General features: G+C 35.0%; 52 protein-coding genes (2 of these 52 only partly in view). 12 read left to right on the plus strand and 40 right to left on the minus strand.

Annotated features, from left to right (window positions below):
- Positions 1-946, plus strand: the 3' portion of a protein-coding gene (locus BN2390_RS09720) for a helix-turn-helix transcriptional regulator (RefSeq protein WP_053984160.1). Its footprint begins 68 nt before the window's first position; 946 of the gene's 1,014 nt are visible here — the last part of the coding sequence; its start codon lies off the left edge, out of view; its stop codon occupies positions 944-946.
- Between the two features lie 77 nt (positions 947-1,023).
- Positions 1,024-1,383, plus strand: a complete 360-nt coding sequence (locus BN2390_RS09725; RefSeq protein ID WP_053984161.1) for a metal-dependent transcriptional regulator — start codon at positions 1,024-1,026, stop codon at positions 1,381-1,383.
- Between the two features lie 82 nt (positions 1,384-1,465).
- Here the strand turns inward: BN2390_RS09725 and BN2390_RS09730 are convergent, their stop codons facing one another.
- The 11 genes from BN2390_RS09730 to BN2390_RS09780 all read right to left on the minus strand — a co-directional run bounded on the left by BN2390_RS09730 (position 1,466) and on the right by BN2390_RS09780 (position 14,489).
- Positions 1,466-2,236 carry a type III pantothenate kinase gene (locus tag BN2390_RS09730; protein ID WP_053984162.1) on the minus strand — a complete coding sequence of 257 codons (771 nt, stop codon included), beginning with the start codon at positions 2,234-2,236 and terminating at the stop codon, positions 1,466-1,468.
- A 30-nt stretch (positions 2,237-2,266) separates the two neighbouring features.
- Positions 2,267-3,454, minus strand: coding sequence for a bifunctional phosphopantothenoylcysteine decarboxylase/phosphopantothenate--cysteine ligase CoaBC (gene coaBC, locus BN2390_RS09735; protein ID WP_053984163.1), 1,188 nt, complete (start codon positions 3,452-3,454; stop codon positions 2,267-2,269).
- 13 nt (positions 3,455-3,467) lie between these two features.
- A complete protein-coding gene (locus tag BN2390_RS09740) occupies positions 3,468-4,094 on the minus strand; it encodes an ECF transporter S component (RefSeq protein WP_053984164.1) in 627 nt (208 codons plus the stop codon).
- A gap of 203 nt (positions 4,095-4,297) precedes the next feature.
- Entirely contained in the window at positions 4,298-5,212 is a 915-nt protein-coding gene (locus tag BN2390_RS09745) for a dihydroorotate dehydrogenase (RefSeq protein WP_053984165.1), read from the minus strand.
- Complete coding sequence (locus BN2390_RS09750) at positions 5,212-5,973, minus strand: dihydroorotate dehydrogenase electron transfer subunit (protein ID WP_053984166.1); 762 nt, start codon at positions 5,971-5,973, stop codon at positions 5,212-5,214. Before BN2390_RS09750 ends, BN2390_RS09745 begins: the two co-directional genes overlap by 1 nt.
- Complete coding sequence (carB, locus tag BN2390_RS09755; RefSeq protein ID WP_053984167.1) at positions 5,966-9,187, minus strand: carbamoyl-phosphate synthase large subunit; 3,222 nt, start codon at positions 9,185-9,187, stop codon at positions 5,966-5,968. Before carB ends, BN2390_RS09750 begins: the two co-directional genes overlap by 8 nt.
- Positions 9,187-10,248: a carbamoyl phosphate synthase small subunit gene (locus tag BN2390_RS09760; RefSeq protein WP_053984168.1), complete on the minus strand. Its 1,062-nt coding sequence runs from the start codon at positions 10,246-10,248 to the stop codon at positions 9,187-9,189. The genes carB and BN2390_RS09760 overlap by 1 nt, the downstream gene beginning before the upstream one ends.
- 1 nt (position 10,249) lies before the next feature.
- Complete coding sequence (gene pyrF / locus BN2390_RS09765) at positions 10,250-11,164, minus strand: orotidine-5'-phosphate decarboxylase (RefSeq protein ID WP_053984169.1); 915 nt, start codon at positions 11,162-11,164, stop codon at positions 10,250-10,252.
- Between the two features lie 105 nt (positions 11,165-11,269).
- Complete coding sequence (locus BN2390_RS09770) at positions 11,270-12,559, minus strand: dihydroorotase (RefSeq protein ID WP_053984170.1); 1,290 nt, start codon at positions 12,557-12,559, stop codon at positions 11,270-11,272.
- A 1-nt stretch (position 12,560) separates the two neighbouring features.
- Positions 12,561-13,484 (minus strand): aspartate carbamoyltransferase catalytic subunit, encoded by a 924-nt coding sequence (locus BN2390_RS09775; RefSeq protein ID WP_053984171.1) that lies wholly within the window; start codon positions 13,482-13,484, stop codon positions 12,561-12,563.
- Positions 13,485-13,826: 342 nt separating this feature from the next.
- Positions 13,827-14,489, minus strand: coding sequence for an HAD family hydrolase (locus BN2390_RS09780; protein ID WP_053984172.1), 663 nt, complete (start codon positions 14,487-14,489; stop codon positions 13,827-13,829).
- Between the two features lie 241 nt (positions 14,490-14,730).
- Here BN2390_RS09780 and BN2390_RS09785 point away from each other — a divergent pair, with 241 nt between their 5' ends.
- From BN2390_RS09785 to BN2390_RS09795, 3 genes are all read left to right on the plus strand, one after another.
- A complete protein-coding gene (locus BN2390_RS09785; protein ID WP_242847660.1) occupies positions 14,731-16,062 on the plus strand; it encodes an ABC transporter substrate-binding protein in 1,332 nt (443 codons plus the stop codon).
- A 72-nt stretch (positions 16,063-16,134) separates the two neighbouring features.
- Positions 16,135-17,040 (plus strand): carbohydrate ABC transporter permease, encoded by a 906-nt coding sequence (locus BN2390_RS09790; RefSeq protein ID WP_053984174.1) that lies wholly within the window; start codon positions 16,135-16,137, stop codon positions 17,038-17,040.
- 13 nt (positions 17,041-17,053) lie between these two features.
- The gene (locus BN2390_RS09795; protein ID WP_053984175.1) at positions 17,054-17,935 is read left to right on the plus strand and encodes a carbohydrate ABC transporter permease; all 882 of its coding nucleotides are present in this window, start codon (positions 17,054-17,056) and stop codon (positions 17,933-17,935) included.
- 46 nt (positions 17,936-17,981) lie between these two features.
- Here the strand turns inward: BN2390_RS09795 and BN2390_RS09800 are convergent, their stop codons facing one another.
- From BN2390_RS09800 to BN2390_RS09835, 8 genes are all read right to left on the minus strand, one after another.
- Positions 17,982-18,944 carry an NAD(P)H-dependent glycerol-3-phosphate dehydrogenase gene (locus BN2390_RS09800; RefSeq protein ID WP_053984176.1) on the minus strand — a complete coding sequence of 321 codons (963 nt, stop codon included), beginning with the start codon at positions 18,942-18,944 and terminating at the stop codon, positions 17,982-17,984.
- A gap of 73 nt (positions 18,945-19,017) precedes the next feature.
- The gene (locus tag BN2390_RS09805; protein WP_053984177.1) at positions 19,018-20,208 is read right to left on the minus strand and encodes a CD0519/CD1768 family membrane protein; all 1,191 of its coding nucleotides are present in this window, start codon (positions 20,206-20,208) and stop codon (positions 19,018-19,020) included.
- A gap of 23 nt (positions 20,209-20,231) precedes the next feature.
- Complete coding sequence (gene cobT, locus BN2390_RS09810; protein WP_053984178.1) at positions 20,232-21,308, minus strand: nicotinate-nucleotide--dimethylbenzimidazole phosphoribosyltransferase; 1,077 nt, start codon at positions 21,306-21,308, stop codon at positions 20,232-20,234.
- The gene (gene cobS, locus BN2390_RS09815) at positions 21,305-22,057 is read right to left on the minus strand and encodes an adenosylcobinamide-GDP ribazoletransferase (protein WP_053984179.1); all 753 of its coding nucleotides are present in this window, start codon (positions 22,055-22,057) and stop codon (positions 21,305-21,307) included. The genes cobT and cobS overlap by 4 nt, the downstream gene beginning before the upstream one ends.
- A gap of 35 nt (positions 22,058-22,092) precedes the next feature.
- Positions 22,093-22,668, minus strand: coding sequence for a histidine phosphatase family protein (locus tag BN2390_RS09820; protein ID WP_053984180.1), 576 nt, complete (start codon positions 22,666-22,668; stop codon positions 22,093-22,095).
- 11 nt (positions 22,669-22,679) lie between these two features.
- Complete coding sequence (gene cobD / locus BN2390_RS09825) at positions 22,680-23,744, minus strand: threonine-phosphate decarboxylase CobD (RefSeq protein ID WP_053984181.1); 1,065 nt, start codon at positions 23,742-23,744, stop codon at positions 22,680-22,682.
- Between the two features lie 11 nt (positions 23,745-23,755).
- Complete coding sequence (gene cbiB / locus BN2390_RS09830) at positions 23,756-24,718, minus strand: adenosylcobinamide-phosphate synthase CbiB (RefSeq protein WP_053984182.1); 963 nt, start codon at positions 24,716-24,718, stop codon at positions 23,756-23,758.
- A 76-nt stretch (positions 24,719-24,794) separates the two neighbouring features.
- Positions 24,795-25,595 carry a M55 family metallopeptidase gene (locus BN2390_RS09835; RefSeq protein ID WP_053984183.1) on the minus strand — a complete coding sequence of 267 codons (801 nt, stop codon included), beginning with the start codon at positions 25,593-25,595 and terminating at the stop codon, positions 24,795-24,797.
- A gap of 140 nt (positions 25,596-25,735) precedes the next feature.
- On the opposite strand from BN2390_RS09835, the gene pepF reads away from it, so the two are divergent.
- Positions 25,736-27,535 (plus strand): oligoendopeptidase F, encoded by a 1,800-nt coding sequence (gene pepF / locus BN2390_RS09840; RefSeq protein ID WP_053984184.1) that lies wholly within the window; start codon positions 25,736-25,738, stop codon positions 27,533-27,535.
- Here pepF and BN2390_RS09845 read toward each other — a convergent pair.
- The 5 genes from BN2390_RS09845 to BN2390_RS09865 all read right to left on the minus strand — a co-directional run bounded on the left by BN2390_RS09845 (position 27,532) and on the right by BN2390_RS09865 (position 32,987).
- Positions 27,532-29,016: a magnesium transporter CorA family protein gene (locus BN2390_RS09845; RefSeq protein WP_053984185.1), complete on the minus strand. Its 1,485-nt coding sequence runs from the start codon at positions 29,014-29,016 to the stop codon at positions 27,532-27,534. The genes pepF and BN2390_RS09845 overlap by 4 nt on opposite strands.
- Before the next feature lie 23 nt (positions 29,017-29,039).
- On the minus strand, positions 29,040-29,999 hold the full coding sequence (gene msrB, locus BN2390_RS09850; RefSeq protein ID WP_053984186.1) for a peptide-methionine (R)-S-oxide reductase MsrB: 960 nt from the start codon (positions 29,997-29,999) through the stop codon (positions 29,040-29,042).
- A 126-nt stretch (positions 30,000-30,125) separates the two neighbouring features.
- Entirely contained in the window at positions 30,126-30,725 is a 600-nt protein-coding gene (locus BN2390_RS09855; RefSeq protein WP_053984187.1) for a zinc dependent phospholipase C family protein, read from the minus strand.
- 25 nt (positions 30,726-30,750) lie between these two features.
- The gene (locus BN2390_RS09860; protein WP_053984188.1) at positions 30,751-31,551 is read right to left on the minus strand and encodes an MBL fold metallo-hydrolase; all 801 of its coding nucleotides are present in this window, start codon (positions 31,549-31,551) and stop codon (positions 30,751-30,753) included.
- Positions 31,552-31,625: 74 nt separating this feature from the next.
- Positions 31,626-32,987: an MATE family efflux transporter gene (locus BN2390_RS09865; protein ID WP_053984189.1), complete on the minus strand. Its 1,362-nt coding sequence runs from the start codon at positions 32,985-32,987 to the stop codon at positions 31,626-31,628.
- Between the two features lie 141 nt (positions 32,988-33,128).
- Between BN2390_RS09865 and BN2390_RS09870 the strand changes: the two genes are divergently transcribed.
- The gene (locus tag BN2390_RS09870) at positions 33,129-34,286 is read left to right on the plus strand and encodes an alanyl-tRNA editing protein (protein WP_053984190.1); all 1,158 of its coding nucleotides are present in this window, start codon (positions 33,129-33,131) and stop codon (positions 34,284-34,286) included.
- Positions 34,287-34,389: 103 nt separating this feature from the next.
- Here the strand turns inward: BN2390_RS09870 and BN2390_RS09875 are convergent, their stop codons facing one another.
- Genes BN2390_RS09875 through BN2390_RS09885 form a run of 3 tightly spaced genes read right to left on the minus strand, consistent with a single transcriptional unit; the run spans position 34,390 to position 38,774 of the window.
- Positions 34,390-35,670: a SpoVR family protein gene (locus BN2390_RS09875; RefSeq protein WP_053984191.1), complete on the minus strand. Its 1,281-nt coding sequence runs from the start codon at positions 35,668-35,670 to the stop codon at positions 34,390-34,392.
- Positions 35,667-36,842: a sporulation protein YhbH gene (yhbH, locus tag BN2390_RS09880; protein WP_053984192.1), complete on the minus strand. Its 1,176-nt coding sequence runs from the start codon at positions 36,840-36,842 to the stop codon at positions 35,667-35,669. Before yhbH ends, BN2390_RS09875 begins: the two co-directional genes overlap by 4 nt.
- A gap of 9 nt (positions 36,843-36,851) precedes the next feature.
- The gene (locus BN2390_RS09885) at positions 36,852-38,774 is read right to left on the minus strand and encodes a PrkA family serine protein kinase (RefSeq protein ID WP_330373735.1); all 1,923 of its coding nucleotides are present in this window, start codon (positions 38,772-38,774) and stop codon (positions 36,852-36,854) included.
- Positions 38,775-38,966: 192 nt separating this feature from the next.
- Here BN2390_RS09885 and BN2390_RS09890 point away from each other — a divergent pair, with 192 nt between their 5' ends.
- Positions 38,967-40,496: a YceG family protein gene (locus tag BN2390_RS09890; protein WP_053984194.1), complete on the plus strand. Its 1,530-nt coding sequence runs from the start codon at positions 38,967-38,969 to the stop codon at positions 40,494-40,496.
- A 14-nt stretch (positions 40,497-40,510) separates the two neighbouring features.
- Complete coding sequence (locus tag BN2390_RS09895) at positions 40,511-41,698, plus strand: toxic anion resistance protein (protein WP_082238719.1); 1,188 nt, start codon at positions 40,511-40,513, stop codon at positions 41,696-41,698.
- Between the two features lie 98 nt (positions 41,699-41,796).
- Here BN2390_RS09895 and BN2390_RS09900 read toward each other — a convergent pair whose 3' ends face one another.
- The 3 genes from BN2390_RS09900 to BN2390_RS09910 all read right to left on the minus strand — a co-directional run bounded on the left by BN2390_RS09900 (position 41,797) and on the right by BN2390_RS09910 (position 44,282).
- Positions 41,797-42,378, minus strand: coding sequence for a TerD family protein (locus BN2390_RS09900; RefSeq protein WP_053984195.1), 582 nt, complete (start codon positions 42,376-42,378; stop codon positions 41,797-41,799).
- Between the two features lie 108 nt (positions 42,379-42,486).
- Positions 42,487-43,704: a glycosyl hydrolase gene (locus BN2390_RS09905; protein WP_053984196.1), complete on the minus strand. Its 1,218-nt coding sequence runs from the start codon at positions 43,702-43,704 to the stop codon at positions 42,487-42,489.
- A 41-nt stretch (positions 43,705-43,745) separates the two neighbouring features.
- Positions 43,746-44,282: a Holliday junction resolvase RecU gene (locus tag BN2390_RS09910; protein WP_053984197.1), complete on the minus strand. Its 537-nt coding sequence runs from the start codon at positions 44,280-44,282 to the stop codon at positions 43,746-43,748.
- A gap of 70 nt (positions 44,283-44,352) precedes the next feature.
- On the opposite strand from BN2390_RS09910, the gene BN2390_RS09915 reads away from it, so the two are divergent.
- Positions 44,353-45,201 (plus strand): hypothetical protein, encoded by an 849-nt coding sequence (locus tag BN2390_RS09915; protein WP_053984198.1) that lies wholly within the window; start codon positions 44,353-44,355, stop codon positions 45,199-45,201.
- 12 nt (positions 45,202-45,213) lie between these two features.
- Here the strand turns inward: BN2390_RS09915 and BN2390_RS09920 are convergent, their stop codons facing one another.
- The 8 genes from BN2390_RS09920 to BN2390_RS09955 form a co-directional block, all read right to left on the minus strand.
- Positions 45,214-46,188 (minus strand): RluA family pseudouridine synthase, encoded by a 975-nt coding sequence (locus BN2390_RS09920; protein ID WP_053984199.1) that lies wholly within the window; start codon positions 46,186-46,188, stop codon positions 45,214-45,216.
- 13 nt (positions 46,189-46,201) lie between these two features.
- Complete coding sequence (locus BN2390_RS09925; RefSeq protein WP_053984200.1) at positions 46,202-46,762, minus strand: hypothetical protein; 561 nt, start codon at positions 46,760-46,762, stop codon at positions 46,202-46,204.
- A gap of 12 nt (positions 46,763-46,774) precedes the next feature.
- The gene (locus tag BN2390_RS09930) at positions 46,775-47,539 is read right to left on the minus strand and encodes a glucose 1-dehydrogenase (protein ID WP_053984201.1); all 765 of its coding nucleotides are present in this window, start codon (positions 47,537-47,539) and stop codon (positions 46,775-46,777) included.
- 128 nt (positions 47,540-47,667) lie between these two features.
- Positions 47,668-50,571, minus strand: a complete 2,904-nt coding sequence (locus BN2390_RS09935) for an insulinase family protein (RefSeq protein ID WP_053984202.1) — start codon at positions 50,569-50,571, stop codon at positions 47,668-47,670.
- A gap of 53 nt (positions 50,572-50,624) precedes the next feature.
- The gene (locus tag BN2390_RS09940) at positions 50,625-51,428 is read right to left on the minus strand and encodes a divergent polysaccharide deacetylase family protein (RefSeq protein WP_053984203.1); all 804 of its coding nucleotides are present in this window, start codon (positions 51,426-51,428) and stop codon (positions 50,625-50,627) included.
- Between the two features lie 77 nt (positions 51,429-51,505).
- Complete coding sequence (locus tag BN2390_RS09945) at positions 51,506-51,847, minus strand: YHS domain-containing protein (protein ID WP_053984204.1); 342 nt, start codon at positions 51,845-51,847, stop codon at positions 51,506-51,508.
- Between the two features lie 54 nt (positions 51,848-51,901).
- Complete coding sequence (locus BN2390_RS09950; RefSeq protein ID WP_053984205.1) at positions 51,902-53,185, minus strand: O-acetylhomoserine aminocarboxypropyltransferase/cysteine synthase family protein; 1,284 nt, start codon at positions 53,183-53,185, stop codon at positions 51,902-51,904.
- Positions 53,186-53,222: 37 nt separating this feature from the next.
- Entirely contained in the window at positions 53,223-53,972 is a 750-nt protein-coding gene (locus tag BN2390_RS09955; protein ID WP_053984206.1) for a YesL family protein, read from the minus strand.
- 244 nt (positions 53,973-54,216) lie between these two features.
- Between BN2390_RS09955 and BN2390_RS09960 the strand changes: the two genes are divergently transcribed.
- Both BN2390_RS09960 and argH read left to right on the plus strand, forming a co-directional pair.
- Positions 54,217-55,431: an argininosuccinate synthase gene (locus tag BN2390_RS09960; RefSeq protein ID WP_053984207.1), complete on the plus strand. Its 1,215-nt coding sequence runs from the start codon at positions 54,217-54,219 to the stop codon at positions 55,429-55,431.
- Between the two features lie 41 nt (positions 55,432-55,472).
- The gene (argH, locus tag BN2390_RS09965; protein ID WP_053984208.1) at positions 55,473-56,849 is read left to right on the plus strand and encodes an argininosuccinate lyase; all 1,377 of its coding nucleotides are present in this window, start codon (positions 55,473-55,475) and stop codon (positions 56,847-56,849) included.
- 154 nt (positions 56,850-57,003) lie between these two features.
- Here argH and BN2390_RS09970 read toward each other — a convergent pair whose 3' ends face one another.
- Entirely contained in the window at positions 57,004-57,534 is a 531-nt protein-coding gene (locus tag BN2390_RS09970) for a hypothetical protein (RefSeq protein ID WP_053984209.1), read from the minus strand.
- 71 nt (positions 57,535-57,605) lie between these two features.
- Positions 57,606-57,671: the 3' portion of a 1,4-alpha-glucan branching protein GlgB gene (glgB, locus tag BN2390_RS09975; RefSeq protein WP_053984210.1), read on the minus strand. Its footprint extends 2,136 nt past the window's final position; only the last 66 of its 2,202 coding nucleotides appear in the window; the start codon falls outside the window, past its right edge; the stop codon is at positions 57,606-57,608.

A 57,671-nucleotide genomic window follows, 5' to 3' on the forward strand; every position in this document is an offset into this window, starting at 1 on the left:
TCATAAACATGATCACTGCATCCTTTATAAAGATCCAAACCATCCTGAAAATGGCTATTTTCTATTTTATGAACGTCCAGGTTATTATTCTTTTGGCATTGCCGATTATACCATTCCCCATGCCTTCAAGCTTATTTTTGATAATCCAGAGCATCTGATACGTTTTGGGAGTGTATACCAAGGTGCTACCAACTTCAAATTAGAAAATCAACCTGTTTCTTCCTTTACGCCTTCCTCCTTTTTTGTTATGGAAAAAGGCATTAAAGGACAACAGGTATGGACAAAAGGACAACATTTCCATGGGGCAGAATTTACAATACATGAGACTTACTTTACAGAGGTTCTAGAAAAGCAGCTTCATACGTCTTTTAGTTTTGATAAGTTTAACGAAAACTTCACTTACCGTTATCTCCCTCTTGATATCATGTCGCTCTTAAAAAAAATGCATGCATTAGCCAATCAGAATGCCCTGAGCCTCATTTTATTAGAAAGTTATCTTTTACAGTGTATTGCTATTCTCATGGATACCGTAAATCAATCTCCTGATAACGCTTTTACTAAGCAGCTTCATTATGGCAAAGTAAAAATTGGAACTAATAAATATCTACATTTAAGTAGTGAAGATATTAGGTCCATTCAAAAGGCACATGCGATTCTTACGGAAAATATTCAATCGCCGCCAACTATTGAGCACTTAAGCGAACTTGTTCTCCTTAATACTCAAAAATTAAAAGCTGGATTTAGCTACTACTATCATTTACCTATTGGCCAATTTATTACCTCTACACGTATGTCTTTGGCTGCCAATTTACTCTGTACAACAGATGAAAGTATTTCTGAAATTGCTAAGCAGGTAGGGTATCCCTATACAAGTAATTTTATTAAAATGTTTAAGCAAACTTATCATTGTACTCCCCTTGAATATCGCCATAATAGTAGAATTTGAAACATCTTTGTAGTCATGATATACTAGCTTTAACAAATAATAAATGATACATTAAATAAATATAAAAGAGGTTACTTATGGGTATAAATGAATCAGCAGAAAATTACTTAGAAACTATTTTCATGTTAAGCAAAAAGCTTCCTGTTGTTCGTGCCGTTGATATAGCTAATGAATTAGGCTTCAAAAAATCTAGCGTGAGTACTGCTATGAAAAATCTTCGTGAAAATCAACATATTACAGTAACCGATGCAGGTTATATTTCTTTAACCGAATCCGGTACTGCCATTGCTGAGATGATTTATGAAAGACATGAAGTCTTATCCTATTGGCTTCAACACCTGGGTGTGGAAGAACATATTGCATTAGAAGATGCATGTAAAATTGAGCATGTCATCAGTAAAGAGAGCTTTGAAGCAATTAAAAAAAGTATTAAATAGAACTTCATTAATCTTTTATTAGACTAAAAGAGGTGCCTCACTAGTTACTGACTAGTGAGGCACCTCTTTTTATTTTACTCTACTATTTATTTTTTTCATAAATTAAGTACAGCCCTTTAAGTGTTAATAGACCATCATATTCGTCTATAACATCTGTACCATCTTTAATAATTTTTGCAAGGCCACCCGTTGCAATAATCTTCATATCAGGGCAACCCATTTCTTCTTTAACTTTCTTTACGATATATTCCACTTGACCAATATAACCATAAACAAGGCCTGCTTGCATACTAGAGATTGTATTTTTACAATCTAATATACTCTTTGGTCTTCTAATCTCCATATCTGGTAGCTGTGCAGCACGTTGCCACATAGCATCTGCACTAATTCTAATACCGGGAGTGATTAGTCCACCAATAAACTCACCTTTTTCATTCACAATATCATAAGTTGTAGATGTGCCAAAGTCAATAGCCATACAAGGTGCACCATAGAGTTCATAAGCTGCTACACAGTTAACAATACGATCTGCGCCTACAGCTTTTGGGTTATCTGTTCGAATAGGAATACCTGTTTTTAATCCTGGTCCTACTATAAGTGGTGTTTTCTTAATATATTTCTTAATGCTATTGGTTAAAGAATACATAATGTTCGGTACCACTGAAGAAATAATAGCTGCTTCAATCTCCTCTATATCTATTCCCTTATTTCTTAACATCTCCACCATTGTAATACCATACTCATCAGAGGTACGCGGTATTTGGGTTGTCATTCTAAAACTTACGACTAACTCCATACCTTTCATAACACCCATCACAATATTTGTATTACCTATATCTATTGTTAATAACATTGCTTTCCCTCTTCCTTATATTCCGTCCCTTTAGTTAAAATAGTTTTTAACTTGATCCAGTATAATGTCACCTAATTCGCTTTTTGTCATTTGTGGACATGTAATCATTTCACCATTTGCTTTAATAATGGTTGCAATATTCGTATCTCCTTTGAAGCCTGCACCAGCTTGTGCAATATTATTAGCTACAATAAAGTCTAAATGCTTCTTCTCTATTTTTGCTTTAGCATAGTCAATAATATTTTCTGTTTCCGCTGCAAACCCAACCAATACTTGATGTGTTTTCTTTTCACCTAAGCTTTTTAAAATATCTGGGTTTGGTACAAGATTCAACATTAATGTATTGCCATTTTTTTTGATTTTATGATTACTTTCTTGTTCTGGTCTATAGTCTGCTACTGCTGCTGTCTTAATAACTGCATCTGCCCATTCAAAATGTTCATGTACAGCGTCATACATCTGTCTCGCACTTTTTACATCGACACGCTTAACACCAGCTGGACATTCAAGATGAGTAGGTCCTGAGACAAGAATAACTTCAGCCCCTCTTTTGACTGCATCTTCTGCTATACTATATCCCATCTTACCAGATGAATGGTTTGTAATATAGCGCATTGGATCAATGGCCTCAACGGTTGGTCCTGCTGTGATGAGTATATGCTTACCTAAAAGGTCTTTTTCTTTTTCAAGTGTTTTTGTTACATAGTCTACAATGGTATCTGGTGTAGGTAGTTTTCCACTGCCTACATCGCCACATGCAAGCCATCCTGCCTCTGGTTCTATAAATAAATAGCCTTTAGATTTAAGGTAGGCTATATTTTCTTGGACTATTGGATTCTCATACATTGCGGTATTCATAGCTGGTGCAATCACTACAGGACATCTTGCTGCCATCACTGTTGTTGAAAGCATATCATCTGCTATACCATTTGCAATCTTTCCTATAATATTGGCTGTAGCTGGTGCAATAAGCATTAAGTCTGTGCGTTTTGCTAATGCAATATGCTCAACTTCCCATTTATGTGGTCTCGCAAAAGTATCCGTTACCACATAGTTATTTGTAAGAGTCTCAAAAGAAAGTGGATTGACAAATTCACAAGCATTTTCTGTCATAATCGTATTCATTTCATACCCTAATTTTCTAAGCTTACTTGCTACATCTAATACTTTATAAACAGCTATACCACCTGTAACGCCTATTAAAACATGTTTTTTCATGATTGATTTACCTCTAGTATAGTTTTTCTCTAAAGATACTCTTTAGTACTTTACATACAGTAGCTACAATAATGGCTGCAACTATGGCCTCAGGAATCCCATTCATTCCTACAATCCCCATAATCACACCAAATAAGGCTTCAAAAGCTACTTCTTTAGCAGCAGCGTATTGTTGACCAAAGAATAGATAAATGCCACCCATTACTAGTATTGTATTAGTTAATGAGCCTACAACGCCTGCTACTATATAAGCTAAAACATTACCTTTATTCATTTTACTTACCCACTTATAACTATAGAAAGCTGTAATCCCAATAAGGGTACGTGGTACAAGTGCAATTACTAAACTCCATATATTGCCTTCGGAACCTGCTATTGTAATAAATGGTGAAAAGACAAATGAAGTAAGTGCTGGAGTCATTGTATTAATAATAACTGACATAATCCCAAAAGCTAGACCTAAAATAGCGCCTCCTACTGGTCCTAAGAATATAGCACCAATAATAACTGGGATATGTACGGTTGTTGCCTTAGTAAATCCTAAGGGTACAAATCCTAATGGTGTAAATGCTAGCAAAATTTCAATGGCTAACAATACCCCAAGTAATGTTAAGAACTTCGTATTTTTTAAACTTTTCATATTAACCTCCTGCTATCGCTCTTCTTCATAAAAGATGCAATGCTTATTTTAACATTTTAGATTATAGCACAAGTTAAAAAAAGCGTATAGTATTATTGTTTTCAATTAGACACTTGTTATACGCTATTTCTAAATGGAGTATTTTATTGCTCACATATGAGAAAAAAGGACGCCCTTATGGACGTCCACTTTTACAAATTGATTTATTCTTGTAAAGCAGCTCTAAGTTCTGCTAAGTTTTTAAATCCGTATTGATTCATATAAGCAATGAATTCGTTTTTAATGTCTACTGGTGCTGTTGGGTTAATAAGTGCTGCTGTTCCAATAGAAACGGCATCTGCACCTGCTAAGATGAATTCTGCTACATCTTCACCTGTCATAATCCCACCAAGACCAATGATTGGTACATTGACAGCACGTCTTACTTGGTAAACCATACGTACTGCAACAGGTTTAATGGCTGGGCCTGAGAATCCGCCCATTTTGTTGGCTACAACTGGACGCATACGATGTACATCGATTTTCATCCCAAGTAATGTATTAATAAGAGAAATTGCATCTGCACCTTCTGCTTCTACCGCTTTTGCAATTTCTGTAATATCTGTTACGTTTGGAGAAAGTTTGATAATAAGAGGTTTTTTAGAAACACGTTTCACTTCTCTTACAACACTTCCTGCTAATCCACATTGTACACCAAATCCAATACCGCCTTTTTTAACGTTTGGACAAGAGATATTCACTTCTAATGCGTCTACATCTGTTTCACTAAGCTTTTCTACAACTTCACAGTAATCTTCAATACTACGACCTGCTACGTTTGCAATCACTTTAGTACCAAATTGTTTTGCATATGGAAGTTCGTGCTCGATAAAGTAATCTACACCTGGATTTTGAAGTCCTACAGCATTGATCATACCACCATAAGTTTCTGCAATACGAGGCGTTGGGTTACCATCCCATGGTACATTGGCAATCCCTTTTGTAATCATTGCACCAAGTTCACTTAAGTTGTAGAACTCACCGCTTTCACGTGGTGAAAATGTACCTGATGCTGTTGTAATTGGGTTATCTAATATAAGACCCCCACCAAGATTAACACTTAAATCTAATTTACTCATTACCACGCTACCTCGCTTCCTAAAAAGACAGGGCCGTCTTTACAAACTTTCTTTTGTTCATAGCCTACTTCGTTGGCTGCTTTTGTTTTACATACACAACCTACACAAGCACCATAGCCACATCCCATACGTTCTTCAAGAGAAACTTGTACAGGTTTGCCTTTTGCACCGCAGAAGCCAGCAAGTGCACGAAGCATTGGTTTTGGCCCACAGCTATAATAGTAATCACCTAAGATACCTTCTGATTCCATAAGCTCTACTACATTTCCTTTAAAGCCATGTGCACCACTATCTGTTGCGATATAAACTTTTACACCCAGTTCTTCTAAGCGATCTTGTAAGAAAGGTGCTTCTCTAAAGCCAATCACAGCGATTTTCTCACCTTCTAAATGTTTTGCAAGTTCTACAAGTGGTGGTACACCAATCCCACCCCCTACTAAAACATGTGTGTGAGCCTCAGCTGGTGTAAAGCCATTTCCAAGTGCTGTTGTAAGCTTAATGTCATCCCCTACATTGTAACTTGAAAACTCTAATGTTCCTTTACCTACTACACCATATACAAGTGTAAGTGTTTCTTCTCCAATTTCACAAATACTAATTGGTCTTGGAAGAAGCATGCTTTCTGATTTTGTGTAAAGATTTACAAACTGACCAGGAGCTGCGCTTTTAGCAGCCTCTGGTTGTTTGATGACCATTTTATAAACGTCTTTTTCTATTTGTTCATTAGATAGGACTTGGCCTAATACAACTTTTTTACTCATCTTGTTTGTCTCCCATATTGAAGATACCAGTTTGTGCAATTGTTAAGTCTCTTGATGCAATGTCTGCCATAGCTGCTAATGTATCAAGTGAAGTTACAATTTGAAGTGAAGACTCGATGGCATGACGTCTGATTTTGAATCCGTCACGTGTTGAATCATTACCTTTTGTAGGTGTGTTAACAAGTAAGTCTACTTCACCACTACGAATGAGGTCTATAATTTCGTTGCTACCTTCTGAAAGTTTGCCTACTTCTCTTACATCCATACCATTTTCACGAAGTTTTTTAGCTGTACCTTCTGTTGCAATGAACTTGTAACCAAGTTTATCGAAGCGTTTAGCAATCTCAATAAATTCATCTTGGTCATATTTTTGAATAGTTGCAAAGATTGTTCCTTGTTTGTTTGGTAGTTTTTTGCCTGCAGCAATGAATCCTTTGTAAAGTGCTTCTTCAATTGTACTACCTACACCGAGTACTTCACCTGTTGATTTCATTTCTGGTCCAAGGCTTACTTCTACTCTTGGAAGTTTTTCTGTTGAGAATACTGGTACTTTTACTGCGTAGAAGTTTTCTGGTTCTGGGTAAAGGTCTGTGCCATAACCTAAGTCTTCTAATTTATCACCTAACATACAACGTGTTGCAAGGTCGATAATTGGTACGCCTGTAACTTTTGAGATATAAGGTACTGTACGGCTTGAACGTGGGTTAACTTCGATGATGTATAAGTCATTTTTGTACTCAATGTACTGAATGTTAATCATACCAAGTACTTCAAGTTCTTTTGCAAGCATACGTGTACACGTAATAATTTTTTCTTTGATTTCATCACAGATATTTACACTTGGGTAAAGTGTTGTACTATCTCCTGAGTGGATACCTGCTCTTTCTAAATGCTCCATAATACCTGGGATTAAGATGTTTTCACCATCACAGATGGCATCAACTTCAATTTCGCGTCCCATTAAGTATCTATCGATAAGTACTGGGTTTTCTGGATCACGATCAAATGCATTTACAAGATATCTTGAAAGTTGTTCTTCTTCGTATGTGATTTCCATACCTTGACCACCAAGTACATATGAAGGACGTACAAGTACTGGGTACTCAAGTTCACGTGCTACTGTTAAACCTTCTTCTACTGACCAAATCGCTTTTCCTTTTGGACGTTTGATTTGAAGTTTTTCTAAGATTTCATCAAATTTCTCACGGTCTTCTGCTGCATCTACTTGTTTTGGTTGTGTTCCAAGTACTGGAATACCCATTTTGTCACAGAACTTAGCAAGTTTGATTGCTGTTTGACCACCAAATTGAAGGATTACACCTTTTGGTTGTTCTTTCATAATGATGTGGTAAGTATCTTCGTCTGTAAGTGGTTCGAAGTAAAGCTTATCTGAAGTGTTGAAGTCTGTACTTACTGTTTCTGGGTTGTTGTTTACGATGATTGTTTCAATACCACGACGTTTAAGCGCTTGTACAGCATGTACTGAACAGTAGTCAAACTCAATCCCTTGACCGATACGGATTGGACCTGATCCCATAACCATTACTTTTTCACGATCTGATACTACAACTTCATCGATTTCATCATATGTTGAGTAGTAGTATGGAGACTCTGCTTCGAATTCCCCACCACATGTATCTACCATTTTGTAAACTGGCATGATGTTCCATTTGATACGTAACTCACGGATGTCATCTTCTGCTACACCAATGAATTCTGCAATGGCTTTATCTGCAAATCCACGACGTTTAAGTTTACGAAGGTATTTTGGTGTAAGATCTTCGTATTCCATTTCTTTAAGGATTTCTTCTTGTTCAACAATCCATTTGAAACGTTTTACGAAGAAGATGTCCATACCTGTAATTTTACATACTTGTTCTTCTCTATAGTGCATACGAAGCATTGCAGCAAGTGCAAAGATTCTTTCATCATCTGCTGTAATGACGCGTTCTTTAAGCTCATCTAATGTACAAGCTTCAAGCTTCTTATGTTCAAAGCTGAATTGACCGATTTCAAGTGAACGAAGACCTTTAAGGAAAGCACTTTCAAAGTTATTTCCGATTGCCATGATTTCACCTGTAGCCATCATTTTTGTACCAAGTGTACGTTTTGCTGTGTAGAATTTATCGAATGGCCATTTTGGAATCTTAACAACACAGTAGTCAAGTGTTGGTTCGAAACATGCATATGTTTTACCTGTTACAGCATTTTTGATTTCATCTAATCCGTATCCAAGAGCAATCTTTGCAGATACACGAGCTATTGGATAACCTGTTGCTTTAGAAGCAAGTGCTGATGAACGGCTTACACGAGGGTTAATCTCAATGATTGCATATTCAAAGCTATCCGGGTGAAGAGCGATTTGTACATTACAGCCCCCACGGATATCACATGCAGAGATAATATCAAGTGATGCACGACGAAGCATTTGGTATTCTCTATCTGAAAGTGTTTGAGAAGGAGCAACTACGATACTGTCTCCTGTATGGATACCAACTGGGTCGATATTTTCCATGTTACATACTGTAATAACTGTACCGTATTGGTCACGCATTACTTCGTACTCAATCTCTTTCCAACCTTTGATACATTTTTCAATAAGTACTTGATTTACACGTGATAAGTGAATCCCACTTGCAGCAATTTCGCGAAGTTCGCTTTCAGTTTCTGCGATACCACCACCTGTACCACCAAGTGTATATGCTGGTCTTACTACTACTGGGTAACCAATCTTTCTAGCAAATGTTACAGCATCTTCTACTGTTTCAACGATTTCACTTTCAATAACTGGTTGGTTGATACGTGCCATTAAATCTCTAAAGAGCTCACGATCTTCACCTTCTTTAATCGCTGAGATTTGTGTACCGATCACACGTACATTATATTTATCTAAAATCCCTTTATCATGAAGCTCTACTGCAAGGTTAAGACCTGTCTGTCCACCTACACCTGCAAGTACGCTATCTGGTCTTTCTTTAGCAATAATTTTTTCTAACATTTCAGCGTTAAGTGGCTCAATGTAGATTTTATCTGCAATTTCTCTATCTGTCATAATAGTTGCTGGGTTAGAGTTAACAAGGACAACTTCAATACCTTCTTCACGGATAGCTTGACACGCTTGTGTTCCTGAATAGTCAAACTCCGCTGCTTGGCCGATTACGATTGGGCCTGATCCGATTACTAATACTTTCTTGATACTTAAGTCTCTTGGCATTATAGTTTTCCTCCTTGCATTACCTTAATAAATTCGTCAAAGATATGTGCTGTGTCTGTTGGTCCTGGACATGCTTCAGGGTGGAATTGAACACTGTAGATGTCAAGATCTTCAAAATACATACCTTCTACTGTATTGTCATTTAAGTTTGTATGTGTAACTTTTGCACCTTCTGGAAGTGTGCTTACATAGTAGTTATGGTTTTGTGATGTAATATAAACACGGTTTGATACGTAATCTTTAACTGGGTGGTTACAACCATGGTGACCGAATTTAAGTTTTGATGTATCCCCACCAAGTGCTAAAGATAAAAGTTGGTGACCAAGGCAGATTGCTGTAATTGGTTTTTTTCCTACTAATTCTTTTATCATATTAACAACTGTTGGTACATCTTTTGGATCGGCTGGTCCATTTGATAAGAATACGCCATCTGGATTTGCTGCTAAAACTTGTTCTGCTGTCGCATCGTATGGGAATACTGTAAGTTTACAACCTCTTTCATTAAATGAACGTACAATATTCTGTTTCATACCACAGTCGATCATTGCTACGTGAATGCCTTCGCCTGGGATAGTGTAAACTTCTTTCGTTGTTACTTCTGGAACCGCATGTTGGTTGTTGAAGCTATCTATTTTAAGTTTTACTTGGCTTGGTGTAAGTTCACGTACAGCAATGATTGCACGCATTGTACCGTGATTTCTAAGTACTTTTGTAAGGGCTCTTGTATCAATTCCTTCAAGACCAATGATTTTTTGCGCTTTTAAATAACCGTCTAATGTAAGTTCACATCTAAAGTTATTTGGGTAATCACATTTTTCTCTTACGATAAAGGCACGCACATGTGCTTTATTTGATTCCATATCCTCAAGGTTGACACCGTAGTTCCCAATAAGTGGGTAGGTCATAACAACCATTTGTCCATAATAAGATGGGTCTGTAAGAATTTCTTGATATCCTGTCATCCCAGTATTGAATACAACCTCACCGATTGTCTCTTTAAGATATCCGAATGCTTTACCTTCGAATACCATTCCATTTTCTAGTATTAATTGTGCTTTCATCTTAACCCATCACTCCTTGTAAATCATTTCTCATTGCAATAACAGCTTGTCTAGAAGCTTTTGCAAAGTCTTTCTCATCAAACGTTTTATCTTTTTGGTATGCTGCGATAATGCCTCTTGAAGAGTTAACGATAATGCCTAGTCCATCTTTATCGAAGAATCCTTTAAGATCCTCAGAAGTTCCACCTTGTGCACCATAACCTGGTACTAAGAAGAAGGTATGTGGCATACGTGCTCTAAGTTCTGTTCCTTGTTCTTTATGTGTTGCACCTACTACAGCACCGATACGGCTATAACCCATATCTCCCATAGTGAGCTCTCCCCATTTGCTTACAAGGTCAGCAGTTCTATCATAAATTGGTGTACCATCTACTAATAAATCTTGAATCTCACTACTACTTGGATTACTTGTTTTAACTAGGATAAATAAGCCTTTGTCATTTTTGTTACATGCATCTATAAAAGGTTCAATACCATCAAATCCCATGTAAGGATTAAGTGTTACTGCATCTTCTTGCCATAAATCAAAGTGTTCACCCTCTACCTCTACACCAGCAATGTGGCCAGCGTATGCAGCTGCAGTTGAAGCAATATCCCCTCTTTTAATATCCCCGATTACGATTAAACCTTTACTTTTTGCATATTCACATGTTTCCATATATGCACGAAGGCCTTCTAAACCGTATTGCTCATACATTGCAATTTGAGGTTTTACAGATGGAATAAGGTCATAGACTTCATCAATAATCATTTTGTTAAATTTGATAAACATTTCTGCTACTGCTTTAGGTGTTTTTCCAAAGCGTTCTAACATCTCTTGTTTAATAAAATTTGGGATCATGCTATATGTTGGGTCTAATCCTACTACAGTTGGGTTTTCTACTGTTTTGATTTTGGTAAGTAATCTATCAATCATGGCTTATCTCCTTTTATATGTGTGAAATCTTTCTTCCTATTATACTACATTTTTCATCTTTTGTGAATTTTTATTCACTTGTCTTAATATTTATTATAATCTTGTTTATTTTTCGTAAACTATTCTACCATCTACTATTGTCACTTCTACATCACCGTATACTTCCATTCCGTTAAATGGTGTGTTTTTACCTTTTGAAAGGAAGTTATTTGAATCTATGATATATGGTGTCTCTAAGTCAATTACTGTAATATCTGCTGGTGCACCAACTTCTAAGCGACCTGATGGGCTATTGATGATACGTGCTGGATTGTAACTCATTTTTTCTATAAGTTCTGAGATAGTAAGAATACCTGCTTTTACAAGATGTGTGTAACTTAATGCAAAACTTGTTTCAAGCCCTACAATACCGAAAGGTGCTTTTTCAATCTCAACATTTTTCTCATCATAATGATGTGGTGCATGATCTGTAGCAATAACATCGATAATTCCTGATTTAAGTGCTTGTTTCATAGCTGCTACATCTTCACTTGTACGTAGTGGAGGGCTCATTTTCTTATTACTATCATAGTCTCCTAAGATACTATCATCTAAGATGAAGTAATGAGGTGCAGTTTCTGCTGTTAAATTTGTCATGCCCCATACTTTTTTACCCATTTCAATAAGATCTAAGCTTCCTTTTGTACTCATATGTGATAAATGAAGCTGTGCGCCTGTTGTACGTGCTAAGATAATGTCACGTGCTACGATCACTTCTTCTGCATCACGGCCAATACCTTTGATTCCAAACAGTTGTGCATTTACACCTGCATTCATTGCTCCACCTGATAGTGCACGATCTTCTGTATGTGAGAAGATTGGAAGGTTAAATGGTTTTGCATAACTCATTCCTTTTTTCATAAGACCCGCATCTGCTACTGTCTTACCATCTTCACTAATCGCACAGATTCCATGTTCTTTCATCTTTCCAATGTTTGCTAGTGTTTCACCTTCTAAGCCTTTTGTAATGGCACCTACTGGAAGAACTTTTACACCATTTGCACGTCTTGCCATTGTATTGATGTATTCTACAACACATTCATTATCAATAACTGGGTTCGTATTTGGCATACAACACATTGTTGTTACACCACCACGTGCTGCTGCAAGACAGCCTGTTTCAATTGTTTCTTTATGTTCAAAGCCTGGTTCTCTTAAGTGTACATGTAGGTCGATAAGACCTGGTACTACTAACTTACCTTCTGCTTCAATTACTTTGACATCTGCATTCTCAAGTAAGTCACTTGGGGTTTCACCTATACTTACAATCACACCATCTTCTACAAGGATGTCTGTTACTTCTTCTAGTTTTGTACTTGGGTTAACAACTAACCCACCTTTAATAACCAGTTTCATCTTATCTTCCTCTCCTTTCGTTTAATAAAGCAAGGATTGCCATACGTACTGCTACACCATTTTGTACTTGTTCATCAATAACACTTACGTTACTATCTAATAGCTCTGGCATCAGTTCAATACCACGATTTACTGGTGCTGGATGCATTAAGATTGCTTCTTTATCTGCATAACTAAACATTTCTTCATCTAAACCATAAAGCTGGCTATATTCGCGAAGGTTAGGGAATAATCCACCTTTTTGTCTTTCCATCTGGATACGAAGTCCCATGACTACATCTGCACCTTTGATTGCATTTTTAATATCATGAGTTACTGTTGCACCTAGTGCTTCCATTGTACCTGATGCTAATGTGCCGCATCCTGCAAGTGTTACATTTGCACCCAGCTTTTTAAGACCGAATACATTTGATCTTGCTACACGACTATGTGCAATATCACCTACGATGGTTACATTTAAATCTTTAAAGCTACCTTTTTTATCAAGCATTGTATAGAGATCTAAAAGTGCTTGTGTCGGATGTTCATTTGCGCCGTCTCCTGCATTAATAACAGAAGCTTTAACATTTTTTGCAAGTAAGTGGCTCGCTCCACTTAACCCATGGCGCATAACCATAAAGTCAATGCCCATTTGATCTAGTGTAATACCTGTATCTACTAAGGTTTCCCCTTTTTGTACACTACTTGTTGCAACACCTAAATCCGTTACCATCGCACCTTGGTAAAGTCCAGCCATATTAAAGGATACTTTTGTTCTTGTACTGTTTTCGTAGAATAAAGTAATCATACTACGACCTTTTAATGTATCTTCTCTTAAAGTACTGTCTGTAATTTTTTTCTTCATTTCATGTGCAAGTTCTAAGATACTCATGATCTCACTTACTTCTAAATCACGAATCCCCAGTAAATCTTTACTTTTTAACATGGTGTATCCTCCTTTGGTTTTAAAAAAATAAAAAGGCAATAAAAAGACCTAAGTCTTTTCATTGCCTTTAAGCTGCAAAAAAGTGAAGCAGAAACGAGATTACATAGTACCTTATAAAATCTCGTTAAATAAGGCAATATCTAATCTATTTCTTTTAATCTATTATTAAATTCTTTAGAATTTCTCCATACTAAATCTAGCTGGCCTAAACCAAGCTGCATCATAATCTTTTTCATTTTCTCTTCTCCTTTTTGATCTCACAGGATCAAGCTTAAAGGCTATTTATTTAATTTTGTTCATTTACTGTTACCTATACTACCATATCCCCTTAAATGTGTCAATCTATTTTGTCGTAATATGTTGAAGTAATTGGAACGGTTCATGGATGACTGCATAAGCACCGCTTTGTAAAAGTTCCTCTTCTCCTCTAAATCCCCAGGCTACACCTATTCCACGTAACTTGGCATTTACTGCCGTTTGCATATCTACGTCTGAGTCTCCTACATAGAGCACTTCCTCATTCTTCACATTATATGCAGCCATCAGCTCATTAATAACCGTTGGATCAGGTTTATGTGGTTTTCCATCTTGTTGTCCTTCCACTCTATCAATTAATCCCTGTTCAAAACAAGCTTCTACTACACGTAATGCTTGTGCATGAGGTTTATTCGTTGCCACAGCTAACTTAATACCCTTATCTTTAAGGTTATGTAAAAGTTCTATAATGCCATCATAAGGTTTTGTATAATCCGTTAAATGGGTATCATAATACTGAATAAAGCTTTCTTTTAAACGCTGTATTTCTTTTTCACTTCTCACTTCTTCTGGAAGTACACGTTCCATAAGTTTATAGACACCATTTCCTACAAAATATCTATAATTTTCTAAAGGATGCTCTATGTATCCATATTGCTTAAGGGCATAATTAGTACTTACACCTAAGTCTTCTAATGTATTGACAAGTGTTCCATCTAAATCAAAAATGACTAATTTAACTGTCTTCATCTTTCTCCTCCTTAAATGTCTTCACCTTTTCTATTATACCACCTTTACTTCTTTCCTTATAATAAGTTTTTAGCCCTCTTGTAATAGTTTGACTTTTTACAAATTTAAGTAAATATTTTATAAAAATGTGTAAATATTCTGCAAGTATTTTTAGTAGATATGCATTAAAATAAATTTATTATAAAGTATTTTTTTAGCTTTATATACAATTATAATATTAAACTTTATATCGGGGGGATTTTTGATGAAAAAGAAATGGATTAGTTCATTAATGTGTATGTCTCTTGCTGCTTCACTATTTACTGGCTGTGCACCTACATCAACATCAAACACTACTGACACACCTGCTCCATCTGATACAAGTACAACAACAAAAGAAGAGCCTAAAAAAGAAGAATCTACTGATGGTGGTAAAAAAATCGTTTATTGGTCTATGTGGGAAGCTACTGAAGCTCAAGGCCAATCTATCCAAGCAGCTATTGACCAATATCAAAAAGACACAGGCAATACCGTAGAAGTTCAATTCAAAGGACGTACAGGTATTCGTGAAGGCCTTCAAGCCGCTTTAGATGCCGGTACAACGATTGACTTATTCGATGAAGATATCGATCGTGTAAACTCTACTTGGGGTAAATATTTATTAGACTTAGAATCTTATGCAGCTGCATCTGACTATGATGCTACTGCCGTTTCTGGTTTAATGTCAGCTTGCCGTGAGGTAGGCGGTGGTACATTAAAATCTATCCCTTATCAACCTAACGTATTTGCATTCTTCTATAATAAAGATTTATTTGACCAAGCTGGTATCACAGATGTACCTAAAACTTGGGATGAATTTTTAGCAACTTGCGAAAAACTTAAAGTTGCTGGTATTACACCTATTACTTGTGATGATGCTTACATTACTTGTATGATTGGTTACCATTTAGCACGTACTGTTGGTGAAGAACGTGTTACTCAAATTGTTAATGAAGGCCTTTGGGCTGAAGAGCCAGCTGTTCTTGAAGCTGCTAAAGCTTATGAAGCACTCGCTTCTAAAGGCTATTTCTCAGAATATGTAGCTTCTAACGTATGGCCAGCTGGTCAAAATACAGAACTTGCTTTAGGTGAAGCTGCTATGTACTTAAACGGTTCTTGGTTACCAAATGAAGTTCTTGGTACTACAGGACCAGACTTTAGATGGGGATGCTTTAGCTATCCTGCTGTTCCAAATGGTGTAACAGGTGTAGAAGCTGCTAACTTTGGTGCACAAGTATTTGCTGTAAATAAAGATTCTAAAGTACCACAAGAAGCCTTTGACCTTATTACTTATATCACTAAAGGCCAATTTGACGCTGAGCTTTCTGCCAATTCAACAGGTATCCCTGCTGATACTACAAATACCAAATGGCCAGACTTACTTGCTGATGTAAAGCCTGTTCTTGATAGCTTAACAACACGTTATACATGGGCTGCTGGTGTAGAAGCTAATAACAATATGACGCCTATCATTAAAGAAAACTTCTTAAAATTATGTGGTGGTCAAATTACAGCAGAGCAATTTGTAGATAATATGGAAAAAGCAAGTAAATAATTTCTTACAAGGGGTGAGGTATGACCAAGATACCTCACCCCTTATGCATTTTATCGTATAGGGGGATTTTATGTGAAAAAAAATAAACCGATGATCATTGCCTTTTTAGCACCTGTTGTAATTCTATTTGTACTCATTTACTTATACCCAATCTGTAGGACCATCCTTATGAGCTTTTTCAAAATCGAGGGTGTTACGGATGCCATGAGTGAATGGCACTTTGTAGGCGCAAGTAATTATATTGAACTTCTAAATACCGGACTTTTTAGAACTTCTATGTGGAACCTATTCCGTATCTGGCTTTTTGGTGGCATTATCGTTATGTCTATTGCCTTACTCTTTGCAGTTATTCTTACAAGCGGTATTCGCTTTAAAAGCTTCTTCCGTGCTGTTATTTACCTTCCTAATGTTGTAAGTGCTGTTGCTCTTGCTACTATGTGGCTCCAATATGTCTATAGCCCTAAATTTGGTTTATTAAAATCAGTCTTTACTTCACTAGGACTTGATAGTTTAGCTGCTATCCAATGGACTTCTAGCGAATATAAATTTGTAGCCCTTCTTATTGCCTATTGTTTTGGTATGGTAGGCTATCATATGCTTATTTTCACCAGTGGTATTGAACGTATTGGGCAAGATTACTATGAGGCTGCAACTATTGATGGTGCAAATAAAGTGAATCAATTCTTCCATATCACTTTCCCTTTACTTCGTGGTGTTATTAAAACCAATATTACCATGTGGTCCGTAACAAGTGTTGCTTTCTTTGTATGGTCTCAACTTTTCTCTACAGTTACAGCCGATACCCAAACGATCACCCCAATGGTTTATATGTACATGCAAGTATTTGGTGCAGGTAATACAGTTACAGAACGTAACGCTGGTCTTGGCGCAACAGTTGGTGTTGTCCTTTGCGTATGTGTTGTTGCGATCTTCCTGATTACCAACAAATTAATTAAAAAAGATGATTTTGAATTCTAAAGGGGGAGATTCTATGGCTACTGCTAAACAATACAAAGACAAAGTAAATTGGAAAAAAGAATTAAGACTTGCACCAGGTTACCTGATTTTAACCATATGGGTTATCTTTACCTTCGTTCTTCTAGGTTGGGTTCTCGCTGCTAGCTTTTCTACAACAAAAGATATTTTCGCCGGCAAGGCACTTGAGTTTCCTACTGGACTTCACTTTGAAAACTATATAAAAGCTTGGACCACTTCTAACGTTTCTGTATTCTTCTTGAACTCACTTCAATATGCCCTTATTTCTTGTACCGCACTAGTTATTATCTGTGCACCTGCAGCTTATGTTCTTTCTAGATTTGATTTTATTGCCAATAAGTTTATCCAAACCAGTTTAGTATCTGCAATGGGCGTACCTGCTATTATGATTATCCTTCCACTCTTTACACTTATTGCTAGAATGGATATCCTTAATAATCCCCTTGCCAATCGAGCCGTTCTCATTTTCTTATATATAGGTATTAACGTCCCTTATACAACCATTTTCTTACTCACCTTCTTTAGTAATATTTCACATTCCTTTGAAGAAGCAGCTGCTATTGATGGATGCTCACCTATGAAAACCTTCTGGAAGATCATGCTTCCAATGGCTCAACCAGGTATTATTACTGTAACAATCTTCAACTTTATTAATATTTGGAATGAATACTTTATTTCTCTTATCTTCGCAAATTCAGATTCACTTAGACCTGTTGCTGTAGGTCTCTACTCAATGATTAGCTCTATGAAATATACAGGTGACTGGGCAGGTATGTTTGCTGCCGTTATTATCGTATTCTTACCAACTTTCATCCTTTATATCTTCCTCTCCGAGAAGATTATTGCTGGTGTAACCGGCGGCGGTGTCAAAGGATGATTTAAAAAGAAGCTGTTGCATTTTTATGCAGCAGCTTCTTTTTTGTTTAAAATTCGAATTTAACTGGTCTTAAGAATAAGTCCACCAATACTTTAGACGTTTCTTTGTGTTCAAACAAAATAGCATAAAGTGCACTACAAATAGGCAGTTCTACGTCATAAACTTCTGATAAATGATGTAGGGCTTCAATAGTTGCTACCCCTTCTGCCAGCTTTGTAAAGGGAATACCTTTTACATAGTCTTCTCCAAATCGGCGGTTATTACTATGTGGCGAGAACAGTGTCGCTTCATAATCACCTAAGTGGCTTAATCCATAAATGGTTAAGTCATTACCTCCCATAGCACGGATAATACGTGAAAGTTCTCTTGTACCTCTTGCCATGAGAGCACCTTTTAAGCTGCTATAGCCTGCACCATCTAACATTCCTGCTGCAATTCCCATAACATTCTTTGTAGCTGCTCCAATCTCGTTTCCTATTAAATCTTGTCCATAATAGAAACGAATAAGCTCACTATTAAATGCTTCAACTGTTTTCTTTGTTACTTCTATTTCATCACTACCTATGACCATACAGTTTGGAATTCCTTTTGTAAAGTCTTGTACATGGCCTGGTCCTAACCATACACCAACATGACATCCTGCGCCCATCTCTTCTTTAAACACCTGAGTCAATCGCTTACCTGTTCCTGCTTCTAATCCTTTCATACAGAGTAAAAAGATTTTTTCATCTATATGAGGCAAGGCGGATACTGTTTGTAAAAATGATCTAAGTTGCTGCGCACTGATAGAGATTATAATAATCTCAGCGCTTTCTACCGCTTCTTCTAGAGAATCTGTAAACTTAATAGTTTCTGGCAATTCTAAGTACTCATTTTTACGTTCTAATCTTAGAGATTCTAAGTTTTTAGAGCCTGGTCTTCCCCATAGCATCACATCATGTCCTACACGATTGGTATACCATGCTAAAAAGCTTCCCCATCTTCCACATCCTAATACTGAAACATTCATCTTATTTGCCTCCCATCTATTTGAAAAGACCTCAGCCTTAATGATAAAACTGAGGTTGTCATCTATGTAGTATTTATAATATGATTAATACTAATTTAAAAATCCAGTTAGCTGCAATCCCTGCACACAGACCACCTATTGTATGAGAAAAAATGGCTTTGCCTGTAAGGCTACGACACTTTAAGCTATCCATCATAGCTGTATGTGTACTTAAGTAACCACTCCAACACATACACATTGCCGTAAATACAGCAATATCATTGGCATGTGCAAGCCCTTCGCTTACTAAGTTTGGCACAAGTCCAATGGCTGCACCCGCTGCACCTAATGAAGTAATTGGAACAGCAATGGCCTGTGGTGAAGAAAAACCAAATAGAGGTTGTAAAATAAAGTTTAATTTTTCTCCTAGTATAGGAAGTAGACCAATCCCCTCATAAGCTGCACCTGTATAAGTTCCATCTAATGATGGTCCATTAGTAAGAACAAGGACAAAAGTACAGATAATAAGTACGCCTGGAATAATAGCCATACCCATCCCTACTCCTGAATGTCCACCTTCTAAAAGTGCATTCATAAAACGTTCACCTAAGCTTCCTGTTCTCACTTCACGGTAATTAATAAGATCTATACTTTCATCAATTACTTCTTCACACCAACTCTCGGTACCATAATGCTTTTTGGTATAGTACATCATAAGTTTTGTACTTATAATACTTCCTATAATTGCACCTATATTCCCAATCACAACAGCTATGCCTAAATGCTCACCAACACCTTTAACACCGATCATAAATACAGTAATCATAAGTCCCATCCCAAAGGCTGTTCCTAAATTCGTAAGAGCTGGTAGCTGATACTTTTTAAAATATTGTCTAAAACGTTTGTCATCACATAATGTGAGTATTGCTGGATTATCCGAAAAATAAGTGGTTAATACACTCATAATACTTGCACCTGGCAAATCATATAGTGGTTTCATAAGCCTTGAAAGTAACTTATTAATAATTGCCAACCCACCAAATTCAGTTAAAACACCTGAGAACGCACCTGCTATAACTGCAATCGCCATAATATAAAATACTGTTCCCATTAAAAGGTCATAAGATGTATTGAGGAGTGTATTGAACATATTTGCTACACCCATTTTTTGACCTAGTAAAAAGAGGCCTCCAAAAGTGATTACTAAACATAATACACCTTCAATACCTACAGCCTTTTTTAATTTGTAATGCACTTCTTGATTGTGCTCATCTTGTCTATTCATGCTGTCTCCCTCTAGCTATTACTTTATTTCCATATATGCATGTAATTACTTTTATCTACACCTGCATCTTCAAAAGTACCCATACCTAATAATGTATATTTAGCCATTTCTATAAGATTAAATAAAATTGGACATCCGCTTCCTTCTCCTAGACGCATCTCTAAGTTTAAATGTGGCTCAAGTCCAATCTCCATTAATAATTTCTGCATACCCACTTCTTTTGAGAGGTGAGATGCTACCATGTAATCTTTAACTGTTGGACATAGCTTATAAGCAACTAATGCTGCCGCTGCTGCAATAAAACCATCAATAACTACTACTTTCTTTCCATGAGCTGCTGCTAGATAGACTCCAACAAGGCCTGCTAGATCATATCCACCTACTTTGGCTAAAACATCAATAGGATCATTAGGATCTGGTTGATTCACTTGAAATGCCATTTTAATTGCATTGATTTTACTATTAAATACTTGATCCTTAGCCCCTGAACCTTTACCTGTCACTTCTTCTACATCTAACTTTAAAAGAGCGGCTGTAATAGCTGCAGATGTTGTTGTATTACCAATACCCATTTCACCTGTTCCAAAAATCTCATAGCCATTCTCTATTAATTTATTTGTCTCTTCAATACCTACTTCAATCGCTTCCATCGCTTGTTCATAAGTCATTGCAGACTGAATACTCATATCTTGAGTTCCATAAGCTATTTTACGATTATGAATCAAAGGATGCTTAAAGTCTGCTTTAACACCTATATCAACGATATGTATATCTGAACCTGCAAACTGGCTAAGCTTATTCACACCTGTTATACCTCTTGTAAAGTTATAGGTTACAGTGGCTGTCACTTCTTGGGGACAACTACTTACGCCTTGGTCGCATACACCGTTATCACTGCACATAATCACTGTTGCACACGGTTTTGTTTTTATATCCATTGTGCCCTGCACACCTGCTAACTGAATCATTAACTGCTCTAATTTCCCTAAAGAGCCTACAGGTTTAGTCAGCCCATCCAGATAAGTTTCCATTTGTTTTGCCACTTCAAGGTTTAAAGGTTCAATATCTGCTATAAATTGTTTAAGTTCCTCTTGTCTCATCCAATCATCCCCTTACTTATAATCATTAAATAGGTTAATATAACCCATTCCGCTAGTTGATGTGTTGCACCTAAACAGTCTCCATTCAAACCATTTAACTTCTTACTAAATTTATGATTTAAAATAAACACTGTTACACCAACGATTAAAAGACCTAATATCATTTCCATTCCTGATACAAGACTTATGCCTACACCACAAAAAACTAGAAGATTAAATCCCAGTCCTATTTTACTAATGTTTTGAATCCATAAAGAACCCATTCCCTTTGAGACATTACGTCCTATAGCGCAGATTAAACAAACTGCCATCTTCGCACTTACAGGTACCCAAATCATTAAATAGGGATGTTCTCTTAAAAGGTAAAACCCAATAAGATGGTACATAAAATCAATAAGGAGTGCTAATACACCAAACGTACCGACTCTACTATCTTTCATAATTTCTAGCGTTCTTGCTGTATCTCGATTGGCTCCAAATCCATCAAATACATCACTTACACCATCTAAATGAATACCACCTGTTATCCAAATACCACCTATTGTAGCTAAAAGTGCACCCAGTAAGGGATCTACTAAACTTCCTACTACAAATAGTATCCAAGTAAAAATACCCACAATGAGCCCTATAAAAGTAAAAAAGCACATGGCTCCTTTAAAATCACTCGGTTCTGCTGGCATTGCTGCTTTGGTAATAGGAATACGTGTTAAAAATTGCATAGCTAGTACCCATTGTTTTAACTTCTTCATCTGCTTCAACTCTTTCTTTTATATCCAAAAATGTATTAATAACTATCTCTTGATAAATCTAAGTACCAAAAATCATGTTCATAGTTTGTTGTAACAACCATTCCTGTATGTACCTTAAACTTCCAAAACATATCTAAGTTTTCACCAAACATATAACAAAGGGCCATACGAATCGTTCCTGCATGACATACAACAACTGCATCTTCACCAGCTTCTTCTAGCTCTTTAATAAAACTTACAACCCTTTCATATTGCATCATGGCACTTTCACCTTCTGGAATCACATAGTTTTTCCAGTCATCGTCCCATTCATCCCGCTCAGCTAGATATCTTCTGCCAATCTGTCTATAAGTAAGTCCTTCAAAAATACCCATATTTCTTTCTAATAGCCTTGCATCTACTTTAAAATAGACATTAGCAAAAAGCAACCCTGCTGTTTCAATAGCTCTAGCTGCGGGACTTGAATAGACATTGATACATTCATTAAAACTTGTTTGAATGGCTTTTACTTCTTTTACACCTTCTTGTGTAAGCCTTACATCTATTTTTCCATAATAACTATTCTTTTCATTTTCTTCTGTCTTACCATGACGAACCCAATATATTTTCATTTGTACCACTCCTAATATTTAAGTTGCTCTAACGCCTCAATAAGAAGTTGATTTTGTTCATGTGATTTGATACCTATGCGATAATGCAAATCTGTAAGTCCTGTATAGTTTCCACAATGACGTATTAAAATACCTTTCTCCATAAGCATCTCTTTCAACCCTTTAATGGGTGATTTAAACAATATATAGTCTGCTGCTGAAGGATAACAATAAAAACCTAATCGTGTGAGATGTTCTTGTATATAATCATACTCTCTACGAATAAGTGCTTTTGTTTCTTTAGCATATTCATCATCATTTAGTGCCACTACACCTGCTAGTTGGGCAATCCCTGAAACAGACCACGGTTGAGCAGCTTGTTGTACTGCCTTTTTCAGTTCTAAATCTGAGAAGCATCCATAACCTAATCTAAGACCAGCCATGGCATAAAATTTTGTAAAAGCCTTTAAAATGACAAGACATTTATAGTTTCCAAGTTCAGCAAGTAAACTATATTTTTCAGGTGCTTCTACAAAATCCATAAAGCATTCATCCACAATGAGTTTAATGTTAAACGTTTCACATTTTTCTAATACCTTAAGTAAAAAAGTTTTAGAAGTTAATTGTCCTGTAGGATTATTAGGATTACATAGCCACACCATATCCAAATCTGGCGTAAGTATTTCTAGAAAATCTTCTTGTATATTAAAGTTATTATTTTCTTTTAAATTGTATGTTACAACTTCACACCCTACTTGTTCCATTGCTAAGGCATATTCTGCAAAGGTAGGTGCTAAAATAAGTGCACGCTTTGGCTTACAGACATACACCAAGCGGAAGATTAAATCCGCAGCTCCATTTCCACAGAGAATACTTTCCTTTAGCAAACCATAATAGTCGCTTATTGCCTCAGTTAGCTTCCTACATAATGGATCTGGATATTGAACTGCTAAATCAAGATTCTGTGCTAAGGCAGTACGAACACTTGGCGCTAATCCCAAAGGATTAATGTTTACTGAAAAGTCGATAATTTTTTTGTCGTCACATCCAAGTTTTTCGGCGAGAGAAAATACATCGCCACCGTGTATTAAATGCATAGTTACTCCTTCTATCTCATGACTATAGCTCTTATTGCTATAAATACTAATAAACCTAGTATACACGTTGCATACATTAATTGATTTGTTCTTTTAATATCTTCTGTTTCTACTGGGCGAATAGGGTCGCCTATAGTTGGTTTTTCACATTTCTTACCAAAATAATAAGCATCTCCTGCTAGTTGGATTTCTAATGCCCCTGCACATGCTGCTTCTGTATGAGCACTATTGGGACTCTTATGATTATAACGGTCTCGCTTATAGATTTTATAGGCCCCCTTTATACTCATACCACATAATCCACTAGCTAAAATCATTAAGTAAGCACTTATTCTTGCTGGAATATAATTGGCTACGTCATCTAACTTGGCTCCAAAAGTACCAAAATATTGGTATTTATCATTTTTGTATCCAATCATCGAGTCTAATGTATTGATTGCTTTATATAGATACGCAAGAGGTACCCCACCTATTACTAAATAAAAAAGTGGTCCTATAATACCATCCGATGTATTTTCTGCTACGGTCTCGATGGCTGCTTTTGCTACACCTTGTTCATCTAAACTTGCTGTATCTCTTCCAACAATCATGCTTACTGCATATCTAGCACCTTCTAAATCATGTTTTTTAAGTGCTATATAAACTTTCATGCTTTCATCTTTTAGACTTTTTGTTGCAAGCACTTGGTAACCCATAATCACTTGCAAAATAAATCCTACAACAGGATGTATCCAATAAGCTAGAGTAATTACTGTCAAACTTACAAAAAAGGTGATACCTACCACGGCGATTACAAGTATCGTTCCGCCGATGCGTTCACCTTTTTTCGTCTGTGGTATCCATGATCGAATCCATTTTTCACCTTTTGTAATCAGTGTACCTATTGCACGAACTGGATGTGGAAAATGATAAGGATCTCCTAATAGAAGATCCAAAATAAAAGCACATACTGTAATTAAAATAATTGATTTCATATCCTTCGTCCATTCTTTTTGTCATTTATAATCTATTCGTATAGTGTTTGTTTCTATTACCAAAAACTATTCCCCTTTAGATAAAAAGAATAAAGCTTAGAAGTTCCATATAGTTATCTGTCGTATATGAAACAGTAAACTCATCAATCTGTCTAGCATTTGGATAGAAAGAATATTTGTAAGCATCTTCATGCTTATTAAAGACAACTTTTAAATTAAATACATCTGGTATAGACAAATTGCTTGTCCAACCTACTGTTTTAAGCTCTGATAAACTTTGCTTAACAGTCTTTTGTATACGCTCTTTTGCAAGTTCTGGATGAATACTCACCATACCTCCACCAAAGCCTTCTTGTACCGCAACACTCTTTATAGTTGAGTCAAACTCTGCTACACTACGCACAAGTCCCCCATCTCCTGTTACCGTAATAATCGGTACACTAAGTAAATAAGCTACATAAGCATAAAGTGTAAATTCACTGGCTGGCTTATCATTTAAATACATTCCTCTTACCTTACTTGGATAAAGTGTGTGAGCAAGTGGTGATGTATTAGCTAATCCATGACTATGATAGCCTATAAAAATAATACCGTCAAAGGTGTCGTCTAATCCTTCCACCATATTATAAGGGTGGTTGCTCCAGCCAGTCATAAGCTTTGCATTTTTAGGTAATTGCTCTTGTATAAGATTATACCCATTTCCGTGTGCATCCTTAATAACAAACTCTACTGCCCCTGCTGCCATTGCCCCCTTACAAGCTGCTACCACTTCTCCTGTCATACGCTCTCTTGCTTCATATGGCGCAGTGTCATCTGCTTGTTGCCAATTTGAAATCCCTGTTACCCCTTCAATATCTGCAGTTATAAATATACGCATAGCTAACCTCCCTACAAGTTTAATATTTTATTCTAGTATACCAAAACTTGTATATTATTTCTATTATCTGTTATGTTTTTCCTAAAAAAGTAGTATACTAAAAAAGTAAAATTCAAAAAACAGACAGAAAGGGTTATATTATGTCCACAAAAACAATTTCAACTCGTGACCAAGTGGCAGTAGAAAATACTTGGCGCTTAGAAGATATTTTTGAATCTGATCAAGATGTACAAGCTGCCATTGCCTCAAGTAAACAATCCTTAGGCATTTTTAAATCCTATCAAAATCAAGTAACTTCTAATGCAAATACTTTATTCGAAGTTCTTAAAAAATCTGACGATGTTTCTATGATCATAGAAAAAATATATGTATACTGTCATATGCGTCTTCACCAAGATGGTGGCAACAGTTTCTATCAAGACCTTGCAAGCCAAAGTGAAAAGCTTATGGTTGATCTAGAAACAGCTACATCTTTTATTAGCCCAGAAATCAGTACTTTAACCGAAGCACAGCTAGAAGCTTTCCTTCAAGAAAATCCTGAGCTTACACTTTACAAACGTGTACTCCATGAAGTTTTACGTCAAAAAGAACATATCTTAGATGCTAAAACAGAAGATTTACTTTCTCAATTTGGAGAAATAACAACTGCACCAAGCAATACTTTTGCTATGTTTAACAATGCTGACTTAAAACTTCCTACTATTCAAAATGAAGACGGAGAAGATATACGCATCACTCATGGTAACTATATCAGCCTCCTTGAAAGCCATAACCGTAGTGTACGTGAATCTGCTTTTACAGGCATGTATACTTCATATAGTAACTTTAAAAATACCCTTGCTACAAACTTTGCTGCAAGTGTAACAGGTTATAGTTTAGTTTCACGTATTCGTAACTTTAGAACACCTATTGCCTGTGCATTAAACGCAAACAATATTCCTACTGAAGTTTATGATAATCTGATTACTACAGTAGATCACCATCTTAACCTTATGCATGATTATGTAGCTCTTAGAAAAGATATTATGGGTGTTGATACTTTACACATGTATGATATCTTCGTACCTCTTGTAAATGACTTCAAAAAGGAAATCTCTTTTGATGAAGCATGTAGCATTATTCTTGAAGCTTTAAAACCTTTAGGTGAAGACTATGTGGCACAAGTTAAAGACGCATTTGATAGCCGTTGGGTAGATAAATATGAAAATGAAGGCAAACGTAGTGGGGCTTACTCATGGGGTTGTTTCGCAGCACCACATCCATATGTGCTTATGAACTACTCTAACAATGTAGACAACCTCTTTACATTAGCACATGAAATGGGACATGCAATGCATAGTTACCTTTCATCACATACTCAGCCTTACCCATATGCTAACTACTGTATCTTTGTAGCAGAAGTTGCCTCTACTGTAAACGAAGCACTTCTTATGCAATATTTACTTAAAACAACAACAGATCCTGACTTCCATAAATACTTAGTAAACTACTTTATGGAGCAATTCAGAGGCACACTCTTCCGTCAAACTATGTTTGCTGAATTCGAAAAATCAGTTTACACACTTCACTCAGAGGGTGCAACCCTTACGAGTCAAGTACTCTGTGATACTTACTACAACTTAGTTAAAAAATATCATGGTGATGCTATTTGCGTAGATGACCTTATTGCAATGGAATGGGCACGTATTCCTCACTTCTATACACCATTCTATGTATATCAATACGCTACTGGCTATTCAGCTGCCATTGCCCTTTCTGAAGGTATATTAAAAGAAGGCCCTGAAGCAGTTAAACGCTACAAAGCCTTCTTAAGTGGTGGTTCTAGCCAAGATCCTATTGATTTACTAAAAATGGCTGGTGTAGATATGAGTTCTCCAGCACCAATCGAATCTGCACTTAAAGTGTTTGAAGGTCTTATTGCAGAAATGAAAACGCTTTAATCTAGTCCACATCCCCATTTGATGAGGATATAAATACTAATTAAACTTATGACAAGCAGAATGTTCTGGATTACTCTAGACTTTCTGCTTTTTCTATTCCACATACTATAAACCAGCAAGACCACTGTAACCGGTAAAAGAGCATAGCTATTAAACCATAAAATAATTTCTTTATGTTTCCACCAATCCATAAACTTCTCTTCTAAAATATTCATTCCAAAGAATCCTGTTACAAAAGTAGGAATAACTAGAGCTGTACCTATAATAGTTAAAAAATCCATCTTACCTTTTGATTGGGCCTGATCAATAAGGGCCGCATACTCATGCATCTCCTGCATTTCAAAATCTAATTCTTTAATTTCTTTTTCTATCATTAGCTGCCTTAAGAGTTCATTATAAATATAGCTACCTTGTACATCTACTGTCACTTCATTAAAATGCATCTGACTAATAAATTGTATATAAACTTCATATAAGTCTTCTATCGCTTGCACTAATTGTACTTTCGGTAATTCTGCAATACGTGCTATTTGATTTCCAAAATGAAGCAAGGAAGCCTTTTGTGCTAAAGCTAATAAGACTATATGATTATAAAGCTTTGTTTCTTTTGCACTTGATGTAATGCATACTAACGAAAATCTACTCATTCCATAGACTACTTTAGGTAGGTCTAAATAACTTTCTCCTTCTCTTAACTTCTCTCGTCTACTAAATAATATGAAGCTATTTAAAAAGCGCTTGGAGATTTCTTGATTTTTAATTTGTTTTAGAAACTCAGCGTTATTATAAACACACAATACAAACATACGATTTCCAAGCAAAGGCTCCACAAAAATCTTATCTTGTTTTAAAAACTTGTATTCAAAAACGAAGTTATCTCCAAATAGTTGACGCATCATGGAAGTCATACATAGAGGCTTCTCTTTATAATCTTCTGAAAAGGTCTCAATAATTTTTTCTCTATCGTTTAACCTAACAACAATTTTTTCGGGAAATAAATCTTTGTGAGCCGCTTGAAGAGGAAGCAAATAAGGGTAAACACTTTTACTCATACTATTTATAGCCATAATACCTTCTGGTGCCTTTACCTCATGATTTTCACAATGTAGAGTTAAAATACCTATTCCACTTTTATAAAGACGTAGCTCAATATTCTTTAACTTAAGAACATATTCCTTTTGCTCTACAGTCAGTGTTAAAGTACTTTTCTCATCTAGTCCCATCTTCTCATAAATACGCACTAACTTTTGATTACCTATTTGATAAAGCATCTGAATGGCAGGCTTATAGAAATATACATATTCATTATAAGTCGATTCATCTTCCATATAAAATGTACGTATTTTCCAAGACTCTAACCCACTAAGTGATGGATGATCCATTTGTTTATGTTGTTTTAACGTTCCACGCCCATGTCTATTTTTGAGTTCCCATGCAAAGGGCATCATATAGACATGGGTACTGATTACACCTTTCGACATACCACTCACCTATTATTATCGTATTAATTAAATAAATTTAAATAAGCTCCATATCCCTCTTCTTCCATTTTATCATATGGTATAAATCTTAATGCCGCAGAATTAATACAGTATCTAAGCCCACCTGTTTCTCTTGGACCATCTTGAAAAACATGACCTAGATGGCTATCGGCATAACTACTTCTTATTTCTATTCTATGCATACCATGGGATAAATCTTCTTTTTCATATACACTTATGGGTGCAATAGGTTTCGTAAATGCTGGCCATCCGCATCCTGAATTGAATTTATCCTTAGAAGAAAAAAGTGGCTTCCCACTTACAATATCTACATAAATTCCCTCTTCATCATGTTCATAAAACGCATTACCATAAGGTGCCTCTGTACCATTTTCTTGAGTCACTTGATATTGAAGAGGTGTAAGCTTCTCCTTAAGCTCTTGTTCTTTATAAGGATTACGATGCCAATAAGTATCTAAAAAGTTTTTTCTCCCAGAACCCTTATAGTACCTATCATAATAAAATCGATTTTTCTTATAATAATCTTGATGATAATCTTCTGCTTTATAAAATGGCATCGCTGCTACAATAGGCACCACAATAGGTTTTTCAAATAAACCTGATACTTCTAATTCATGTTTATAAGTCTCTGCTATAGCCTTTTGTGCTTCATCATGATAAAAAATAGCCGTATGGTACGTTTCACCTCTATCATTAAATTGCCCATCAGGATCTGTTGGATCAATACTCCTAAAGAAAATTTCCACCAACTCTCTATAGGGTAAAATGGCCTCATCATAAGTTATCTGTACAGCTTCTTGATGACCTGTATGATGTGCACATACTTCTTCATAACTTGGATTTTCTACATGTCCTCCTGTATAGCCTACTTCTATTTTTACTACACCAGAATATTCATCAAAAGGTTTTACCATACACCAAAAGCATCCCCCTGCAAAGGTTGCTTGCTTGATAGAACTCATATGCTCACTTCCTTTTATAAACTTTTTTACATTAGTTTATCCTATAAGATTATGAGTATGCACATAATGGACTAGTTTTATTTTAAGCATGAAAAAAAGATACCTTCTTAAGGTATCTTTTTTGTACTACACATGTTGTATCACAGTCTGATGCTCTATATAACTTGGATAAGTAACATTTACAATTTCTAGCATCCATACCGCTGTATGGGATATTGCCTCATACAGATCTAAAAGGACACGATCATGCCTGTTTCTACATCTTGCTACTTCTTCCTTATAAAGCTCATTTTCTAGTTTAATATAACCTTCTACACCTTTTTCTTTGAGTACTTGCCATCTCTTGAAGATGTTTCGAACATCCATTTCATTACGTAATACTTTAGCTTCTTTATTCATATATACTTCATACTTCCTGTGTTCTCTTAGAGTCAGATGCTTAAAGTTATGAGCATAACAAAATGTATCACTAATATAGTGACTCATCATTCCTGCAGCATAGGACATTACAAACTCTGTTGCTTGTCTGCGATGCACAAAGTCTGTAAAGGATTTCCACTCTCTAGCTGCAATTTTTATATTATGCCCTTTAAATCTTCTATGAGGTGCTAAATCAGGCATACTTGCTCCAATTTTCAAGGCACGTTCATTAAAAGTAACTGGAATGTATTGTTTAATCAATTCATAAGCTTCTAATGCAATAACATAATGTGTTTTTATTTTCAATGGCTCTCCTCTTTCCTAGTCTTTGCTAGACTCTATGAATAGGTGTCATATCATGTCGTTTAGCAACTGTGATTTGAATATCTTTGCCAATTTCAATATTTTTAGCCTCTAAGGCATTCTTCGCACATAGGTATGCTAAATCAGGTATATTATTTTCATTACTTAAGTGACCAAGTATTGCCCATTGTAAGTTAGGATGATAAATATGAGTCAAAACCTTTGCTGCTAACTCATTGCAAAGATGTCCGTGGTCTCCTAAGATACGTTTCTTAAGATAATACGGATACCCCCCTACCTCTACCATATTAATATCATGATTGAATTCAAGTAAAATACCATCTGCATTATAGAAATGCTCTACAACACGTCTATCTACTTTACCCATATCAGTTGCAAGAACTATTTTTTTACCTTTATAAGTAAATACATAACCTACTGGATCTACAGAGTCATGATAAATACTATATGGCATTACCACAAGTTCTCCAAACATCAGGGGTACATCTTTTTCCATAATGATTTGGTTATGCTCTGCAACTTTGCCTAGCATATTCTCACTCAACATACGCTCCCAAGTTATAGCAGTCGCATAAATAGGTAAGTCATATTTACGGCTAATGATCCCAACACCCTTAATATGATCACTATGCTCATGGGTAATAAGAATCCCTTTAATCGTTGTTGGATCTACATTGATTGCTTCTAGTCCTTGTGTTACTTTTTTACCACTAATACCTATATCTATAAGAAGCCTTTCATCATCGGCTTGTAAGTATGTACAGTTTCCACTACTCCCACTTGCTATGGGACATAAACAAAAATCCATTTTAGTCCTCCACTCATGTCTTTTAATTTTCTTTCCTTAGTTTATCATATATACCCCTATTCGTATACATAGGATTAAGTGGTTTGTACAACTGTTACATCTTTAATCCATTTGCCACTATGAATGCGCCATAAGCTTGCAATCACTTTTAGCATCTCATCACATCTTAATATAAAGAAGACAATAATAATAGGTAGCTCCCATACAAAGGCTGCTAAAAAGCCAAACGGTATAGCTATAAGCCACATAAAAATGAGATCATTAATAAAGACAAATGTCGCATCGCCTCCACCTCTTAAGATACCTACCATTGTGTTCATAGCTAAAGATTTGAAAAATACAGTAACGGCTGTCACAATAACAATATCCATAGCTATAGCTTTTGTCACTTCTGTGACATTATACATTGCAATAATAAATGGACTTACTAAGTAAGTAATAACACCTGATATAAGTCCTAATACAATACTAAATAGAATAATCGTATTAGCATATTCACGAACCTTATCCTTATCACCTTGTCCAACTGTATTTCCTATAATCGCAGCACCTGCATTGCTTACACCTTGTATAAAGACAATAACTAGTTGGTTGATAATATTAGTGATACTATTTGCTGCCACTACATTGGTACCTAATCTTCCTACTACAACACCACTCATACTTACGCCTATAGACCATAGTAATTCATTAAATACAACAGGCATACAGTTTCTTAAGTAATGTCCAACTAATTGCTTATCTACCTTTAATAAATCTTTCCATTTAACTTGAAGCTTCTTCTCAAAATACGCCATAAATATTAAGATAACCGCAAACTCTGTTATTCTTGCAATAACAGTACCAATCGCTGCTCCTCTTACACCTAAAGCCGGTGCACCTAGCTTCCCAAAAATAAATACCCAGTTAAAGAAAGTATTTACAACTAATGAAATCACATAAACAACCATTGCTATTTTTACAGTTTGCACAGAACGTAAAATCATAATCGTACAGTTTGTAACTGCATAGAATCCATATCCAATTGCCACAATACGTAAATATTGTGCACCGCCTTCAATAACAGCTTGATCTGTTGTAAAAATACTCATGACTTGTTCTGGAAATACAACGGATATGATTACAAAAATAAATGTAAAAACTAGACATACACGATACATAATAGCTAATATTTTGTGTATGGACTTTACATCGTTCTTCCCCCAATATTGTGCAATCATTACATTTGAACCACCTGCTAAACCAAACATCAATAATGTGAAAACAAAAAATACGTTATTAGCAAGGGCTGTAGCAGATAGTGCAACTTCTCCAAGAGACCCTAACATCAGTGTATCCATCATACTAATCCCAAAGATAATTAAATTTTGCACACCTATTGGAAGTGCTGTCATTAGTAAAAGCTTATAAAATTGTTTTTCTCTAGTAATTCTCATTTTATCCCTCTCATATATTCTATCCTTATTTTGCCATTGTTAGTGTATCATATCTCCTTATATTCGTACATAGAGTCAAACCGTTTACAACCTCCTTCCTTTCTGATAAGCTAAAGCTTAATGAACTAAAGGAGTCTAACCATGTCAAAACTATATTATGAAAATCCTTATCAAAAGAACTTTACAGCCGAAATCCTTGAAATTGTTGAAAAAGATAATGCTTACCATATTGTTCTCGATCAAACTACTTTTTACCCTGAAGGTGGTGGACAGCCTTCTGATACAGGAATGATTGAAGATTGTCCTGTATCCTATGTTTATGAAGATAATGATCGTATTTATCATGTTTCTTCTAAAAAGCCTATCAAAATCCATAAGGCTAAATGTCAAATTGATTGGCAACGTCGCTTTGACCATATGCAACATCATATGGCCCAACACCTTTTATCTGCTTGTCTTTTACAAGATTTCCAAGTTAAAACTTTAAGTTTCCATCTAGGAAGTGAGACATGTACATTAGATGTTGATCAATTAATGACTAAAGACCAACTTGCCCAAGTAGAAGTACATGTCAATCAAGTCATTAGCGAAAATCTATCTATTACTACTTTCTTCCCAAATAAACAAGAACTTAAAAAGCTTCCATTCAAAACACCTCTTCCAAAGATCACTGGGCCACTACGCCTTGTTCAGATTGAAGATCTAGATATAAGTGCTTGTTGTGGGACCCATCCACGTTCTACTTTAGAAATTGGATTACTTAAACTCCTAAAGTCCGAGAAACATAAAGGTGGCTTAAGGCTTACCTTTGTAGCAGGTACACGTGCAATCCATACCTTACAACAAAATGATGCACTTCATATGGAACAACTTGAAACACTCAAGAAAGAATGTACCCGCCTTCAAAATGAAACAAGGCACCTAAAAGATGTTATCTTAGACTATGAAGTACAAGATATGATTACACAAGCTGAAACTTTTAAAGATCTACATCTTGTTCAACATATTTATGAAGATGTAGATCCAAAAGTCTTACAATCTACTGGTGCCAAACTTGTTAAAACACCAAACGTGGTTGCATTACTCGGCCTTAAATGTGACAAAACATCCCATCTATGCTTTATGTGTTCTTCTAATATTAAAAAAGTAAGTATGAATACACTTCTTAAAGATAGCATTACTTTACTCGATGGCCGTGGCGGCGGTACAGACTTCTCTGCTCAAGGGGGCGGTAAGTCTGCTAGCAACTTAGAATCTGCCCTTGAATATGCCATGATGAAACTCAAAAATAGCTTATAAGAAACTTACAAATTCTTAAATGACATTAAACGTTCTAAGAATCTATAAAGGGAGCTGTTGCACAATTAGCCGATTAGGTTAGTTGTGCAATAGCTCCCTTACTTTACATGTTTTCAATTAATACTTTCTTATCTTCATTACAAATAATCTTACGCTCACTACCTGTTAAGTAAGTCTTAAGAACCACTTTCCCACCCCAAAGGGTTTGAATATATTTAAGGGTCTCTGTTGCATAAGAAAGTTGAAGTTCACGACCATCATATAAATGGTTTAAAACTAATGTATTGTCTTTACGAATTACTTCTTCAACTTCTATGTTTGGAATACCACCCATTCCTACACTATTAGCAAGGGTGTTTCTTACATTTTTCCAACCCTCTTCATTTGAAACTTCTGATACCACATAATAGCGCTCTTCTTCTTCAAATACACAAAGATTACAAGCATTTGCTATATCATAAGTTAAATAGTTACGAATAAAAGAAGCATCTCTTTCAACTTCTCTTATTCTCGCTAATTCACTAAAGTCATGGTCATAGCGTTCATATAAATCTTCCCAAATCTTAAATCCAATAAAATAGGGGTTCAGTCTACCTGGCACTGTACAGATCACATTATTATGATGTTTTAGGAATTCTAGTTGCATACCTGGTGGTAAGTTTAAGCGATTAACAATGTTATAATGCCAAAAACTCGCCCAACCCTCATTCATAATCTTTGTCTCAATCTGAGGCATAAAGTAACGGCTTTCTTCCATTACGATCAACAAAATGTCTTTTTGCCACTCTGCTAGGTCACCTTCACGCCACAAGAAATCAAGGATATTATCACAAGGAAATTCAATTTTTTCTTCAAACTGAGCACCATTTTTCATAAAGCTACCACAGTGATGCTTAATGGCATGAGCTGCATCTAATATAGATTCTACTTCGCTATAACCAATACTTGGATCTTGGATATATTCTCTTATACGTCCTGCATGATTTTTAAACATATCTACGGTTAGATCCGCTTTAGTATAAGATTTGAATAATCTATTATTTTTAAAGAAATCATTATGACCGTATACATGAGCAATAGTTAGAATTTGAAGAACTAGGCTATTATCTTTCATCAAGTAGGCAATACAAGGATCCGAGTTAATAACCATTTCATAGGGAAGACCTGTCAAATTGTAGTTATACAACGTTTTAATACGTTCATAATTCTTACCAAAACTCCAATGAGGGTAATGAGAAGGCATACCTACATAGGCTTCATAACAAATCATATCTTCAAAACTAATAATTTCAAACTCTTGTTCATAATAATCTAAACCGATACCTTTAGCAATTTCCTCAATACGTTCATTATACTCTGTTAATTCCTTGAAGGAATAGTTCATGATACATCCTCCCCTCCTCCTGACCTTTGCTCTATCTTCAACATATCAACAAAGGCTTTCCATACATCTTCTTTTTTAAAGATTTTAACAGCTGAGAAGTTTGGACTTTTTACCTCTTCTACATACTTATTCATAATTGTACTTGTATAGGTGCTGATTTTAATTTCGCCGTATCCAAATAAATTACATGTATCACATAATTTATTTGCAAGCTCTACAGCACGATCATTATCTTCTCCCCAGTTATCACCATCACTACAGTGGAATGCATAGATATTCCACGCATCAGGTGGATAACGCTCTTCTATAACTTGTAGCGCCTTTTCGTAACCACTACTAATATAGGTACCACCACTTTCACCTCTATGGAAGAAATCATCCTCAGTTACTTCCTTTGCAACGGTTGTATGAGCAACAAAGACAATCTCTACATTGATATACTTAACTTTTAAGAATTGATAAAGTAAGAAGTAGAAACTTCTTGCTAAATACTTTTTGGTATGGCCCATAGAGCCTGATGTATCCATGATACAAATAACAACCGCATTTGAATCTCTTTGCATTTTCACTTTTCGTCTAAAATATTTTAAATCATCTTCATGGAAAGGCACACGCATATCTTCTACGTCTAAGTTTAACTCGGCTGCTGCACGTTTTAAGCATTTCTCCCTTTTAATCTTAGACATAACAGTATGCTTTTTAGAAAGGCGTGGAGGGATGCCTTTCTGCTGAACCCCCCACTTTTTCTGACTATCTTCTGATTCTACTTCTTTGAACTTTTTCTGTTCCAAATAAGGTAAGTCTAAATCTTCAAATAAATAATGAATAGCCTCATCTACAGTAATTTCTGTTTCATAGATATCTTCGCCTTCTCCATTACCTGCTTCATTAGACTCATCTCCATCCCCTTTAGGAACACGTTTACCCTTTTGTTCATTCCCTGTCCCCGAACCAACACCTTGTTGATTTTTGCCATATCTAAAGTAGTATTCTTTAAGCCCTTTAATGGGAATCTTAATCTTCTTATTTTTGGTCTGACCTACTATACTTTCCTCTGCAATAATGCTGCCAATATTTTCTTTAATACTTTTTTCTACTAACTCTTTATGCCTACGACGGTCTTCAATACTACGATCTCTGCTATTGGCTTCAAACTCTTTAAAAATTGCCATAGCAATCACCTAGTCTTTCCATAAATTATTAGCAGCGTACTTCAAGATAACATTACAGCAGTGATCGCAGTAACCATTGTGTTTCATTTCTTCTACCATCGCATCATATTTTTCATTTTGATCTTTGTCACGCACCTTGCTCTTTGTAATAATACGAGAAAGTTCGCGTACAGAAGATGTTAATTTCTTTTCAATCGCTTCTTTAAGTGGTTCATAAGAAGTATAGTCTACAGTTGTACCATTACGGATAACTGAGAACATATAAGCTGTAACATCTTGTCTAAAACCTTTAGCACCACTTTGAGTCACACCAATTTGTTCTTCAATAGAACGCATGAACACTTCATCTGGTGAAAGTTCTTCCCCTGTACTATCATCTTTAAGTTTTGTTCTATTAACATAAGCTTCAGCATGGTCAAGATAGTTATTAAATAAATCTTGTGCTTGATCTTTATAACCATGGATAAAGGCTTTTGTAACTTCTTTTTCAAGAATCTTATGATATTCTTTTTTAATTGTATCTTGTAAGAAGCCTAAATAACGTTTTTTAAGTTCATCAGAAATAGACATTTCTTTGATTTCACGTAATAAAACTTCCATCAAACTAATTGGATTAATACAATTAGATTCTGATTCTGAAAGGGCTGTATCTAACGCTTTAGAAATAAAACGTGTAGAAATACCAGTCATCCCTTCTCTTTCTGCTTCTTCTTTAAGTTCACTAATATCAATACGTTTTGTTGTCCCTTTTTCTATAATTTCTTCACCATTATAAATTTTAAGCTTAGTCATAGGGTCTACCTTATTAGATGGTGTAAGCCTTGTAAGAATTGCAAACATAGAAGCAATTTCTAGTGTATGTGGTGCAATGTGCGCATCAAAGTATGAGTTACCTAGCATCTTTTGATAGATTTTAACTTCTTCATTTAATTCTAGGCAATAAGGTACTTCCACTTTTACAATACGGTCTAAAATCGCTTCATTGGTATGATCTGACCTAAATTTATTCCATTCAGCTTCATTTGAGTGAGCTAAAATAACCCCATCAAAGTAAATCATAGAACCTTTTCCTGGTGAAGGTACATTCTTTTCTTGTGTTGCTGTGATCATGGTATGCAAATACTCTACGTCATTTTTGAAGACCTCAATAAATTCTACAATACCACGGTTCCCTACGTTGAAAGCACCATTTAAAGAAAGTACACGTGGATCATCTTCAGGATAAAGGTCCATTTTTGAAATATCTACTGATCCTACAAGTACAGAAGTATCTTGATTGTTTGGATCAACAGGAGGTACGACACCAATTCCTTTTCTAGATCGAACAGAAAAGTCCGTCTTTACAACAGGGAAGTCTTCATATTTTCCTTTAAATTCATGGATTAATCGATAACGACATACTGGACATAAGTCACCTTCTATTTTGACACCTAATGCATCCTCAAATGCAGCACGACTATGTTTTGGAATTAAGTGAAGAGGTTCTTCACGCATTGGGCATCCTTCAAGAGCATAAATAGGTTCACTTGTTTCAAGCAAACGTTTAATCGCATCAATTAAAGAAGATTTACCAGCACCAACAGGACCAACTAAATAAAGTACTTGTTTGGCTTCTTCACCTTGCATGGCTGCAGAGTGTAAGTATCTTACAATCTTCATCAAAGTCTTATCAATACCAAAAAAGTTTTCTTTAAAGAAATGATACTGTTTTAATGTATCTTTTCCATAGATCCTTCTAAGCCTTGGATTTTCCTCTGTGTGTACCAATGTCATACCTTGGTCTACAATCAGGTCATAAATACGCTTATGAGCTAACTTATATGCTTCGGGGTTTTCTTGTAATATATGTAAGTAATCAAGGAAAGTCCCCTCAAACTTATAATCTTGCTTCGCCCGTCTATCAGCTTTAATCATTTCAGAAAAATCTACCATATTCATATCACTCCTTTGAGAGTATGTTCGTGCTTATTATCAAATATATGGTGAAAACTACTTTTCCATGATTAATTTTTAAGTTAATTTTTTGGATAAATCCATACTCGTTTAAATAGAAAGAAATTATATTCAATTCCTATCTAAAAAATGCTATAATGATACTCATCATACTAAAAGGAGGACCTATTTTTGATTATTCCGTCTCAAGCTTTATTGACAGACTTTCTTCTCCCAAAAGCTGATCGCACTGGCAACTACTTCGGTCATATTATGGGAACTGGATTTATTCAAGATTATCGTGATTTTTTAGCACGTTTGAATCAACTCTCTACTGACACGACTCAGCAAATATTGCTTTTTAAAACGGCTCTTAATAAGCCAAATGATATAGATGTACTCATTCAAGAAATCAAGACACTTCCTATTGGCAATTTTACCTCTTCTCATTTAGAATTTACGCGGTTTGATGACTTTAATACAGCCATTATTCAAGCTTTAGATATGATTATTCCTCATGCCATTCATACCGAACACTTTCCAAATGACGAACTTCAAAACTTATTTATTGCCAAGTTATTTTATTGGATTCACACCTATCTTGAGCCTATAGACTTTTCAAAATCTGAAGTCCCTAAAGCTATTTTCTACGGTCCTATCAAACGTCAAGAATGTTATTTTATCCTTCTCTTAGCTCTAGTAGGCTTTGATACTTTTTACCTAAACCCAACTCATGATGTTACGTTCGGACTTATTGATAGCCTTGGTCTAAGCCAAACACTGATTTTAGGTGAACCTGCGCCCTTTGAAGACTTTGATGACTTAGCTCATGCAGGAAGCGTTATTGACCATATTACTACTTCAGCTCGTCACGCTACTGACCAATTAGAAGCTTTTATGTATACAGATAGTGGACTTTTTAAACCTTGGCAATTTGCAAAAGGGACAACCAAGCCCCTCTTATTAGATGCTGTTTTAGAGGATTTAGAAACTTATTGGGACGAACCTTCTAAATTACGACCTGGTTTTAAAACAAGTGGTCAAGTTGTTTATCCACCTGTTTTCTTTACAAAAATTGCTGGCGTCCATTTAGATTTAGAAGCCTATTTTACTTTTGTCCAGAAGTTATGTAATAGCAAACATTATGTTCTCTATACCCAGACCCATTTTGCCAGCCTTAATAAAGTCTCTTCTAGAGATATTTACTCTTTGATCTATTGTTTAAATCCTGATAAGACCATTAATCGTGAAGCACTTAAAGCCCATGTGCTTTATAAGCACCTTCTCACTTTTAGATCAGAGGTACAAACATTTATTTTAGACAAATTAGATGCTTTATTAGCACCTAATACATGCGAAATCTTTAATTTCAAAATCACAGATAAAGAGCGTAGCAACCTTATCGCCCTTACTCTTACGCTAGAAAATCAGCTTTTAAATCTTATTGATAGTTACGACTTCCCTCAAGATATTCCAAAGTTGATCCTCTATATTAATAATCGTGCAACGTTTACAACAGAAGTCAGTATGTTACTTGCCTTACTCCATACCATTGGATTCGATATTATCTTACTCTGTCCTAATGCTGCAAATAACATCGAGCTCTTACTTTCTGATCAATATATCAAGACTTTACGTTTACCTGAACTAGCTTATGACTTACAACTTAGAAAACCTCAACCTGTAAAATCCAAATCGTTCTTCAATAAATTTTTTAGATAAAGGAGTTATACATTATGGCAATTCATTTTAATCCAAACCAAACTCAAGAACAACCTACACCCACTGTTGATCTAGAAAGCTCCGTTTTAAATGGTATCACACTAGAACCTACTGCTCCTACTACCCTACAACCTGTTAAACAAGAAGAAGTTGCAACATTTACCCAAAATTACAAAGAAAAACTTCGTAAGCTTCCTGAAGTCGAAGCCCTTACTGGTGAAATTCGTGTGGATGATCCCACTACAGTCTTAATGTTTGGTCAAAATGCTACTGTTGGGATTTCTAAAGTATCCGATAACCTACTCTCAACCATGAAAGCTGTTAAAGCCGAAGAAGCAGGTGAAATGATTAATCAGCTTACTAAAATTATGGATAAGTTTGACATTAAAGATTTAGAAGATGTAAAAGAACCTTCCTTTTTTGGCAAAATCTTTAATAAAGCTAAAAACTCTGTAGAATCACTTTTTGAAAGATACGATACAATGGGTAGTGAAGTAGATAAGGTTTATACTGTTCTAAAAAAATATGAATTTGATATTGCTAAATCTAACGATACTTTGAAAAAAATGTATGATACTAACATTACTTATTATCAAGACTTAGAAAAATATATTGTTGCTGGTGAAATGGGTATTGAAGAAATTAATACAAAGCTTATTCCTGAGTTTGAACAAAAGGCTCTCGCTAGTGGTAGCCAGTTAGATCTTGCCAATGTAGAAAGCTTAAGGCGTATTGGCGAAATGCTTGAACAACGTGTTTATGACTTACGTGTAGCTGAAAATATCGCCCTTCAAACTATTCCTATGATCCAAGGTATTCAATACAGTAACTTTAACCTTACCCGTAAGATCAATTCGGCTTTCATCATTACACTTCCAATCTTTAAACAATGCTTAACGCAAGCCGTTATGCTTAAACGTCAAGAATTACAAGCTAAAAGTTTAAAAGCACTTGATGACAAAACTAATGAACTTCTCCTTCGTAATGCTCAGAATATGGCAACTCAATCTACTAACATTGCAAAAATGGCTACTGGAAGCTCTGTACATATTGAAACCTTACAAAAAACTTGGGAAACGATTATGGACGGTATTGAGCAAACTCGTGCCATCGAAGCCGAAAATCGCTTAGCACGTGAAAATAATACAAAGACTCTTGAGTCTATGAAGTTAGAAATGGCTCAGAAATTAAATGTAGAATAAATAGTAAAAAGATTTTAGCCCTAAATACGCTGTTTAAATAAAGTGTATTTAGGGCTAAAATCTTTTCAATAAGTTTTATTTTTTACTCTATCTTTTTTCTACAATCCGTATTGCTCTGATTGCATAGATTGAAGCAATATATTTAACTTCCAGTGTGTATGATCATGTATCAGTTGAAAAAGTGTGATTGGATTTGTTTGCGCATAGTGCTGTAATAGGGGAATCTTCAAAATCTCTTCTTGTGTTTTTGTATGCACTACTCTAAGCCAAACGTCTTCTGGGACTGCTGTAGGAAGTTTACCTTTTTTTAAGTGATACGGGTGGAGTACAAAATTAAAATACTGAATATTATCTGGTATATTACTAAGCTTAATAAAGATCTGTTCATCTTGATAACCAGACTGTGTTATTTGATCTCCCATATGTCTTATACACTGTGTAGGATGCCTTAAATTATCTAATGCGATCTTATTTCTCTTATCCCTAAGCTTCTCTCCTTCTTCTAATAAAAGCACAGTTGTAGCATATCGACATTCCTGTGTATTTAGATGTAGAAAACTTAACAATCCCTTTCTTTTTATATCATTAGATTTCCACTGAATTTCGATCATAAATTGGTCTTGCTCCCTAGATAATTCTGTTAAATCTAAGCTTTGACCTAATTTTAATCCCATTAACATATGACTTCCTCCCTAGAACTCATACTCTTATAATTCAAATTTATATACTATTCTATTATCTTCAAAATCATATGTCAATATTGATTATACAAAAAGCATCTATCTCCTCTAATGCACAGGAGATAGATGCTTTGTATTATAGGCTTCTACTAAACTTTGTACTTGGTAATAACGTTTTCCATCTACATAATCAATATATTGTATCTTGCGAATATCTAATGTATTAAATAATACATGTGCATAGTCCTTTGCTACATAATACTCTCCATCTACAACTAATACAGGTACCGTGTACTTCATAGGTACAGTAAGTGTTGCACCTGAAAATTCCTCGATTTCACCAAGGAAGTTACCTTTTTCCATAAGGTTATGATACGTAGAAACTAATTCCTTTTGACTCGAGAGTGTATAGTCTTCTTTACCTTCTGAACTGACTTCAGCCATATCAACATCTATATAGAGTATACCTTTTATGCGTGGATAAGATTTAGGAACTGTATCATAAAAATAATTGAGTAAATTGACTGCTTCAGCAATTTGATACGTATGGTCTACTCTAGAATAATGAGAAATGGCTACACCTGATAAAATAAGTGGTTTTTCTGATTGGAACGTCTTATACCATAGGTCTAGACCTTCTTTATAATTAGCTGTATATTCTGTTCCAGACTCATACTGTGGTAAATAAGCATTCAACCCAACCCAGTCTACCATATTGTTTCCCGGGTAATAATTAACATAACTACTTACATCTTCAATATCTACACTCCACACAACAACTGCATTATCTAAATGCTTTTTGATGAGTTCATAACTTGTTTTGTAGTAGGCTTTATAAGCCTCTGGGTCACCTGTTTCTCTATTAACAGGATACAGTTCTATAAATACCGGCTCTTTATATTTTGTTTTTACATCACTCACTAAGTGATAAATAGGTGTTGTATCATAATCTTGATTCATCATAATTTTGATATAAGGCGTTTGTTTGTTTGCTAGACATTCTAGCATTTGCCTACTTGTTACATCACCTGAACCTTGATATTGCATGACTCTAAAAGCTTGTTTACTTCCTACTAATTCCTCAAACTTTTTAATGTCATTATCTAAAGCTGAATTACTCTCTACATAAGCGCCTGTATAAATGCCTTGTACAGGTTCTAGTAATCCTTTTTCTACATGATTTGGAATATATAAATCAACAAGCTTCTCCTCACACTCAGATGTAAGGATTGTCTCACTCGCTATAACAGGTTGGTCTACAATCTCTGAGCTACACCCTACAAGTAGGGCGGTACATAATAAAACCCCTATGAGTGTTTTCTTCATTCTTCTCACCTCATAGGGATTATAGACTTTTTTTTAATCTTCTATACATCTTTATCCTGTATATATTTTGCAAGTGGCTTTAAATAATTTAAATAAAGCCCGCCTTCTATAAAAATTTCATAATCTGTATTAAATGCAGCATAAGGTATTGATTTACGCCCTCCATTCACTGCAATGTTATAATACTTTTTAATTTCTTCTAATGTAAATAAAAAATATCGGTCATACTTTTTAAAATAGACAATAAGAAAGGCCTCTCCACCTTGATTTTGGAAGTCCTCCATAAACTCAATCTGATGAAGATGAATATTAGCTAATGGAAGGGCTTCCTTAGTTGTCTCTTTCGCATCAAAACATATGGGTGTACCTTGAGCTACACCAATATAGTCTACTGTACTTTTTTGATCAAAATAAGCTAAGGTAATAACTCCTTTTGTCTTATCTATTGTAATGGGTTTTATAGGCGTAGGAATCTTTTGAACCATCGCTAATTTTAACTCTCTATATTTCTCATTGGTTGTATTAATAGTTTCTTCTAATACACTTCCTCTTAATCCTCTCGTATTCCAATATGCCATTTTTTTCCTCTTTTCTTGATTTTCTGTAATTTTTTGGTAAAATAGAAATATAAGTTGAAAGGGGGATTTTATGCATCTTATTCTATTTGTTCTAAAATGCTTTATTACAAGATTTAATTTTTTTCATTTATCTCCTCTAGATCAAGCACTTGAACTTAAACGTAATCATCTTTACTACTTAGCTGGCCGACTTTATCTTAAAGAAAAAGCTTATAAAAAAGCAATCTACTGTTTTGAAAAATGTCATGCTTATCGCTCGCTTATGTACTGCTATGAAAAACTCGGTAATACTTCCGTGGCTTTAGAAGTTGCGGACAAGCATCACCTCTATAAAGAAGGTGCCATGCTATGCAAAAAACATAATAATGATAAAAAAGCAGCTTACTTCTATAAATATTATAATCCTTATCTAGCTGCAAAACTTTATAAGAAATGTAGCTGTTACTATGAGGCTGGTTTATGTATGTTAGAAAATCATCAATATTTAAGTGCTATCGAAACTTTTTATAAATGTACAGATCCTCTAGATAAGCTTGCCGGTCTTCGTCAAGTAGAAGAAGTAGCGATTGTGATGTACTTAAAGAAATTCTATTATGAAAGTATGCACCTTTTCACTGCTCTTGGAGACTATTATTCTGTATTAGAGTGTGCTAAAAGACTGGATGATCCTGTTCTTATTGATGAAACCTCTAAACTTATCGCTTCTTTTGAAGCAGAAGATAATAATTACGCTCTTGCTGCCCACTACATAGCATCTAGCAATCATGATACAGCTTTACTCTACACCTATCTTTCTTATAGAGATAACGATGCACTCAAGCTTTCTTTATTTAAAGGGGCCTACTTTAATGCCCTTAAAATATGTTTTCATAATAATGACTTACCCCTTGCAAAACAAGTGGCGAAACTCTATGCTTAGAGCTTCGCCACTTTAACTTCCTATAAGACCTTCACCTACACAAATTTCACTATATATTTTAGGTGCTGCTACAGTAAATACTCTATTTTCCATGTAGTCAAATACACTCTCACACAATTCAAATTTAATCTTATAAGCACATAAAACTTGATATGCTAATCCATAGCAATTCTTGAAATATTCGTTTTCTGATGCATCACCATATTTAGGATCTCCTATAATCGGATGTCCTATTTGACTTAGGTGTGCACGAATTTGATGGGTTTTACCTGTTACAAGTTGTACTTCTATTAGCGTATAACGCCCATTACTTTGTAAAGGTAGAATACGTGTCTCTACAGGTTTTGCACCCTCAACATATTCTTCTACAATTTTAACTTCATTTTTACCTTTTTCTTTAATATGGTAACCTTTAAGAACCATCGGCTCTGTAATACGCCCAAGTACGATACTCATGTAGTACTTAGAAATTTGTTTTGTTTTTAGCATTTGACTAATTTGTTGAGTTGCCTTTAAGTGCTTTCCTACAAGTACAATTCCAGCTGTATTACGATCTAGACGATTACATGGTGCTGGAATAAATCCATTGGCCTGTTTAGGATTATAAGAACCATTCGTTGATAAATAGTACTGTACCTCTTCTGCTAGGCTATGTCCATCTGCTTTATCTTTTTGTGTTAAAAGACCTAAAGGCTTGTCTACAATAAGGATATTTTGATCTTCATACACAGTCTTAAAATTAATTGGACTTATGCCTATAGATCTATTTTCTTGCATTTCTTGTATCTGTTCATCATGTAAAAAAATCTTTATGATATCTCCTTCTACAAGAAGTTCATTACCCTTTGGTTTCTTCCCATTATATTTAATTTTATTTGTTCTCATCCATTTATAAAGAAGACCTTTAGGACATTTATTCATATATTTTAATAAAAATTTATCTATTCTTTGTCCTGCTTCATATGGATTAATTGCCACTTCTTTCATGGTATACTCCTATTTACATTAACATGCCATCAATAATTTTCGTATTTCCTTGTAAAGCTTCACTTGCAAAGCAAGCATCTTTTTCTATTTTAACTGTTGCATTCTTAATAGCTTTTCCATTTTCAGCACAAATATAATGTAACTTTGACCCATCTATACCTTTGTTATTCATTCTTAAATTTAATAGTGGTTTTGCTTTTGCAATCATCTCTTGATTCTTACTAATAAAGTAAAAGTTTCTTGATGTTACTATAATGTGTTCAAAATAAAGTGTCACCGTTGTATCTGGAATAATACAACTATGATAACTATCAAAACTTCCTTTCATATGATCAAGGATTTCTGAATGTTTTACTTTTGGATCTTTATACTTGGCATATGCAAAATATCTAGATACATTTAAAGCTACAGGTAATGCCAACAATGCTGCTACTATTGTAAAGTAACTTGCATTTTCATTGGTAAAAAAGAACCCTATCGTTACAATCGCTACAATTACAAGTCCCCATCCAATACTTTTTATCAAATGGCTCTTTTTCTTTTCTTTTATATAGTCTTTTGGTTGTTTTATCATATGTCTCCCCCTCTACTCTTCATAGATCATTTTAACGGTCATGCCACCATCTATTACAAAATTCGCTCCTGTTATAAACCCTGCATCTTCACTGGTCAAATACGTAATAGCTTTTGCTACATCCTCTGGTACGCCTACACGACCAGTTAAATGTTGCATATGATCTTTTTCTCTTAGGGCTACAAACTTTCTATCTTTCTTTTTCTTCCATCCATTTGTTTCAATCCACCCTGGACATATGGCATTTACACGAATCTTAGGTCCTAAACTTGCTGCTAATGAATGTGTAAGTGCAAGTAATGCACCTTTTGATGCTGAATACGGCTCTGTATTAGGTTCACTCATAAGTGCCCTTGTAGATGCAATATTTACAATGTTTGCTCCTTCTCCTATCATATACGGTACACAGTATTTTGTACACATATACGCTCCTGTCACATTCACACGTAAAACATATTCAAAATCTTCGATTGTTGTTGTAAATAAATTCCCCTGTGTCTGAGCTGCTGCATTATTAATTAAAATATCAATTTTGCCATATCGCTCTGCCACAGCAAAAGCCATCTCTTTTACAGAATGTTCATTACTTACATCTGTGTGGATGAACAGTGCATCTAAACCTTGCTCCTGTAAAAGTGCTTCGACTTCACGTCCTGCTTCTTCATCAATTTCTGCAATAATGACACTTGCTTTACGCTTTGCAAACTCTACTGCTGTACATGCGCCTATCCCTTGTCCGGATCCTGTAATCACCACTACTTTATTTGAAAAATCCATTTCACACCTCCAAGGCAGATTTAGTGCTTTACTCTATATTTTATCAAAAAAATACTAGACTGAAAAGAAGTTGTTATGAAAAAAACACATAAGTTTTACTAAACTTATGTGTTTTAAGTGTATTATTTCTAAATATTAACCGTTGTATCGAACAAACTATCGTTATTTGCGATACTCGTCGCATTTCCGAATACACAGTATTCATTTTGTTCAAGTACTTTTCGAATCGCTTCCGCAAAACTTCTAAGAGTCTCATTAGTTGTATTAAAGATTTCATCTCGTGTTTTTTGAATATCTGCTTCTGTTGTGTCAACAAGAGCATAAACCTGTGCTGTATAGCCTTCTGTAGATGCCGTATATGGGAAATCCATACCACTAATGGTTCCAATTAAATACTGTACCATCTCACGCTCACTTAAGTTAAGATTTTCTACATAATCAGGTAACTTTCTATAAATTTCTAAAGTCTTTGCAACATTTGGGTCACGATAAGAAACAAAGAACATATTACCGCTCTTTCTAAAATCTGCAAAACAACCATAGGCTCCATTTTTCACACGTACTTCGTTCCATAGATAATCCATAGAAAGAATCGTTTTAAGCATTAAATACCCACCATGATATTTAAAGCCTAATTTCTTAAAGTTATATCCCATTGCTACATAGTTAACATTCCCTGGATAAATGAGTCCTTCTCTTATTATACGAGGCTTAAATTCAAACGCTGTAGTTGGTATAGATGTGCTTTCTAATTGATTTAACCCTTGCTCTACAGCTTCCATACATGGATTTACAAGCTCCTCATCTACTGTAAGACCAATTGTATAGCGACTACGGTTCATAAAGACACTATATGCTTTCTTTAAGTTAGCAATCACTTCATCTTGGTTTGTATCCCATTCTTCATCAATCTGACAGACTTTCTTATAGAACACAAGACCTTTTGTAAGTTCATCAAAATACTCTGCTTGGCTAAATCCAGCAAGAAGTACACTATAAGCTATCTTATGTCCATCACCACTTAAGGACATCTCCATCATTGATTTCATTTCTTTAATAATTTCACGTACACGACGTTTATCATCAAAAGAAGTTTCATTTATAATGGTATGGACTAATTTTACTTGCTCCTCTAACTGATTAAACAGTGCTTTTGTTTTAACAACAAAAACTTTTTTAAACGTATTTTCTTGATTTACTTTATGCAATGCTTGAACATGGAACTCTATACCACCTAAATGCTCATCAATTGCCATAGATAAATCTTCATAAGCGTAAGACTTTGTATCTAATTTACTCAGCATACCTACTAACATACCAAGGTAAGGTAAGCTTTCCTCTTCTACACCTTCTAAATCAATAAAATGGTTGAGATAAACTACTTGGTTTGTGAAGATCGGGCTAATGATATATTCTGTATCATTCTTTTTATCCTTTTTAAAACGAGGGAAGTTAGTCTTACGATCTAGCTCTTCTCTTTTTAGAAGTGGTATAGATTGAATCGCTTCTAAAGCATCTGGTGTTTGTTGAGATTCATTAAAAGCCAATGTCTTATTAATGTAAGCCTGTAATGTTTCTTCGTCCCAACTTTCTTTAATTTTAGCAAGTTTATTCTTTACCTTTTCTTCAATAATAGCATCTAAGCCAACTTTAGGTTCAATAGTCATCTTAATGCTATGTGTATTATTTAAGAGATACTTCTCAATTAGGCCTTCAAAGTATCCTGTATCTTTTTTAGCTTTTAAGTTTTCAAGTAACGTTTCATATCTTAAATAAATAGTTGGGTCTTCATCATAAATCCAACTTTTCATTGTTCCAATATACCAAAGTAAACCTTTTGAATAGCCTTTAAAATCTCCTTCACGAAGTTCAAATTCTTTAACTTGAAGAGCACCATTTAATAATGACCTTGGAATACCTTTTTCTACTAAACTATGAAGTGTTTCTTGAATGACTTCGTAGAAACGTGCTTTTTTGTCCTGATTTACATTTTTCGCCATAATACTGAAGATTGGCTGTTTTAAATGGGTTTGGAATGCACCAAATGCATCTTCTCCTATGCCTTCACTAAGAAGTGCTTTCTTAAGTGGAGATGCTGGTGTTTCAAGTAATACATATTCAAGTATTCCAAGTCCCACCATTAATTCGCGATCTACTGTTTCCCCTGTCACACAGTTATAAGAAACATAAAGTTGATTTGGCTTATCTTCTGTAACAGAATAATAAGTTGTAACTTCTTTTGCTTTTTCAAATGGTGCTTGCTTAGCTATTTGTGAATCTACTGGTTGGTATTCAAAATGAGATAAGTAATCTTTGTCAATAAAGTGAAGCACTTCTTCTATATCTAAATTACCATATAATCCAATATAACTATTAGATGGATGATAGTACTTTTTGTGGAAAGCTAAAAAGTCTTCATAGCTTAAATCTACAATTGCTTCTGGTGCGCCACCTGATTCATTATGATAGGTTGTATCTGGGAAAAGAGCTTCTTTAATTTTCCTAAAACCTACTTCTTCTGGAGAAGAAAAGGCTCCTTTCATTTCATTATAAACAACTCCTTTATATTCAAGAGGTGCTTCTTTATCTTCAATATGATAACGCCATCCTTCTTGCATAAGAATCGTATCATTTTTATAAATATTAGGGAAAAATACTGCATCTAAATACACATCCATTAAGTTATGGAAGTCTGCATCATTTTGACTTGAAATAGGATAAATTGTTTTATCTGGATAAGTCATTGCATTAAGATACGTATTAAGTGATCCTTTAGAAAGTTCAATAAATGGATCTTTTAATGGGAACTTACGTGATCCACATAATACAGAGTGCTCAATAATATGAGGTACTCCCGTACTATCATGAGGTGGTGTACGGAAAGCGATTCCAAAAGTTTTGTGCGGATCATTATTTTCCATATATAAAATGCGAGCTTTTGTTTTGTCATGCTCATATAAATTAACTGTACAATCTATTTCTTTAATATACTCTGATTGTTGCAAAGTATATCCTTTTACATTGTGCGCCATGGCATTCTCCTTATTATTAATTCTTATTTTATAAACTCAAGTTTATCATTTTTCTATTGTGCACGCAAGTTATTAATAAGTGTGCTAACCGTTACAAATTCAACATTTTGAGCTTGTAACTTAGGAATCATTGCTTTAAGTGCAGCTGATGTATGAGGACCCTTTTGCGGTCCTACATGTCCGATAACTATGGCATATCCCTTTTTCTGTGCCACTTTTAGAGCTTCTTGTAATTGACCTATTACATATTCTGTTGTTGGTGTATTATCAAGAAATACATCTCTTTCTAAATAGGTAATCTGTTTTTCATTAGCAAGTGCTAATGCCACATCATTTTTACAAGTTTTGCTATCTACAAAGTAAAATCCTTTTTCTTTTGCAAAATTCATCAACGCACCCACAATGGTTTTATTTTGCATAGCACGTGACCCCATATGATTATTCATTCCTAATGCATATGGAATTTCTTCCATTGCAGATTCTAAAGTTGTTTTTACTTTATCTACTCCCATTCCTGTTGTAATGCCCTTAGGACCTAGCCAATTAGGTTTGCCATTAATAGGTTCAAGAGGAACATGTAAAATAATTTCTTTGCCTGCTGTATGAAGCTTCTCGGCATCTTCTTTGGCATATGGCATACCTGGAATAACGGCTCCTGTTAAAGGTATTGGGAGATTAGCAATAGCATCTGTACCTGCCATTTGATTTCCAAAATCATCTATAATGACAGCAATATATAATTTTTTATTGACCTGCTCTTTGGTTGCTGTCTCCTCGGCATAAGTTGAATAGGAAAGTCCCATTAATACAATTAATGCACAAAAAGTGAGTATTATACCTTTTAATGATTTTTTCATAATCATCACCCCTTTCAAATCCATTATGCTTAGTATGTGTTTTTATCAAAAAAAAACACTTGTTTTAAACAAGTGTTTTAATGAGCTAGAAATTTTTCTCTACATTCCCAGCTACAGAAGAAATATTCTTTTCCATCTTTTAAAATACGATAAGCATCTTGTTTTAAAAGTTCTTTCCCACAAATTGGGTCAATCACTAAATCTTTTGGTACTTCCTCTACAGGTTGTATAGTAGTTGGCATATTTTCTATAACTTTGACTTCACCATTGACAATGGAAATACCTTTAACGTTAGGATTGTCTTTATAAGTTTTCATGACTTTTCTTATTTTTATTGTATAGCGTATTAAATTAAATAAACTAAAAAGCATCATAATAAGAAAAACATTAATTAAAGCATCTAAAATAAATTCAAACATATAGTTTCCTTTCTTCAATTAGAACTAATGCCATTCTACCTCAATCATATGAATTTATTTTGAATATGAGAACGCACGAGATAAATCTTCAATAATATCCTCTACATTTTCAATACCTACACTTAGACGAATAAGAGTTGGACTAATGCCTGCTGCTACAAGTTCCTCATCATTCATCTGTCTATGTGTAGAACTTGCTGGATGTAAAACAGCTGTTCTTGCATCTGCTACGTGCACAACAATTGCTGCAAGTTCTAAATGATCCATAAACTTCACAGCATCTTCTTTAGTTCCTTTAATTTCAAATGAGATTACCCCACTTGCACCTTTTGGCAGATACTTTTTCGCTTTCTCATATTGGCTATTACCTTCTAATAAAGGATAGTTTACACTAGCCACTTGTGGATGCTTATTTAAAAACTCAGCAATCTTTAAAGCATTCTCACTATGTCTATCCATACGAAGATGTAGTGTTTCAATTCCTAAATGAGTTAAAAAAGCATTTTGAGGACTTATACAATTCCCCATATCTCTTATAAATTGTACCCTAGCTTTTGTAATATATGCAGCCTTCCCAAAAGCTTCTGTATAAACTAATCCATGATAAGAGTCATCTTTTGTAGTAAATCCTGGGAATTTACCATTTGTATAATCAAACTTTCCACTATCAACAATAACCCCACCAATACATGTAGCATGTCCATCCATATATTTAGATGTAGAATGAACAATAACATCTGCACCGTATTCAAATGGTCTACAAAGATATGGTGTTGCAAATGTATTATCTACAATTAATGGTAAGCCATGACTATGTGCAATTTCTGCCCAGTATGTAATGTCTAATACATTTAAAGCTGGGTTAGCAATAGTCTCACCAAAGATTAATTTTGTATTTGGACGTACTAATTTTGCTACTTCTTCAGCTGTTGTATCTGGTGATACAAAACTTACTTCAACCCCTAACTTTTTAAAAGTAATCGCAAATAAGTTGTATGTACCACCATAAATGGTATTTAAAGAAATAAGATGGTCTCCTGCTTCACATAAGTTAAGTACAGCTACCATGGTTGCTGCTTGCCCTGAAGATGTACAAAGTGCCCCTACCCCACCTTCTAATGCATTAATTTTATTTTCAAGTGCCTCAACTGTTGGATTACTAATACGTGTGTACATATGTCCTGGCACTTCAAGATCAAAAAGCTTTGCAACATGTTCTGTAGAGTCGTATTTATAAGTTGTACTTTGATAAATTGGAAGGACACGTGGCTCGCCGCTGGCCGGTTCATATCCAGCTTGAATCATCTTGGTTTCTATTCTCCAGCTCTTCTCTTTCATTTAAATTCCCCTTTTCTTTTGTAAAAATCTTATATGACTAGATGTATTTTAAGAAAGAACGATCCTCTTCTTCATTTGAAGCATCTTCACCTTCTGTTTCCTCTTCATCTTCTTCGTAGTCGTCCTCTTCGTCTTCTTCATCTTCTGTTTCACTTTCAGAGTCTTCGCTACGTTTAGCTGCCTCTTCAGCTGCTTTAATATGAAGAGTAAAGTTCTTTTGAATAAAGAATGAACATAATGCAATCGTTAAAACAGGTGAAATTACAAGCATAAGTGGGAAGATTAAAGAACTATATTGTACTAAAATTGCAATCCCTACCATAATAATGCTAGATGCTAAATGCTTATGTGAAAGTACAAATGCTGTTAAGAAAATGCCTTTTCCTTTCATATGGAATCTAGATAATAAGGCAAAAACATAAATTGTCATAATAGCAGTTTCTAGCACTAAGAAAAGAGCAAGCCCTGTTAATAAGAAAGATGGTGTTTTACCCATATTCATTAAGATTAAACGGTATAGGAAGCAAGAAAGCCAAAGAATACCTACTCCTATTGTAAGTGGTATAGATGTAAGGAAGTTTTCTTTAAAGCTTTTAAAGAAATCTTTTGTTACATAGGCATCTTCACCTCTAATTTTTTTACCGTATACATAAAATACAGCTGTTGTAGATGCACCTATTGTGATAATTGGTAAGCTACAAATAATCCAGTAAAAAGTTAAAATTAATAAATCGGCAATTTCAGTCCCCACGCGATACACTGGACCATCTAAATCAAATATTTTCACTTTTAAAACCTCCTAGTCGTTCTTGTTGTTGTGAGTGATGTGTGTATTATACTACATTTTCACTTAGTTTTCTATCATGTTTTACAACTCTTATATAGTATTTTAAGGGATTTATGTGTAGAAATTATAATAAGTATAGTATTTTTAACTTTACTATAAATAATACTTGAAATTTAATTTTTAAGGTGTATAATTATACATAAATAGTTATATATATAATTTCATCTAATGGAGGGATTTAATTATGAAAGAAAAAGTTGTTTTAGCATATTCCGGTGGTTTAGATACATCTGTACTTATTCCTTGGCTTAAAGAAAACTATGATTATGACGTTATTGCAGTATGTATTAATGTGGGTCAAGATGCAGAACTTGTAGGCTTAGAAGAACGTGCACTTAAGATGGGAGTAAGCAAAGTATACGTTGAAAATGTTAAAGATGAATTTATGAAAGACTATGTATTTCCTATGATTCAATCAGGTGCTATTTATGAATCTAAATACTATTTAGGTACTTCTATTGCACGTGCTGTTATTGCAAAAACACTTGTTAAAATAGCTGAAAAAGAAGGTGCCGTTGCAATCTGCCATGGTTGTACAGGTAAAGGCAACGATCAAATTCGCTTTGAACTTGGTATTGCAGCACTTGCACCACATCTTAAAGTCATTGCACCATGGAGAATTTGGGATATTTCTTCTCGTGAAGAAGAAATTGCATATTTAGAAGAACGTGGACTTGAAATACCTGTCAAAAAAGATGATAGTTACAGCCGTGACCGTAATATGTGGCATATCTCCCACGAAGGTCTTGATCTTGAAGATCCATGGAATGCACCTCTTTATGACAAAATCCTTAAACTTGGTGTATCTCCTGAGCAAGCACCCGATGAGCCAACTTACATTACTTTAACCTTTACTGAAGGTATGCCTACTCACCTTAATGGCAAAGAAATGGATCCTTCCCATCTTCTTGAAAAGTTAAACGAACTTGGTGGTGCAAACGGTATTGGTATTGAAGATATTGTAGAAAACCGTGTCGTTGGTATGAAATCTCGTGGTGTTTATGAAACACCAGGTGGAACGATTCTTTATAAAGCCCACGAAGAACTTGAGCACCTTACACTTGATCGTGAAACATACCGTTTCAAACAAGAAGTTGCCCTTGAGTATGCTGACCTTATTTACAATGGAAAATGGTTCACACCACTTCGTGAGGCACTTGGTGCTTTTGTAACAAGTACTCAAAAAGTTGTTACAGGTGAAGTAAAACTTAAACTTTACAAAGGTAACGTTATTCCACAAGGTAGCCAATCACCATACTCTCTTTATAGTGAAAACCTTGCAAGCTTTACAACAGGTGATCTTTATGACCATCATGATGCTACAGGCTTTATCAATCTTTATGGCCTTCCATTAAAAGTACGTGCACTTATGGAAGCTAGCCATAAAAACAATAATTAAAATCATACTTATACAACTATACACTATGAGGAGGCCTGACTATGAAACTTTGGGGCGGACGCTTTGCAAAAGAAACAGATGCTTTGACTGATCACTTTAATTCTTCTATTTCTTTTGATGCAAGGCTATATAAACAAGATATTATTGGAAGTGTTGCCCATGTTATGATGCTTGGCAAACAATCCATTATTAAAGAGGAAGAAGCCGAAGAGATAAAAGCTGGGCTTCTCTCACTTCTAGAAGCTATTGAAAATAATGAAGTGACTTTTAATGAAAAAGCCGAAGATATTCATATGAATATTGAAACTCTACTTATTTCTCGTATTGGAGAAGTTGCAAAGAAAATGCATACTGGGCGTAGCCGTAACGATCAAGTTGCTCTTGATATGCGTCTTTATGTTATGGAAGAAATCTGTACCATCAAAAATTTTTTACACGACTTAATGGAAGTTATTGTTAAGGTAGCCAAAGAACATACTGAAACCATTATGCCTGGTTATACCCATCTGCAACGTGCACAACCTATTACTTTTAGTCATCATCTTATGGCCTATTTTGAAATGTTCAAACGTGACTATCAAAAACTAAGTTTTACATATGATATGACAAGTAGCCTACCTCTTGGTAGCGGCGCTTTAGCTACAACTACTTATCCTTTAGATCGTGACCATGTAGCACATGCACTTGGCTTTAATGAAGTATGTGCTAACAGTATTGATGGTGTATCTGATCGTGATTTTTGTTTAGACCTTATTTATAATCTAAGTCTTATGATGATGCATCTTAGTCGTTTTAGTGAAGAAATCATTTTATGGAGTAGCCATGAATTCCATTTTATTGAACTAGATGATGCATACAGTACAGGAAGCTCTATTATGCCACAAAAGAAAAATCCTGATATTGCTGAACTGGTTCGTGGTAAATGTGGCCGTGTCTATGGGGACCTTATGGGGCTGCTTGCTACGATGAAATCTCTTCCTCTTGCCTATAACAAAGATATGCAAGAAGATAAAGAACGTACTTTTGACGCTATTGATACCATCAAAATGTGCTTACCTATTTTTACAGCTATGCTAAATACAATGACAGTACGCAAAGATACCATGTATAAAGCAGCTTCTGGTGGCTTCACTAATGCAACGGATGCTGCTGACTATCTTGTAAAAAAAGGTGTGGCCTTCCGTGATGCCCATGAGGTAATCGGTAAACTTGTGCTCTACTGTGTCACACATAGTAAAGACTTAGAAAACTTATCATTAGATGAATATCAAGCGATTCATCCTATTTTTGAAGAAGATATTTATGAAGCCATTTCACTTATTACATGTGTTAATGAACGTAAGGTTAAAGGTGGACCAAGTAAAGAAGCTGTTACTGCACACCTTCATGCTGCTGATACTTTCTTAAATAATCTCTAACCTTTTAAAAAGCCTCTTACACTACGTAAGGGACTTTTTTTATAGCAACTTCTCTAGTATTTTAAATTTTTTCTTTATTAGAATACTAGGCTCCATATTCTTTATAAAATAAAAGGACGTCGTATTCTTCAAATACGACGTCCTTTATTTATACCTATGCATCTCTTGCTACTTTTTCTTGAAGACTAAAATAGTTGAGAATTTCATCTAAATGTTCTTCAAAGATTTCTAGTACCTTGCAAAAATAAATATTATTAAGTGGAATGACCTCTTGCCAATGGTTATAAATTTCTAAAGCTTCTTTCCTTGTTGGCGCATTATAAAAGCGCTTTAAGAAATGAGGCATGTCCCAACTCATAAGGGGCATTTCTTCATCTATATTGGTGGCTGCTGTCTCTTCCATATATCTTAAGACATCTTCTCCAAATACTTCTTTCAAATTATTAGAAATAGTATCAGGCTCAATGATAATGAGTGTTTGAGGTCTTAAAATATAGATCATTTCACTATAACATTCTCGCATGGGTACACTTATATAATTAAGTCCTTCTGGATAATGCTTAAGCCATTTAAAAAATAAGCTTAAGTCTTTCACTGGAAAATAGGTCATCTCATGATTAGTATCTGGCTGTATAACTTGTACGATACCTTGCATTACATCTTCTTTAATTTTTAATCCCGTCATCAATTCACCATCCTTTGTTTAAGTATTACCTACACAGTATTTTTTAAACAAGGAACAGTAAGCTTTTCAGATTATTTTATCCACTTCAAAACACTTATACCTAATGGTGGTATATTCATACTTACATATTGATCTCT

Source organism: Niameybacter massiliensis, from assembly GCF_001282685.1.
Classification (GTDB): Bacteria; Bacillota; Clostridia; order Lachnospirales; family Cellulosilyticaceae; genus Holtiella; species Holtiella tumoricola.

Coding starts and splice junctions, on each gene's coding strand:
- BN2390_RS09940 (WP_053984203.1), bottom strand. CDS start 51,428: ATGAAAAAATCATTAAAAGGTATAATACTCACTTTTTGTGCATTAATT.
- msrB (WP_053984186.1), bottom strand. CDS start 29,999: ATGAGTTCTATCAAGCAAGCAACCTTTGCAGGGGGATGCTTTTGGTGT.
- BN2390_RS09875 (WP_053984191.1), bottom strand. CDS start 35,670: ATGAACTATTCCTTCAAGGAATTAACAGAGTATAATGAACGTATTGAG.
- cbiB (WP_053984182.1), bottom strand. CDS start 24,718: ATGAAATCAATTATTTTAATTACAGTATGTGCTTTTATTTTGGATCTT.
- BN2390_RS09795 (WP_053984175.1), top strand. CDS start 17,054: ATGGCTACTGCTAAACAATACAAAGACAAAGTAAATTGGAAAAAAGAA.
- BN2390_RS09805 (WP_053984177.1), bottom strand. CDS start 20,208: ATGAATAGACAAGATGAGCACAATCAAGAAGTGCATTACAAATTAAAA.
- BN2390_RS09820 (WP_053984180.1), bottom strand. CDS start 22,668: ATGAAAATATATTGGGTTCGTCATGGTAAGACAGAAGAAAATGAAAAG.
- argH (WP_053984208.1), top strand. CDS start 55,473: ATGAAACTTTGGGGCGGACGCTTTGCAAAAGAAACAGATGCTTTGACT.
- BN2390_RS09775 (WP_053984171.1), bottom strand. CDS start 13,484: ATGTTAAAAAGTAAAGATTTACTGGGGATTCGTGATTTAGAAGTAAGT.
- BN2390_RS09920 (WP_053984199.1), bottom strand. CDS start 46,188: ATGAAAGAAGTGGCAATTAATCCATATGAAGCAGGACAAAGAATAGAT.
- BN2390_RS09750 (WP_053984166.1), bottom strand. CDS start 5,973: ATGAGTAAAAAAGTTGTATTAGGCCAAGTCCTATCTAATGAACAAATA.
- BN2390_RS09930 (WP_053984201.1), bottom strand. CDS start 47,539: ATGGATTTTTCAAATAAAGTAGTGGTGATTACAGGATCCGGACAAGGG.
- BN2390_RS09860 (WP_053984188.1), bottom strand. CDS start 31,551: ATGGATTTTTGTTTATGTCCCATAGCAAGTGGGAGTAGTGGAAACTGT.
- BN2390_RS09835 (WP_053984183.1), bottom strand. CDS start 25,595: ATGCGTATATTTATAACTGCAGATATTGAAGGGGTAACAGGGATTTCA.
- BN2390_RS09905 (WP_053984196.1), bottom strand. CDS start 43,704: ATGAAGAAAACACTCATAGGGGTTTTATTATGTACCGCCCTACTTGTA.
- BN2390_RS09800 (WP_053984176.1), bottom strand. CDS start 18,944: ATGAATGTTTCAGTATTAGGATGTGGAAGATGGGGAAGCTTTTTAGCA.
- BN2390_RS09950 (WP_053984205.1), bottom strand. CDS start 53,185: ATGAAAGAGAAGAGCTGGAGAATAGAAACCAAGATGATTCAAGCTGGA.
- BN2390_RS09900 (WP_053984195.1), bottom strand. CDS start 42,378: ATGTTAATGGGATTAAAATTAGGTCAAAGCTTAGATTTAACAGAATTA.
- BN2390_RS09730 (WP_053984162.1), bottom strand. CDS start 2,236: ATGTTATTAACAATAGATATAGGTAATACAAATATTGTGATGGGTGTT.
- cobD (WP_053984181.1), bottom strand. CDS start 23,744: ATGCATTTAATACACGGTGGCGATGTATTTTCTCTCGCCGAAAAACTT.
- yhbH (WP_053984192.1), bottom strand. CDS start 36,842: ATGGCAATTTTTAAAGAGTTTGAAGCCAATAGCAGAGATCGTAGTATT.
- BN2390_RS09770 (WP_053984170.1), bottom strand. CDS start 12,559: ATGAAACTGGTTATTAAAGGTGGGTTAGTTGTTAACCCAAGTACAAAA.
- BN2390_RS09740 (WP_053984164.1), bottom strand. CDS start 4,094: ATGAAAAGTTTAAAAAATACGAAGTTCTTAACATTACTTGGGGTATTG.
- BN2390_RS09945 (WP_053984204.1), bottom strand. CDS start 51,847: ATGTTTGAATTTATTTTAGATGCTTTAATTAATGTTTTTCTTATTATG.
- BN2390_RS09780 (WP_053984172.1), bottom strand. CDS start 14,489: ATGAAGACAGTTAAATTAGTCATTTTTGATTTAGATGGAACACTTGTC.
- BN2390_RS09760 (WP_053984168.1), bottom strand. CDS start 10,248: ATGAAAGCACAATTAATACTAGAAAATGGAATGGTATTCGAAGGTAAA.
- pepF (WP_053984184.1), top strand. CDS start 25,736: ATGTCCACAAAAACAATTTCAACTCGTGACCAAGTGGCAGTAGAAAAT.
- BN2390_RS09970 (WP_053984209.1), bottom strand. CDS start 57,534: ATGACGGGATTAAAAATTAAAGAAGATGTAATGCAAGGTATCGTACAA.
- BN2390_RS09725 (WP_053984161.1), top strand. CDS start 1,024: ATGGGTATAAATGAATCAGCAGAAAATTACTTAGAAACTATTTTCATG.
- BN2390_RS09865 (WP_053984189.1), bottom strand. CDS start 32,987: ATGAGAATTACTAGAGAAAAACAATTTTATAAGCTTTTACTAATGACA.
- BN2390_RS09910 (WP_053984197.1), bottom strand. CDS start 44,282: ATGGCATATTGGAATACGAGAGGATTAAGAGGAAGTGTATTAGAAGAA.
- BN2390_RS09885 (WP_330373735.1), bottom strand. CDS start 38,774: ATGGTAGATTTTTCTGAAATGATTAAAGCTGATAGACGGGCGAAGCAA.
- BN2390_RS09745 (WP_053984165.1), bottom strand. CDS start 5,212: ATGAGTAAATTAGATTTAAGTGTTAATCTTGGTGGGGGTCTTATATTA.
- BN2390_RS09870 (WP_053984190.1), top strand. CDS start 33,129: ATGTCAAAACTATATTATGAAAATCCTTATCAAAAGAACTTTACAGCC.
- carB (WP_053984167.1), bottom strand. CDS start 9,187: ATGCCAAGAGACTTAAGTATCAAGAAAGTATTAGTAATCGGATCAGGC.
- BN2390_RS09915 (WP_053984198.1), top strand. CDS start 44,353: ATGCATCTTATTCTATTTGTTCTAAAATGCTTTATTACAAGATTTAAT.
- BN2390_RS09845 (WP_053984185.1), bottom strand. CDS start 29,016: ATGTCGAAAGGTGTAATCAGTACCCATGTCTATATGATGCCCTTTGCA.
- cobT (WP_053984178.1), bottom strand. CDS start 21,308: ATGAGACAAGAGGAACTTAAACAATTTATAGCAGATATTGAACCTTTA.
- coaBC (WP_053984163.1), bottom strand. CDS start 3,454: ATGAAAAAACATGTTTTAATAGGCGTTACAGGTGGTATAGCTGTTTAT.
- BN2390_RS09895 (WP_082238719.1), top strand. CDS start 40,511: ATGGCAATTCATTTTAATCCAAACCAAACTCAAGAACAACCTACACCC.
- pyrF (WP_053984169.1), bottom strand. CDS start 11,164: ATGATTGATAGATTACTTACCAAAATCAAAACAGTAGAAAACCCAACT.
- BN2390_RS09935 (WP_053984202.1), bottom strand. CDS start 50,571: ATGGCGCACAATGTAAAAGGATATACTTTGCAACAATCAGAGTATATT.
- BN2390_RS09925 (WP_053984200.1), bottom strand. CDS start 46,762: ATGATAAAACAACCAAAAGACTATATAAAAGAAAAGAAAAAGAGCCAT.
- BN2390_RS09960 (WP_053984207.1), top strand. CDS start 54,217: ATGAAAGAAAAAGTTGTTTTAGCATATTCCGGTGGTTTAGATACATCT.
- cobS (WP_053984179.1), bottom strand. CDS start 22,057: ATGAAGAAGTTAAAACAATGGGTACTAGCTATGCAATTTTTAACACGT.